This is a genomic window from Bradyrhizobium manausense (assembly GCF_018130615.1).
Classification (GTDB): Bacteria; Pseudomonadota; Alphaproteobacteria; order Rhizobiales; family Xanthobacteraceae; genus Bradyrhizobium; species Bradyrhizobium manausense_A.
Map to the genome: position 1 here is coordinate 1 of NZ_JAFCKB010000001.1, position 57,671 is coordinate 57,671.

Genomic DNA, 57,671 nt, shown 5'->3' on the forward strand with positions numbered 1-57,671 from the left:
GCCTCGCGACTGCGCGAGGTCAACCGCATCATCGAGGACACCGCGTGGGGTCCGTACCGCACCGAGTTCTATCCGACCTACGATTACAAGCCGGTCGGCATGGCCGAACACGACAAAGCCACAAGCAATTGAGGCGTCCATTTGGGCGAAACGACGCCGCCTGCTAAACGCCCCTTTTGCGTCGCACAAACCTTGGCGGCGCAACCCTTGCTTGTGCACCTCCGCCGCAGCCTATTAGAATAGACCTCTCGGCATTTCTAGGCAGGCCATAGCTCGGGAGACACTAATGCTTGGAATCGCGGATATAGTTTCCCAAGGACGGTTGCCACTTGAAATCACGCCCCTACTCGAATTCCTGACTGAACCATCTGGCCAATATATTACCCAAGAGGGAGCCTCGTGGGACTTTAAACGAGAGTGGCCATTCTCTTATTCCGACAACTACTTTGGCGGAATAGCACGGCTTATCTGCGCGTTTGCCAATTCAAACGGCGGCCTCATAATATTTGGCGTCCACGATGAGCATCGGACTGCTGGTCACAATCGAGTCTCACCGAATATGGACCGGTTAGAACAAGCGCTCAGTCAACTCCTGTCCGACCAAGTATCCCTACAATTGAGACGATATTGCGAGGGCACACCTAGCGCCATCGATGTCCTACTGGTGCTACCTAAGAGCCCAGCCACTATGCCGATTCGATTCCAGAAAGATTGCGCCGAGTACAAGGCTGGAACAATTTGGGCACGCCAAGGCCACGAGGTTATACAAGCGGAGCCTCGCCACATGGCATTGTTATACTGCCGAGATGATCCTGCCAAGAAGCTGGATGAGGAGAACGATTCCTACCTCAGCGGAGGGTTACCACCGAGTCCGTCAACGATCAAAAAGTTCGTTGGCCGTATGCGCACTGTAGATCAGGTATTTCGGTGGCTCCGGTCTGCAGATGAACCGCGCACATTTCTTTACGGTAAGGGAGGGTCCGGCAAAACCACCATTGCTTACGAAGTCGCAAAGACCATCAAGCTTCATAGCAGCTCTTTCCATATCTTCGGCGGCGACGCACTCGATAACATTATTTTCGTTTCAGCGAAGCAGAGGTCTCTGGACGTAATGAGTTTGACGTCGAGCGCATTTGTCGGCCTAGACTTTTCCAATGAGCGAGAATTGTACGAGGCAATCTTAACTCTCGGAAATTGGTCATCGCAAAGCCTAAGCGACCTCTCTCTTGAGCGCATAAAGAATGAGATGAGGGAGTTTCTCGACCTTACCTCAAACTTCATAGTTGTTGACGACGTAGATACCCTTACAGTCAATGGGCTGGAGGCAGGCTTCGACTTCCTATACGGCCTTTTGTGGCGCGCAAAGCGAAGATCGAAACTACTGTATACGCTGCGAAATGCGCCATCTCAATCATTGGCGAATGCGATCGAGGTTCCCGGCCTTGAGGAAGGTGACTACGAAGAGTTCGTCGAAGTTTGTCGATCTCAATTTCGTGTGCAAACACCGCCTGATCGGTCTTTTGTCTCTGGAAGACTATCTATCGTCTCAGAAAGGCGACCGCTCGTCATAGAGAGCATCATAGCGCTGACAAGAACTGCGGGAAGTTACAGTCGAGCGGTCGAGCTATTTGAAGAGGGCGCAGGCGAAGACGTTAGGCGCTACGTGTTTCAGAGAGAGTGGAATTCGCTATCACCAACGAACCACGGCCGGTACGTACTCGCTGTGCTCGCTCTAAATGCCGAGCCGCTAACGTTCTCTGACTTAGTAGCGCTCACCCGGTACGAAGAGAGTCGCGTTAGAGATGCCCTTGCTGATGTTCGAGAAATGTTTCTCATTGTCAACGAAGTTGGAAAGGAAGCGACTTATCAGTTGGGCGAAATGACCCGATCCTTTATATTGGAGCAGTCAAAACGACTCGATCAATACGCCGCCATAAAAGAGAGAGTGGCAAAATATCGAAGTAAGTTCTTTCCGGACAACCCCGTACTCTCTCGACTTAGAGATAGCGTCGAAAGTCTCGCCTATCGCGGCTGGAAATTTGGTGACAAGGACGCTCTCAGAAAAGCTCTTGAACTGATTTCCAGCAGTTCATTACCACCGAAAATAACTGAGGACCCTCGGTTTAATTGCCTGCAGGCATTTGCTTATGCGAGCCAGCGCCCTGCGCAATTGGACGACGCTCGAAGCCATTTCGATCGCGCCTTCGTTATGAAGTACGAACCCGATATTGAGCATCTCAAGCCATGGTACTTCGCAGAGAAGGAATCGGGACAAGGCACAGAACAATGCCTCAAAATCGCGGACTTCATCTGCAACGGCAGAAAATACGACGACGACACGAAACTGACATTTCTGAGTCGAAAAGCATCGGTGCTCTTCAACAGAGGACGAGAGAATATCTATTTTGATCCATCCCGTGGTATCTCAGACATTGAATCGGCCACGCTACTTCACCTTTCTTCCTTCGAGAAGGCCTACGATCTTGGCAGCTCCAGGCTAGACAAATTCGAAGAATACGCTCGCAACTCTGCGTATGTTCTCTTTCAATTCCTAAGTTCAAATCATCGCTTCGATGATCTTCTGGAGACAATACTCCGGATTGTCGAAGCAGCCCCCGGCAAACTGGATCCGATTGAGGATCCCATAGCGCGTGCCGTCGAGTCGTTTTTGCACGTGAATGGCACCAAGCCAGACTTACATAGACTCGTTGGCCGCCTCGAATATCTAGGCAAGCGACTTGCCACGCCGGGAAAGTGGTACGATCGCTTCGCTTACGAGAGGCTACAGGATCACGTTAAAGCAACCGCAGCTAGCCTAAGTGCTGCCATCAAGAAGACTTTCGAGCGAAAGCCAGCGGAGAGATAACCGACAGAGATGACGCTTGCCTCGACGCCTCGCGACTGCGCGAGGTCAACCGCATCATCGAGGACACCGCGTGGGGTCCGTACCGCACCGAGTTCTATCCGACCTACGATTACAAGCCGGTCGGCATGGCCGAACACGACAAAGCCACAAGCAATTGAGGCGTCCATTATTCAATTGGGCGAGGCGGGCAGAGCTTCGTCCAATTACAGGACACGGCCTCGTGCGACGTCGAAATGCGGGTCGGGAAAATCCTGCATGATTGTCGCACGCGCGCGCGCAGCGTGCGGCCAGACGTAAAGATTTCTCGAACCAGATCCGAACAATTTTAGAAATGATGGGGGCTTTAACGTTACCCAGATAATTCAACAATCGGCTGAAGCCCTCCTTATTTGAAACTGCTCCCGTCGCTAACACCGGTCGCGGAACGGGAGTGGCTTGCGATGAAAGATGAGACTGTTGAGTTCGCCGGACGAAGGCTCAAGACCTTCGGACGGCGGAAAATAACGCCGCGCGCATGCGTCGCCGACGGCAAGCGCCATCTGCGCGCGTTCCTTGCCGAGATCCTGGAGGATTTCGGCTTCGTCACCTGCGAATGCGCCAGCGCCGACGAGCTCAAGACCGTGCTCGCGGGCGAACTGCCCGATCTGATCCTGTTCGGCGTCGCCGCCGATGGCATCGAGCCCGGCACGTTTCTGGAGACGCTGGTGCGCGAAGCCTTCGACGGCAAGGTCCTGGCCGTCGGCGCCCGCGAGTCGATCATCGTCAAGGCCGTGCAGCAGGTCGGGGAGGAATATGGCCTCGCGATGCTGCCGCCGCTCACCACGCCTTTTGCCGCGGAGACGCTGCGCGATCGCGTTGCAATGCTGCTGCCGGACGAGCCGGCGCCAAGCCCGGCCGTGCATGTCGGCGAAGCCCTGCATGCCGGCTGGCTCGAGCTCTGGTACCAGCCCAAGATCGACGCGCGCACGCTGATCCGCTGCGGCGCAGAGGCCCTGGTGCGGATGCGCCATCCGACCTGGGGCGTGGTGCCGCCGGCCTATTTCATCCCGGAAGAACACGATCCGCATCTGCGCGATCTCTCGGAATTCGTGATCGAACGCGCCGTACAGGACTGGCACTATCTGCTGGAGCGGCAAAGCCCGGTCGACCTGTCGATCAACCTGCCGGCGTCGTATCTGAAGGAGCCGCAGGCCGTGCGCGATCTCTGCCGCCGTGTCCCCACCCATCCTGCGTTCGGAGGACTGACGATCGAGATCGACAGCGAGGAAGCGATCCGCGACCTCGATCTCCTCGTCGAGGTTGCGCGCGAGGTGCGCCTGCACAACATCGGCCTGTCGATCGACAATCTCGGCGTCAATTGGCCGTCGCTGATGGATCTCGGCCGGATTCCCTTCATCAAGCTGAAGGCCCACCGGCATTTCGTGACCGGCAGCGCGAACGACCGTCTCAAGCGTACGGTCTGCCGCCACATCGTCGAGCTCGCGCAGGGCTACGGTGCACGCGCAGCCGCCGAGGGCATCGAGAGCCGCGCCGACCTCGTCGCGGCAAACGAGCTCGGCTTCGATCTCGTGCAAGGCTTCCTGTTCGGAAAGCCGATGCCGCTGAAGAAATTTGCGCGGAGCGCGCTGACGCGAACGGTGATGGATCAGGCGTGAGGCGCGAAAGCCCTCACGCATACCGCCGCGCGAAGAAGACGCAGACGACCACGAGCGCGGTGGCGGCGATCATGCTCCATGCGACCGGCTCGTGCAGCAGGAAACCGGCCAGGGCGAGGCCGAAGAAGGGCTGCAGCTGCTGCAACTGGCCGACGCGCGCGATCCCGCCGATCGCGAGCCCGCGGTACCAGAAGATGAAGCCGACGAACATGCTGAAGATCGAGACATAAGCGAGCCCGATCCAGGCCGGGGCACTGACGCCGCTCCATGTCGACGGCCAAGTTAGTATCACGACAGGCAGCATCAGCGGCAACGCCAGCAGCAGCGCCCAGGAGATCACCTGCCAGCCGCCGATCCGGCGCGACAGCGCCGCACCCTCGGCATAGCCGAGCCCGCACAACACGATCGCCGCGATCATCAGGAGATCGCCTGCAAGTGAGGCTGAGCCGTCGTTCGAGAGAGCGAAGCCTGCGACGGTGGCGCTGCCGAGGACCGCGAACAGCCAGAACAACGGTTGCGGCCGCTCGCCGCCACGCAACACGGCGAAGATCGCGGTCGACAGCGGCAGCAAGCCGATGAAGACGATGGAATGTGCCGAAGTAATGTGCTGGAGCGCGAGGGCGGTCAGCAGGGGAAAGCCGACCACGACGCCGATGGAGACGATGGTGAGCGAGGCGATATCCCTGCGCTGCGGCAACGTCTGACGCAGCAGAACGAGCACGGCCGCACCGATCAGCGCGGCGATGATCGCGCGCGCCGAGGTCAGGAACAGCGCCGAGAAGCCGCCGACCGCCACGCGCGTCGCCGGCAGTGAACCGCTGAAGATGATGACGCCGAGAAGCCCGTTGCCCCAGCCGCTGCCCGCAGATTGCATGTCCGTCCCAGCTTTCTGAGTTGCCATCCTCGGCGTTTCGCGGTGGCCAGACCAGTCACAATCCAGTACAATTCGGCAGAACTGTATGGGTGTGGAAGGCAATACACCTTGGACATCGAAGCGCAATCCAGGGGACGCGGCGGCGCGCGGACCATTGACGTGATGAGCGCGATCCGCGCCAAGGTCGCCGGCCGCGCGCTCGGCCCCGGCGACCGCCTGCCATCGATCCGCAGCTTTGCCGCGACGATGGGCGTTTCGCCGTCGACGGTCGTTGAGGCCTATGACCGTCTTGCCGCCGAAGGCCTGATCCGCGCACGCCGGGGCTCGGGCTTCTATGTGTCGCCGACCGTCGCACCGCCGCTTGCGTTGACCGAGGTCGAGCCGCGCCGCGACCGGGCGGTCGATCCGTTCTGGGTCTCCCGGCAATCGCTCGACGCCGACGATGCCGTGCCCAAACCCGGCTGCGGCTGGTTGCCGCCGGAGTGGATGCCGGAAGCCGCGTTGCGCCGCGCCATCCGCGGACTTGCCCGCACCGACGCGAGCGTGCTGACCAATTACGGCTCGACATCCGGCTCCCTCGCGCTGCGCAGGCTGCTGCTCGCACGCCTCGCGGAGGACGAGATCGAGGCCTCGCTCGGCCAGCTGATGCTGACGGGTTCGGGCACGCAGGCAACCGATCTCATCTGCCGCTTCCTGCTCCGCCCCGGCGACACCGTGCTGGTCGACGATCCCTGCTACTTCAATTTTCGCGCGCTGCTGCGCGCGCATCAGGTCAGGATCGTCAGCGTGCCCTACACGCCGACGGGTCCTGACGTCGCTCGCTTCGAGCAAATTCTTGCAGCCGAACGTCCGCGCCTCTACATCACCAATTCAGCGCTGCACAACCCGACCGGCGCGACGCCCTCGCTTCAGACCGCGCACCGGCTTTTGACGGCAGCGGCGGCGCACGATCTCACCATCGTCGAGGATGATATCTTTGGCGACTTCGAGCCGGAGCGCTCGCCGCGCCTTGCTGCGCTGGACGGACTGAACCGTGTGATCCGGATCGGCAGCTTCTCCAAGACACTGTCCGCCTCCGTGCGCTGCGGCTACATCGCCGCGCGCGCCGATTGGGTCGAGCATCTCGTCGACCTCCAGGTCGCAACCAGCTTTGGCGGCCCAAGCCCGGTCGCGACCGAGATCATCGCAAAAGTCCTCGCCGGCGGCAGCTATCGCAAGCACATGGACGAGCTCAGGCAAAAACTGACGCGCACGCGCCGCGACGTCGCGCGAAAACTTGGGGCGCTGGGCATCGAGCCGTGGCTGATGCCGCGCGGTGGCTTCTTCCTCTGGTGCCGCCTCGCCGACGGACGAGATGCCACCGCCGTTGCGCGCACCGCGCTCGACGAGGACGTGGTGCTGGCACCCGGCAACGTGTTCAGCGTGTCGCAGACGGCGGAAAACTTCCTGCGCTTCAACGTCGCGCATATGAACGATCCGCGGATGTGGGATGTGCTGCGGCGGGCGTTGAAGGCGGGCGCCTAGTACAGCGGCTCCTCATAGACCGGCTCGCCGTCGAGCAGCAGCCGCTTGATCGCGGCGCGGCCCGAGGGCAGCACGGCGGCGACGACGCGGAGCTTTTGCTGGTTACGGGCCTGCTCGAGCTTCCTGCCCTCGCCTTCGGGCACGAAATAGCTTTCGAGGCCGTATCGGACCGTCAGCTTGTCGCAGAAGATGCGATTGGTCGAACCGCAGGAATAAGCGACGCGGCCGCGGATCAGCACTTCCGCCGCCGTGACCGCGACGGGCTCGGCGTGCACAGAAACGGGCTGATAGAGGCCGCTGGCATCAGGCGCGAGCTTGACGAACACGACGGGATTGCGCCCGGCCATCGGCTGGCCGGCGAGGGCGCCCGCCGGCAGCTGCGTGATGTCGTAGCCGAGCACGACATAGTCGCCGCGCAGGAGATCGCGGGGATCGACCGGCCGGGTCTGCAAGGTCACCTCACGGCCTTCGCGCAGGATCTGCATGCGGTCGGCGACCATCAGCACCAGCAGCGCGCATTGCAGCAGGATGGCTACACCGAACAGCACCGCTTTCGGGATGCGTTGCCAGAAATTCGTGATGGCTTCGATCATCGCTCAGCCCTCGGCAGCAAGCGGTTGAGCGCTGATGCAAACACCACGGCAATGAGTCCGGCTGCCGCGAGAAAGGCCGAGCGGCGCAGCAGCGAGCCCTTCACGGCCCAGGTGATGCCCGCAATGACGCCGGCGATGCCGAGCCAGCCGGCCACGATGCGCGGACGCACATCGTCGAGCACGCCGGAGACGACGAGGCAGAGCATGGCGCAGAGCAGCGCGGCATAAGCGAACCAGGGCTCGCCGGGGGCAAATGCCGGCCAGATCGGCGCCGCAACCAGCACGAGGCCGATCGCGCAGGCGGCGAGGATTTCACCGGCGCGCCTGGTGAGGCCGGCAGAGGCGAGCGCGAGAATCACGCCCGCGACGCCGCACGCAATCGTCCACAGCGGCTGGGCCTCCATCGCGGCCGTCCGAAGACGGAAGAGATCGTCGACTGTCGCCACTTCCAGGAAGGCGACGACGGCCAGTGAAAATGCACCGTAGATCGACAGAACAGATCCAAGCCGGTGCGCTCTTGGCGACGGCGCGGCTGATATCGCGAGCCCGGCGCCGAACAGCAGGGCCGCACCGTTCGCGAGCACGAATGACGGCTGGGCGCCATCGAAGTCGAAGCGAAGCGACGTTGCGACCCACCAGGGAAGTACCGCAACCGCAACGAGATGGGCGGCGACGCGGGAGTTCCATGCGAACGCGATCGCGGCGGCGATGAGCCAAGCCACAATGAACTGGAGATGAAGCGCGTCAGGCGCGTCATAGACGCGCATGCAGGTCCAGATGCAGGCCGCCGCAAGCCCGACCGCCAGCGCGCCGCGCGAGCCGGTCAACAGCGCTGCGGCGAACGCTCCGATCGACCACAGCAGCATGCCGCCGGCAAAATCGTCGCCAAGATGATACATCTGGCCGACCAGCGCGATGCCGGCGCCAAAGATGATCGCGCCGATGCTGGCGCAGAGGTCGGCAAGAACATTGCGGCCGGTCGCGGCGAACCACGCACCGAGACCGCCGGCGACGGCCATCCCGGCGAGCAGGATCGCGAAGCGCAGCAGCCGCGCGATCTCGGTCCAGTGCGCCGCGACGAAGGCAAGGAATGCAGCCGCGATGAGAAGACCGCCGACGATGGCAACGACGACCGCAATGTTGATACCGGGCGACAGCGGCGGCAGCGCATGGCGGATCGAGGTGGCGGCCGCCGGCGCGATCACGCCATCGGCTTCCCATTGCGCAAGATCAGCCTCCAAGCGTTGCCGATAGGCCTTGTCGAACATCGTCGTGAATCACTGGCTCGCTGCCGTCGCGGAAGATTGGTCGGACCGCGCCGGTGACAGGTTCAAGCTATCGCCGGTCTGGGGGCTTCCGTCGCGGGACAAGAAACTCGAAAACAACCCCATGCACAGTAGCCAACCTATGTCAGAACAAGGACTCTTGCCAACAATTGCGGAATTACAGAAATTTCGCTTGTTCCGTCGGGCAAAACAGGTGCATGATGGCATCATGGCAGGAGGTCGGTCGGCAGGGTTTTGGCCCAACTCTCTTGAAGGCGTTTGGTGCGCGTTGTTGTGCACTGTCACCGCAACATCCAGCATCCGCTCAGGCGAATTGAGAATATCGGGACAGCTGGAAGAAGGGTTCTGCTTCGTAGGACGGATCGGTGGCGAGGCGAGCAAGCCTTTGTCCGATGGCGGGCGCGAACTTCGCACCATGGCCTGAACACGCGGAGCAGACGATCAGGCGGGACTCCGGCCAGCGATCGATGATGAATTCCTCGCCCGCATCGGGCAGGCGGTCGGCGGGCGCGGTGTTGGTGTAGAGGCAGACGTCGCGATCGATGATGGGCCCGGCCGCGCCCGGGACGAGGGCGGCCAACGCTTCGCTCACGGAGCGGAGTTCGGCATCGGTGGCGTGCGGACCCCAATCGTCGGGGCCGACCACGGGCCCGTGGTTGTGAGGCGCAGCTTTGACGCCGCGCTGTTCGAAGTCCGGAAAGCCGTAGACCACGTCGTTCGGACCTCGGTCCAGAATGAAGATCGGGAAACGACCTGAAACCACAGTGTCGGGGCTAGCAGGCTCGAACCAGCCGACCGCCTGTCGGGTCACGTTGAGCAGCGCGTTGAGTTGCGGGAGGGCGCGGCCGAGCCATGGGCCCAGCGCCAGTATAGCGCGCTCGGCGAAGAACTCCTCGTTGGCCGTGCGGATCGACACGCCGTCCCGGCGCGGCGTGAAGCTCGCGCGTTCCGGAATCACGCGCTCGCCGGCGCGTGAGCGCATCAGTTTCATGACGACAGCGGTCCGCAGGATCGCGCCGCCGTCCTGGACGACGACGTCCCAATCGTCGGGCAGGTTGAAAGCCGGAAATTCCTTGTTCGCGACAGCAGCGGTCATCTTCGGATCCGGGCGCCCTTTCGCGATCGCGGCCGCGCGCGAGGACGCCACCATGGCGGAGCCGGGGAGGCCGGCCTCCAAAATAGGGGTTTCCGTCAGAACCGTTTGACCGCTTTCGGTTTGCAGCCGGATCCAGCCGGCATGAGCCTCGTCGCTCAGGCTGGTGTAGTTGGGGTTTTCAAAATTGAAGCGACGGAAAATTCGACATGAACCATGTGACGAGCCTCGATCCGAACCTGCTGCGATCGGGTCGAAGCCGAGCGCATCGACGCCGGCATCCAGCAATGCGCCCAGCGCTGCTCCGCCCATGAGCCCCAGACCCAGCACGGCGACTTCGCATTTTCGCATGAAGGCCTCGCGAGCGATGCTATGACGCGTCGATCATCCTGATGAATTCGCGGGTTTACAAGGGCTGCGGGAGGCGATTGCGGCCGGCATCGACAACGCACTATCAGATCAATGGGGCCGCGTCAGCGCCATCAGGACCGTCCCTGTCATCTCGGCCTGCTCGCGGCAACCGAGCTCGCGCACGATCGAGCCCTGGAGTTACTCAAGGGCGACTAAGCGTACACTCATAAAGCCGCCCGCCGAACGACCTACACATTGCTATTATAGCAATCGCGCGAGCCCCCCTGATTTCTGTGCAAAGCGGGTACAGGAGAAAAAGTCCATGGGTAAGTTCGCATATTGTTCTATAACGCGCGGATGGCAAAAACCATAACTCCGAATCAGCTGCTTGGGCAGATTGGCGAGACTGCCGTTCAATTGCGGTTCCTCACCATGGGCTTCCAGTTCGATGTGCGCTCGCGCCTCGAAACTGGGATCGACGGAATCGCCGAGGTAATGATCGAAGGCCAGCCAACCGCCAGAATGATCGCGGTGCAGGTGAAAGCGACGGAGGCTGGCATCTACACGGGCGAGGATGCCAGTGGCTTTACTTATCTGCTGCGCACCGAAGACCTAGCTTACTGGCGCGGCTCGAACCTGCCCATCATCATTGTCCTCTTTCGCAGGAGCGACGACACCTATTTCTGGAAGGAAGTCTCGACTGGGACAGGCCCGGGCGAACGGCGGCTAAGCTTCGACAAGAAGCTAGACGTGCTAGACCCTAAGGCGGTCGATCGGCTCGCCGCTCTTACCATTCCCAAGGCAGGCTTTGGCTACTACGTTCCGCCACTCGGAGGCGGCGAAGAAGCGCTGGTGAACATTCTTCCGGTCAGCCTGCCCGATGAAGTGTTCGTAGCGACAACGCCCCACACTGCAAAGCAGGCGACTGCGATCCTCCTCGACGCCGGGCAGCCTGCGCGCTTCGATTGGGTCATCAAGGGCAGCTCCTTCTGGTCCTTCCATGACCCTCGTACTTCGTCGTGCGAGCAGATCGTCGATCCAGATCAGGTGGAAGCGATCGAGGTCAGACACTTGGCCTTCCATGATGACCTCGACGAGCGGAATAACTTCGCTTTCCTTCTCAATCTTACGCTTCGTCATCAATTGCGAAGCGATTTGGAATGGGACAAAGAAGGACGGCTTCTCTTTTTTAGAGCACGAGTCGAAAACGAATCACGCACATTCCACTATCAATCGGCGAAAAAGAAGGCTGAAGCGGACGTCGTTAACGTTGTGCGCAGCAAGACGGACGCGAACCGCGTTGAGTTCGTGCGGCACCACGCCTTCGTACCTCGATTTGAACTCCTGTACGACCAGTGGTTCTTGGTGATCAATCCGACTTACTACTTCACCACCAACGGGTTCATTCCGCACTCGTATCCTGGTGCGCTGCTGGCTGGAAAGAAGCGGTTGGATAAGAGTGCATCACTGCGCGGACAGGTGATCATGTGGCACCGCTTGCTCACGGAGGAAGAGCGCAAAGCGGACGATTTGTTCGCAGTTGCCGCCGCTGATCCACGCCTCACATTCGGCGAGCCTCCGAGCGTTGAGCTCCCGAAAAAGGTGCCCGAGGATGTGTGGGGCACCCCGAAGAAATCGAGCGAGGACGTGGACCCCGATCAAGAACTGCTGAGGTTCGAATGAAGTTCGAGACCAGAATCTTCGATGAACCGCTTCTCGAGTTTGGCGGCCAGCACTGCCATCCCGATCCACGCCTCGGTTTGTTCGAGGCGGGGCCGCTACAGACGCCGCTTGGTGATGCCATCAAAATCGCCGTCATAGGAAATGCGAAGACCGTCGAGGACGCCCGCGACTTCCTTCAAGCTGCTGGGGCAGGATTCGTCGGAAAATCGGAGAAACATCCAAATTTACATCCGCCGTTTCCGGGGCTTGGAAACCAGAATCCTTTCCGCTGCCGGTTCGAGATTCCGGATGGCGCGGGTGCCGCGATCCCGCAGGCGCGCATCGAACGCATCAGGAAAGAACCTCATCACGGCAAAGCAGTCGAGATGGCAGTCGAAGAAATTATTGAGCAGTTGCAGGCGATCGAGGAGGGCAGTTCAAGGCCAGACGTTGCCATCATTGCATTACCGGTTGAGCTGATTGAGCGCGTCTGGAACGCCAAGGTCGATTCCGACGCGACGATGGAGGAGGAAGATAGCTCGGGTTCGGATGCCCCCAATTTCCGCGGCATGCTCAAAGCTAAGGCGATGCACTTTCGCTTCCCCATTCAGATCGTCTGGGAAGACGTGCTCGACGAACGCGCCGTCATCCCCTTGAAGATCAAGGAGAGCAGCGCCCGACAAATTCAGGACCAAGCCAGTCGTACGTGGAATCTTCTGACCACGCTCTACTACAAGGGATCTGGGCGCGTGCCGTGGCGGCGGGCGCCTCAAGAGGGAGAGTTTTCAGCCTGCTACATCGGGGTAAGCTTCTATCGCGAGGCCGGTGGACAACAACTCTTCACAAGTGCAGCCCAGATGTTCGATGAACGCGGAAGAGGCTTCATCCTTAAGGGTAAGGGCGCGCAGACGGAAAGTCGTGGCAGACATCCCTATTTGACACAGAACGATGCAAAGACTTTGATTGCCGATGCTCTTGCTGCCTACAAGAAGCACCACATGAATTTTCCGGCGCGCGTCATAGTGCTGAAAACATCTCGCTTCCGCGACGAAGAAGCCGACGGGATATTTGAAGCGCTTGATGAGGTCGGCACCGAGCTGCGCGATCTCGTATGGGTGCAGGAATCGTCGTTCGTGAAGGTGTTCAGGGACGGCAATTATCCTGTCATGCGCGGCACGTTCTTGGAGCTTGACGGGAAAGGCTTGCTCTACACCAACGGCAGCATTCCCTACTACGGGACATACCCCGGCATGTATGATCCGAAACCGCTACTGATCTGTCCCTACAAAACCAGCGATAGTACGGTCGCTCAGATTGCCAACGAGATATTCGGTCTCACGAAAATCAATTGGAACTCTACACAGATGAACCAGAAGCTGCCGATCCCCATTCGTGCAGCACGCAAAGTAGGCGAGGTCCTTAAGTACATCACTGATGAGAAAGTGAGCTCTGACTATCGCAGGTACATTTGACTGCAACGTACCAGCGAGGCCGTCCTTTCGCTCTTTAAACATTCTGTGATCGCACGAGATCCCGGTACTCGTCGAACCCCGCGTCTGACAAAGTGGTGCGGTCGGTGCGTACGAGATACTTTGCAATCCGATCCGCTGTCACGTCGGCGGCGCCGTTGGTCAGATCGCGGTTAAATGCGGTTATCGCTGCTTGCGGTGGCGCCAGCTTGCCAGGATTGGGAATAAACCCGGCGGCAACACACCGACAGATTTCACCAAGCTCGACCACCGATCTGAATAATCGGAATGCTAAGCCCTGCCCGGGGATCAGCTAATCTTTCGTGTCCAATATTTCAAAATGCCATTTGGCTCCTTCGGGTCTGCTGACGGGCTGCTCGTCGACTGCGTCTTGGAAGCCGGACGGTCGAATAGCGACTTCGGTTCGTACGTGACTGCGTGCGCATCGCAATGATTGTGCCATGAAGCATTTTTTTCGAGGTCGAACTCCATTTTCTTAGCGACCTGCGCGACCACTTCCTTTCTAAGGACGTTTGCACATTCTAGTGCGAGATCGGCGTCTCCAGGTGTAGCTCTTCCTCCCTCATGAGCGATCGCATTCCGCTTTGGGACGATGACTGCCACGAAGGTCTTCCAAAGTTGAGATCCGTCCGAAAGCTTCAGCTCATCCAGTTTGATATCGTACATGCCCAGGACGCTCGGCAGCAGATCGCGATCGGCCGCCTGCTTACGGCGTTGAAGAATGTGACGAGTTAGGATCTTGGCCCAGCTATCGGAGAGGAAGGCACCCTGCAGCAGCGGCTCAATCAGCATGTATCGCGTGATCAGTTCGATTGCCGTTACCGCGCCCAAGATTGCGAACTGCGGGAACCCGCCTTGTCGGGCGTAACGAGCTTGAGCGATTACGTCATCGAGTCGATTATCGATGGCGTCTCCATAGATGCCCAAGAAGTCTCGAATAGGCTGTTGGGACAAATTCTTGATCGCGTTGTCGATGTCTTCCTGGCGACCGATTTCTTCCCAGTATTCTTCCTCGTACCAATTGTCCGGATCTCTACTCATTTGGGGCCCGTTGAGTGGGGGACACGCGATGGTAACACGCCACGCTAGGTACAGCATGGACGATCGCTGGTTGTCACGGCGTTGTTCAGTTCGACGGCGATCGAGGATCGACCAACGAGCAAGGATCGATTTTGTGGGCATGTGGCTGAAACTGGGCATCGCGACGTGGTTGGATTCTTCCGATTCTCCGCCGCTCCGACTTGGAGGGGCGGGCAAAACACCACGCGCTAGATCGGCACGCTATTATGTGCTCGCGCGCGGAGGATGCCCTGTTCGTTAGATTTGGTGCTCCACAAAGGTGCTACACAGGACCGAAGCATGGCCCTGCGGAAAGCCTCATTTTGCTGGGGTTTGATGACCTTTTCGGTCAAATGGCGGAGAGGGAGGGATTCGAACCCCCGATAGGCTTGCACCTATGCCGCATTTCGAGTGCGGTGCATTCAACCACTCTGCCACCTCTCCTGAAGGCGCCATATAGGAGCAGGGCCCCTGTGGTTGGGGGCGTTAATAGGCGAGGATGGCGGGCCAGACAAGGCGCGAAAGGGGAAAATCCGGTGGTTGTTTTGCCGGGTTTGGGCTGTTCTCGCCGCGTCGAAGACAATCGGCACCTTTTTCTGGGCTACCCCTCTCCCTAACCCTCCCCCACATCCGCCTTCGCCCGGAGGCGGGCTTCGGCGGACAAGAGCGGGGAGGGAACGCACCTCCCTTGTCGCGGCGAAATGAGACCAAATCTCATCATGCTCAAAGCACTTCCCAGCCAAAGGAACTGCCATGGAGCACCTGACGATCCCGGCCAATGGCGCCAAATTCCATGTGGTGCGGGCAGGACAGGCAAAACCGCTGCTTTTGCTGCATGGTTGGCCGGAATATTGGCTGACCTGGGAGCCGGTGATCTCGCGGCTTTCGGACCGGTTCATGCTCATCGCACCCGATCTGCGCGGGTTCGGCGACAGCGACAAGCCGGATGGCCCTTACGGGCCTGATGGCCATGCGGCCGACATGCTGGCCCTGATGGACGCCCTTGGCATCGCGCGATTCGCGGTGGTTGGCCATGACGTTGGCGGCGCGGTGATGCAGCCACTGGCCCGGCGGGCACCCGAGCGGCTGGCGGGATTGTTCTTCTTCGATTTCGTCTATCCCGGGATCGGGCCGCGGATGGCGGCGCCTGATCGGCTCAACCACATCTGGTATCAGTCCTTCCAGCAGATGGAGATGGCGCCGCGGCTTGTGGGCGCGAGCCGTGAGAGCTGCCGGCTCTATATCGCGCACTTCCTGAAGAATTGGGCGCATCGCCAGGACGCGTTCGACGACGTGCTCGACGTTTTCGGCGACACCTACTTCCGGGACTGCAATCTCGCCGGCGGCTTTGCGCATTATCGCGCGTCGCATGCCGGACGGGTTGCGATGATGAAGGGCGAGGCGCCGGTGCTGCCGCCGATCAAGGTGCCGACCTGCGTGCGCTGGGCCGAGCATGATCCGCTGTTTCCCTATGCCTGGACGGATCGGCTGGGCGAGACGTTTGCCGAGCTTGATCTCGCGATGTTTCCCGGCGTCGGACATTTTCCCCACCGCGAGGATTCAGATCGCGCGGCCGCGGAAATCGCGGCGTTCTTTCAGCGGATTGGCTGGAGCTGAATTGGGGAAGATAGAATGGACGGCTTGCTCCGCCTCTCCCGCTCTTGTCCGCCGAAGCCTTGGCGAAGGCGGATGCGGGAGAGGTCGACACGCCCCGGGCGATGCGAAGCATCGTCCCGCGCGTGGCGGGTGAGGGTTCTTTCCTCTTGGGGATTGTCCCGTTGCGGAGAGACCCTCTCCCCAACCCTCTCCCGCAAGCGGGCGAGGGGGCCCAGCGCCGATGCCGCCGCATCGTGCAACCATTATGCGATAGCCCTGCCCGCATCCGCCTTCGCCAAGGCTTCGGCGGACAAGAGCGGGAGAGGCGAAGCAAGAAAACGGGTGGGACCGCCAGACGCGGTAAACACTGGCGGTCCCGTGCCGCTCATCGAAATGCTGGCCAGGAAGGGCGGCTTCGCAGGCCTGCGTGAGGCGACGGTTCGACCCTAGCGTGCAGCCGCTGCGCCGCAACGCAATCCACTCCTTAACCTAACCAGTCAAGGTTACTCCTTGTCGGCCTTGCCGCCATCCTTGTTGTTTTCCTTGTTGTTTTCCTTGGCCTTTTTCTTTCCCTCCGCAGAATCCCGGTCTTTGCCGTTGCTGCCCTCCTTGCGGCGATTGGTGAAGCGCGCATTGCCGAGGCCGGTCCCGATGGTGAGCACGCCCCAACGATCGACATCCTGCATGAACGGCACCTCGGAGAGGCCCTGAACCACGCCGTCATTGTGCATCAGGATCGCGGTGTCGTGCTCGCCGATCTGCGGAATGCCCTCGATCAGGCTCGCCGGGAGGTTGAATTTGCTGCTCTCCCAATTGCCCGGCAGGTTCTGCGCGCCTTTTTCGATCGACCCATCCGCATTGATCACGCCGGGACAGGCGATGCCGATGAAGGGCGCGAGCCTGAAGCCTTCCTTTTCAGCCTCAGCGATCAGCCCCTTCAGCATCTTGGTCAGCCGCTTCACGGCGCCCTCGCGCGTCGGCTCGTCGTCGGCATGACGCCAAAGCTCGGACTTCACGACCTTGGCCTTCGACAGGTCGTTGGCCTTCTTCCAGTTGGTCTCGACCAGGCCGCAGCGGATATTGGTGCCGCCGATGTCGACCGCGAGGATGCTGTCATGGGCCTCGAAAATCCAGGACGGCGCCAGATGCAGCGTGCCGATCAGGCCGGCGTCGTCCGGATGATGCCGGATCGGCACCATGTCGATCTTGAAGTCCTCGGCCTTGAGGATGATGTCGGTGCGCGCGATCGCGAGCTCGCCGAGCCGTGAATCGCGAAAACCACCGCCGACCACGATGCGCTCGGTCTTGGCCCAGGCCTTTGTCTTCAGGAAACGTCGCGTGACGTAAGCGAGCTCCTGGGCAAATTCCTCGATCGCACTGTGGACCACCGCGGAAGCCTCGGTATCGTCGCCGACCAGCATCGCATCCAGCGTCTTCTTGCTGATGCTCTCCGACGGCTCCTTGCCGAACGGATCCTCGCCGGTCTTGCGCAACGGCTTGCGCCAGCGGTCGAGGATTTCGCGGAATGCGCCCTTGCTGGCGCGGTCGCCCAGGAAGCCGTCCTCGTCCTTGATCTCGATGTTGAAACTGTCGACGTTCACCGACGGCAGCCGCTCGGCGCCGTGGTGGGCGATGCCCGTCGTCTTGACCAATTCGTCCGTTGCCATGGAAGCCCTTGCCCGAATGCCAATTCGCGGAGAACAACGGTGCGGGAACCCATTGGTTGCTGGGCGGGCCGAGATTCAGTAGGCGGCGAGGAAATGGCCCAAATCCTTCAAATCCGGGCGCTTTTCGGCAGTTTTCCTTGACTCTTCGGGCCCGGCGGCTATAAGTCCGCACACCCGGCGCGGGGCGTTTCTCGCGCCGCTTGTTTTTGCGTGGATTTTCAAAGGGATAACTCCCACCCGCGCAAAACGCAGTAAACCCATAGCGACTGACCAAAAAGCCGGCCCGGACGATGCTCGTCCCGAGGCCGGGATTGAACACGGAGAAAAAACGATGTTCGCAGTCATCAAAACCGGCGGCAAGCAATACCGCGTCGTGCCGGATGATGTTCTCGAAGTAGGCAAGATCGAAGGCGAAGTTGGCACGATCATCCAGCTGAGCGAAGTTCTGGTGGTCGGCGGCGACACGCCGGTCCTGGGCGTCCCGACGGTGGCCGGCGCCTCCGTTGCGGTCGAGGTGCTCGACCACAAGCGCGGGCCCAAGGTCATCGCGTTCAAGAAGCGCCGCCGCAAGAATTCGCGCCGCAAGCGCGGCTATCGCGACGAGATTACGGTTCTGCGCGTCACCGAGATCCTGACGGACAACGCCAAGCCCACCAAGGGCCCGCGTCCGAAGAAGGAAAAGGTGGCGAAAGAAGCCGCCGAGTAACGAAAGCCGATCACGCCAATTCACGAATTGATGCGTGCGACGTTTTGAAATGATTCCGTCAAGGAATTGACCTAGAACTACGCAGGATTTCGGAGACGAGCCATGGCTCACAAAAAAGCAGGCGGTTCATCGCGCAACGGCCGCGATTCCAAGGGTAAGCGCCTCGGCATCAAGGTGTTCGGCGGGGAGCGCGTGATTCCCGGCAACATCATTGCGCGTCAGCGCGGCACCACCTGGCATCCCGGCCTCAATGTCGGCATGGGCACGGACCACACCCTGTTCGCCAAGATCGAGGGCCGTGTTGAATTCCAGGCCAAAGCCAACGGCCGCACCTTCGTAGCGGTACTCCCGCTCGCAGAGGCTGCTGAATAGACGGTGGATCTAATTTGGAGTCCGCCGGGTCCTTGACCGAACCGGCGGAGTTCCAGAGATCGTAGAGATCGAAGGCTCCAGGGGAGGCAGGGAAACCGGCCTCCCCTTTCGTTTGTCGTGTTCACTTTCACTTAGTGACTTTGACGGAGCCGGACATGTTGCAGGATTTCTCGAGCGCGACCTTGCAGGAGGCGAGACCGAGCGTCGTCGCCACCGAACGGCTGACCTTGCGGCGGCCGACCCTCGCCGACGTCAAGACCATCGCCCGCCTCGCCAACGATCGCCGTGTCGCGGAAAACACCCGTCGCCTCCCCCATCCCTATTCGCAGGACGACGCCGTCGAATTCGTCCGCGCCACCGCCGCGCTCGGCAGCGAGACCGTGTTCCTGATCGAGCACGACAGCGGGCCGGTCGGCATGGTCGGCATCGACTGCTCCGCACCCGGCAATGCCGAGCTCGGCTACTGGCTCGGTGTCGAGCATTGGGGCCGGGGCTTTGCCACCGAGGCCGCACGCGGCGCGATCGACTTCTTCTTCGAGGAGTTCGAGGACGACCATCTCTATGCCGGCGCGCGCGTCACCAACCCGGCCTCGCGCAACGTGCTGGAGAAGTGCGGCTTCCAATGGAGCGGCGTGCAGCTGCATCGTTTCCTGGCGCTGGGCTCGTCGACGCCGGTCGACTGCTTCCGCCTCTCGCGCGGGGTGTGGTCGTCGCTGAAAAGCTGGAGCAGCGCGAGAAGGATGAGGTAGGGCGGAGAGCCTGCTCCATTCACAATGTCGTCCCGGCGAAGGCCGGGACGACCGCTCGGACGCGGCTACACCGGCGGACTCACCTCTTCGCTCGGGCGCCCGAGATCACGTTCCCGCAAGTAGATGTAGAACCCGGCTCCGATGATGATCGCCGCACCGACGATCGTGGCGATGGACGGCACGTCGCCGAACACGACGAAGCCGAAGATCACGGCCCAGACGATCATCGAATACTGATAGGGCACCACGACACTCGCCGGCGCGAGCTTGAGCGAGCGGTTGACGCAGAACAACGCGGTCACTGAAATGAGACCCGCCAGTGCGAAGAACACGAGGCTGCGAGGGGTCGGCGGCACCCAGTGGAATGCCGACAGTACCGCGCCCAGCGAGAACGTGCCGATGAATTGCGAGGACGCCATCACGATGTCGGGCGTCTTGCGCAGGCTGCGAGTGATCAGCATCAGCGTCGCGAAGGACAGGCTGCCGCCGAGCGCGATCAGCGCCGGCAGGCTCACCGTCTGCGCCGACGGCCGCAGCGCGATCAACACACCACAGAAGCCGATCAGAATCGCGGTCCAGCGCCGCCAGCCGACCTTCTCGCCCAGAAAGATCGCCGACATCGCAGTGACGAAGATGGGACCGGCGAGATAATAGGTGATGACATCCGCGAGCGGCAGATAGACGGTGGCGAGGAAGAACGCGGCCACCTCCAGCGTCGACAGCACGACGCGAAACAGCTGCAGGCGCGGCCGCTCCAGATGCAGGAACAGGTCGCGCTGTTTCCAGATCAGCGGCGACAGCAGCAGCAGGGCCGCGCACGCGCGCAGAAACAGGAGCTGCCCCACCGAATATGTCCCGACCAGGAACTTGCCCATGGCGTCGCCGAACGAGAACATGAAGATCGACAGCACCATGAGGGCGATGCCGGCCAGCCGTGCCGAGCGCTCGTCATAGGCGGAGAGATTTTTGAAGAAAGGCATTGAGCGCCGTTTTAATGAAGCAGGCGGCCGCGACAAGCCCGCGCAAGCCGAATTGAACGCATTGTCGCACTCTTCGGGCCCCGGTAGCGATAGGCCGCCTACACACAGAGAGCTTGGACATGACCGACTTCGACCCGGCCCAGCACCGCATGATCACCGCGCAACGCTGGTTTGAGGATTTCGTGGCCGGCGAACGCTTCGTGCTGCCCAGCCGCACCCAGACCACGGCGGTGTTCGCGGCATTCCAGACCGCGAGCGGCGACACCCATCCGGTGCACTACGATGTGGAATATTGCCGCGCCCGCGGCATGCCGCATCTGCTCGCGCATGGTTTCCAGACCCTGATCCACACCGCGCCCGGCGCGGGCCTGTTTCCGTTCATGGTCGAGGAGTCCCTGGTCGGCTTCCTCGAGCAGTCGAGCCGGTTCCTTAAACCCGTGTTCGCCGACGACACGATCTATCCCGCGCTCGAAGTCACCGAGCTCGTGCCCGGACGGACCACCGGCGCGGTCACGCTCAAGAGCACCGTGTTCAACCAGCGCAAGGAGCTGGTGCTTGAAGGCATGCAGAAATTCCTGATTCGGCGGCGGCCGACTGGTTAAGCAAGGGACGAAAATCGCGGAAATTCGGCCGATTTGCGGGTAAGTCCGGGTTGCCGCGGGGGACCGGCTGGCCTACCTATGGCCCATGAAATTCCTCGACGAAGCAAAGGTCTATATCCGCTCCGGTGACGGCGGGAACGGCTGCGTGGCGTTCCGCCGCGAGAAGTTCATTGAGTTCGGCGGCCCGTCCGGCGGCAATGGCGGCCGTGGCGGCAATGTCATCATTGAGGTCGCCGACGGCCTCAACACGCTGATCGACTACCGCTACCAGCAGCATTTCAAGGCCCAGAAGGGTGAGAACGGCGCAGGCTCGGACCGCCACGGCGCCAACGGCAAGAACATCGTGCTGAAGGTGCCGATCGGCACGCAGATCTTCGACGAAGACCGCGAGACGCTGATCCACGACTTCACCAATGTCGGCGAAAAGTTCGTGCTGGCCGAGGGCGGCAATGGCGGCTTCGGCAACGCGCATTTCAAGTCGTCGACCAACCGCGCGCCGCGCAACGCCAATCCCGGCCAGCCCGGCGAGGAGCGCTGGATCTGGCTGCGGCTGAAGCTGATCGCGGATGCCGGTCTCGTCGGCATGCCCAACGCGGGCAAGTCGACTTTCCTTTCCAAGGTGAGCGCGGCCAAGCCGAAGATTGCCGACTATCCCTTCACCACGCTGCACCCGCAGCTTGGCGTCGTGAACGCCGACGGCCGCGAATTCGTGCTCGCCGACATTCCCGGCCTGATCGAAGGCGCGCATGAAGGAACCGGCCTCGGCGACCGCTTCCTCGGCCATGTCGAGCGCTGTCGCGTGCTGCTGCATCTGATCGACGCCACCTGTGAGCACGCCGGCAAGGCGTACAAGACCGTGCGCAAGGAGCTCGACGCCTATGGCGGGCTGCTCACCGACAAGATCGAGATCGTCGCCCTGAACAAGATCGACGCGGTCGAGCCGGACGAACTCAAGAAGCAGAAGGACCGGCTGAAGCGCGCCGCCAAGAAGACGCCGCTGTTGCTCTCCGGCGTTACCGGTCAGGGCGTCAAGGAAGCGCTCCGCGCGCTCGTGGATGTGATCGGCGAGGCTCCGGTCTCGGCCAAGGCCAAGAGCGCAGCTGAAGCGGAGCCGTGGTCGGCTTGATTTGGTCGGCCTGAACTCTCTCCCCCACGTCGTCCCGGCGAAGGCCAGGATCCATAGCCACAGGGCGCGTTTTTGGCGAAGACTCGTCGTTCGGTACTGCGACCGTTCACAACAGATGGGTCACGCGGTATGGGTCTCGGCCTTCGCCGGGACGACAACTGAATGTACGGCCGGGAGCTGGTTGCCATCGCGATCTCGATAGCGCAGCATCCAACAATCAAGACACGACGGGATGATGCATGGCGCGCGCAAAGAACGTTCTCTGGATCATGTGCGACCAGCTTCGCTATGATTATCTCGGCTGCACCGGCCATCCCACGCTGAAGACGCCGAACATCGACGCCATGGCCAAGCGCGGCGTGCTGTTCTCCAAGGCCTATGTGCAGTCGCCAATCTGCGGTCCGTCGCGGATGTCGTTCTACACCGGCCGCTATATGCGCTCGCACGGCTCGCACTGGAATGGCTGGCCACTTCGTGTCGGCGAGCCCACGCTCGGCGATCACCTCAAAAAGATCGGCGTGCGTAACGTGCTGGTCGGCAAGACCCACATGGCACCCGACCTGGAGGGCATGAAGGCGCTCGGCATCCCGCCGGAATCGATGATCGGCGTCCATGTCGCCGAATGCGGCTTCGAGCCCTATGAGCGCGACGACGGCCTGCATCCGACCGGACGGCCGCGTCCGAAGTATGATGAGTATCTCCGCCAGCAAGGTTTCGAGGCGACCAATCCCTGGGAGCACTGGGCGAACTCAGGCGCGGCGGAAGACGGCTCATTGCAGAACGGCTGGCTGCTGGTGCACGCCGATAAGGTCGCGCGCGTGCCGGACGAGCATTCCGAAACGCCCTACATGACGCGCCGCGCGATGGATTTCATCAGCAAGGCCGAGACCGACGGCCGACCCTGGTGCCTGCATCTGTCCTACATCAAGCCGCACTGGCCCTACATCGCGCCGGAGCCCTACGCGAGCATGTATTCGACCGATGACATGATCCCGGCGATCCGCTCGGAGCGCGAGCGGCAGAATCCGCATCCGGTGTTCGGCGCCTACATGGACATGCGCTACTCCCGCAACATGGCGCGCGACGAGGCCCGCGAGAAGGTGATCCCGACCTATATGGGCCTGATCACCCAGATCGACGACCAGATGGGCGTGCTGATGAAGTTCCTGGAGGAGCGCGGCCTTCTGGACACGACCATGATCGTGTTCACCTCCGATCATGGCGATTATCTCGGCGATCACTGGATGGGCGAGAAGGACCTGTTCCACGAGCAGTCGGCGAAGATTCCGCTGATCATCATCGATCCCTCGCAGGAGGCCGACGCCACCCGCGGCACGCGCAGCGATGCGCTGGTGGAAGGCATCGATCTCGCGCCGACCTTCGTCGACTATTTCGGCGGCAAGGTGCCGGGCCACATCCTCGAAGGACGCTCGCTGCTGCCGCTGCTACGCGGCCCCACGCCGGGCGATTGGCGCAAGGTGGCGTTCTCCGAATATGACTACGCCATGCAGGACGTGCGGCTGAAGCTGAACCAGCCGATCGAGCGCTGCCGCCTGTTCATGGTGTTCGACGGCCGCTGGAAATACATCCACGCCTCCGGTTTCCGTCCGATGCTGTACGATCTTGAAACCGACCCCGATGAGTTTCTGGATCGTGGCGACGATCCCGAATGCGCCGGCATCATCGCGCGGCTCCAGGCCGAGCTGTTCGACTGGGCGCTGCATCCGAATGATCACATCACCACGCCACGCGAGAAGATCGCGGCCTATGCCGACAACCAGCTCCAGGTGAAGGGCGGCGTCTTGATCGGCATCTGGGACGAAGCCGAGCTCGCCGCGATCAAGGACGGCATCGCCCAGCGCGCGAAGATGTAGGCTTCATGGTGAGGAGGCGCGACAGCGCCGTCTCGAACCGTGCAGACCCTGCTGGCACAGCCGGGCCTTCCATTCTTCGAGACGCGCGCAGGAGCGCGCTCCTCAGGATAAGGGATAGAGCACCGGCTAGCTAGCAATCAAGCACGCGCCCTTCAAATTCCGGCTTACCCCGCACCAGAAAGAGTCGGTACCACTCGATATCCTTTCGCTCGGCGATCTCGGCGTCCGAGAGTTTCGTCTTCTCGCCGAGACTCAACTGATCGATTCCAAGATTTTGCCCGGCCACATAGATTGCGTAATCGCCCCGCTCGACATCCGCCGTGATTGCCGCATGATTGTCGGTCACCGACATGACGTGGATCCGTCCGCTTCCGGAATGAAAATGCACGCAGGTAATCCGCTGCCATTCGTCCGGCGAAGGCGGCTGATCGCTTGATATCAGCTCAATCCAATGATCGTTGAGGTCCGCTTCCGTGCCGATCATCCGGAACGCGGGAACGCCGGCAAAGCCGCGTTTGGATTTCGCAGCATCCCAGTTCCAGTCATCCTCGCTGCCAAGCGAGCTCAATGGATCGTCGCACACGACGATCTGATAATTGCTGGCAAATAATCGGGCAGCACCGAGCAAGCGCTGAGTCATGTCCAGCACCTCAGTTAAGATCGGGCTCTAATTCTCGATCTTGTATCCCGTCGCCTTCACGATCGGCTGCCAGAAGGCCGTGTTCGCGGCGAGCTCCTTGGCGAGCCCATCCGCGCTGCTCCCGACCGGGATCAGCCCGATCGTCGTGAGCTTCTCCTTCACCTCGGGCTTGGCGAGCGCGGCGCTTGCGGCCGCGCCAAGCTTGCTCGCAAACTCCGGCGGGCTGCCGGCTGGAAGCCACATGCCGTACCAGGCGTCCGCGACCAGATCGATGCCACTCTCCTTCAACGTCGGAACATCGGGCGCGAACGGCGAACGCTCCGCGCTCGACACGGCGATGATCTTCAAACTCTTGGCGCGATGCTGCGGCAGCGCGTCCGCCAACGTCGTGATGCCGAACGAGATGTGGCCGCCGATGATATCGTTGAGGATCGGCGCGCTGCCCCGATAGGGCACGCGGGTCGGCGGGATGCCGAGATCCTTCTCGAGCTTGGAGCCCATGAAGTGCGGAATAGTGCCGTTGCTCGGCACGCCGAACGAGGTCTTGTCGGGATGCGCCTTCAGCCAGGCGACGAATCCCTTGAAGTCCGCAACATCCATGGCCGGGCCAATCACGAGCACGAACTCGAACCGCGCCAGCAGCGACACCGGGACGAAATCCTTGGCCGTGTCGAAGCTCGGCGTCGTCTCCACCATCGGCAGCAGGTACATGGTGGGGCCCGTCGTCACCAGCACCATGCTGCCATCGGGGCTCGCACCCTTCACCGATTTGATGCCGATCAGGCCGTCACCGCCGGTGCGGTTCTCGACCACGATGGTTCGTTGCAGCACCGGGGAGATTTCCTGCGCGATCAGCCGGCACAGCGTGTCGCCGCCGGCCCCCGCCGCGAACGGAAAGATGATCTTGCTCAGCCCGGTCTGCGCTTGCGCTTCACCTGCCTGCGGCAGCAGCGGCAGCCCAAGATATCCCCCAAGACATCCGGCCATGAATTTGCGGCGATCCATTCGCTTCCTCTTTCAGCCCATTGTTGGTTGGCGGCATTAGAGCCGGACCGGCGTTCAAGACAAGGCCGACCTTCGCCGTTTACCGTTCCCGCCGCCTTGCGCCGGCCATCGTCCTGCTGCAAAAGCAGGCCTCGACCGGCGCCGCCTCACGCTCCGCCGTTTCCAGAGCAACTCGCAGCAACACGCCAAAACATACACACATGGCCAGCCCCGAACTCAGTCAATTCCGCCGCATCGTCGTCAAGGTCGGCTCCGCCCTGCTGGTGGATTCCGACAGGGGCGAGGTGCGCGCGTCCTGGCTCGCGGCACTTGCGGACGACATGGCCAAACTGCACAAGGAGGGCCGCGATGTCCTCGTGGTATCCTCCGGCTCGATCGCGCTCGGCCGCAGCCGGCTCAAATTGCCGCGCGGCCCGCTGAAGCTGGAAGAGAGCCAGGCCGCCGCTGCCGTGGGCCAGATCGCGCTGGCGCGGATCTGGTCGGAGGTGCTCGGGGCGCACGACATCGGCGCCGGGCAGATTTTGGTCACGCTGCAGGACACCGAGGAGCGCCGCCGCTATCTCAACGCGCGCTCCACCATCGGCAAGCTTTTGGAGTGGCGCGCCATCCCCGTGATCAACGAGAACGACACGGTCGCCACCACCGAGATCCGCTACGGCGACAATGACCGCCTCGCCGCGCGCGTCGCGACCATGGCGAGCGCCGACCTGCTGGTTCTGCTCTCCGACATCGACGGGCTCTACGACGCGCCACCGAAGAACAACCCGAACGCCAAACTGATTCCGGTGGTCGAGAGCATCTCCTCCGAGATCGAGGCCGTGGCGGGAGACGCCGAGTCCGAGTTGTCGCGCGGCGGCATGCGCACCAAGGTCGAGGCGGCAAAGATCGCAACCACCGGCGGTACGCATATGCTGATTGCGTCCGGCAAGATCGAGCATCCCCTGCAGGCGATCGCCAATGGCGGTCGCTGCACCTGGTTCCTGACCCCGGCCAATCCCATCACGTCGCGCAAGCGTTGGATCGCGGGCACGCTGGAGCCGAAGGGGACGCTGACCATCGACGCCGGCGCCGTGACGGCACTGCGTGCCGGCGCCAGCCTGCTGCCGGCCGGCGTGATCAAGGTCGAGGGCCAGTTCGCCCGCGGTGACGCCGTGATCGTCCGCGGCCCCGACACCAGCGAGGTCGGCCGCGGCCTGATCGCCTATGATGCCGAGGTCGCCGAGCGGATCAAGGGTCGCTCGTCTCCGGAGGTGATGACCATCCTCGGCATCAGCGGCCGCTCCGAGATGATCCATCGCGACGATCTGGTGGTGGGCGGCTAAGGCGAAGCCCGTCATTCCGGGATGGTACGAAGGACTAGGCCCGGAATGACGAGATTCCGGGTTCAGTGCTAAACGCACCGCCCCGGAATGACGTCGGACCTAGGTCCCCGACCTAACGGGCTCGCCGCCGAGGTACCTGCCATACCCTCCCCGCCCTTCGCAGACGCGGGAATTCCGTGCTAGGACACCGCCTTAGCAGAAGGTTTTGACCCCATGGCCACCCCCCTCAAAGCCGTCGACGGCAATGCCGATCTTCAGGCTCTGATGTCCGATCTCGCAGGCAAAGCTCGCGCCGCTGCGCGCGTGCTGGCGCTGGCGCCGCCGGAGCAGAAGAACCGGGCACTGGAAGCCATGGAGCGGGCGATCCGCAGCAATGCGGCAGCGATCCTCGCCGCCAATGCCGAGGATGTCGCCGAGGCGCGCGCCTCCGGCAACATGACGTCCTCCTTCATTGACCGCCTGACGCTGACGCCGGCGCGCGTCGAGAGCATGGCCGAAGGCATCGCCGTCGTGCGCGGCATCGCCGATCCCGTCGGCATCGTCACCGAGAGCTGGCAACGGCCGAACGGCATGACCATCGAGCGCGTCCGCGTGCCGCTCGGCGTCGTCGGCGTGATTTTTGAGAGCCGGCCGAACGTTGCGGCGGACGCCGGCGTGCTGTGCCTGAAATCAGGCAATGCCGTGATCCTGCGCGGCGGCTCGGATAGTTTTCGCTCGTGTCGCGCGATCCATGAATGCCTGGTGCAGGGCCTGCGCGAAGCCGGTCTGCCCGAGGCCGCGATCACGCTGGTGCCGACGCGTGACCGCGCGGCAGTCGGCATGATGCTGTCGGGCCTCAACGGCGCCGTCGACGTGATCGTGCCGCGCGGAGGCAAGAGCCTCGTCGCACGCGTCGAGCAGGAAGCGCGCGTGCCCGTGTTCGCGCATCTCGAAGGCGTCAACCACGTCTACATCGATGCCAGCGCCGACCTCGCCATGGCGAAGTCGATCGTGCTGAACGCCAAGATGCGCCGCACGGGCGTTTGCGGAGCGGCCGAGACGTTGCTGGTCGATCGCGCGGCTGCAGCGAAAAACCTGAAGCCGCTGGTCGAGATGCTGATCGAGGCCGGCTGCGAAGTGCGCGGCGACCACGCGGTGCAGAAGACCGATTCGCGCGTAAAGCCCGCCAGCGAAGACGATTGGGACACGGAATATCTCGACGCGATCATCGCGGCGAAGGTGGTCGACGGCGTCGACGGTGCGATCGCGCACATCCAGGATCACGGCTCGCACCACACCGATGCGATCGTCAGCGCGGACGAGGCTGCTGCGAAGAAATTTCTCAGCGAGGTCGATTCCGCAATCGTGCTGCACAACGCCTCGACGCAGTTCGCCGATGGCGGCGAGTTCGGCTTCGGCGCCGAGATCGGCATCGCAACCGGCCGCTTCCACGCCCGTGGCCCTGTCGGCGCCGAGCAGTTGACGAGCTTCAAATATCGCGTCCATGGCACAGGGCAGACGCGGCCGTAAGGCATGGCGCGAGGCGCGGGGCATTGAGCAACAATTTCGTCGTGCCGCGTTTCGTGGCACAAGCGGTCCCGCCCTACACAGAGGGCATGCGCATCGGCCTGCTCGGCGGCTCATTCAACCCGCCGCATCAGGCCCATCGCGCGATCAGCCGGTTCGCGCTCAAGCGATTGCAACTCGATCGCGTCTGGTGGCTGGTCACCCCGGGCAATCCGCTCAAGGAGAACGGCAATCTGCATAAGCTCGGCGAGCGCATGCAGGCGGCGCGCGACGTCGCTGATGACCCCAGGATCGAGGTCAGCTGTCTCGAATCCGTCATTCGTACCCGCTATACTATCGACACGATCAACACCTTGCGCCGCCGCTTCTCGGGCCTGCGCTTTGTCTGGATTATGGGCGCCGACAATCTCGCTCAATTCCACCGTTGGCAGGACTGGCGGCGTATCGCCGGCCAGGTGCCGATTGCAGTCATCGACCGCCCGCCGCAGAGCTTTCGTGCCCTCGCCTCTCCCGCAGCCAAGGCGCTGGCGCGCTACCGCCTGCCGGAGAACAGGGCAGCGCGGCTTGCAGACCAACCGGCGCCGGCGTGGGTATTCCTGACGGGATTGAAGCTGAACCTGTCGTCAACGGGCCTGCGGAACCCGGACGGGAGCTGGAAAGGTACAATGTGAGGCGAAGTGTGCGGATGTTGTGGGGACTCCGGGCTCTCTGGCATATTGAAACCCTTAACCCCACATGATGTAGTGTAACCGGTGAGCGCTGGATTCGGCGTTCGCGATACAGTGAAAGGAATGGTCCCTGACCACATCTGTATTGTCCAAGTCTGTTTTACCGAAGGCAAAACCGGCGCGTAAAACATCGACCAAAGCTGCGGCCTTGAAGGCGCAACCCGACGCCGACAAGACGCTGAGCCTGATCCTCTCCCGCCTCGACGACATGAAGGCGGAGGAGACGGTCACCATCGACCTTCGCGGCAAATCGGCGTACTCCGACTACATGATCGTCACCACCGGCCGGGTGAACCGGCACGTCGGCGCGATCGCGGAGAACGTCGCCAAGGGCCTCAAGGAAAACGGCATCAAGAACATCCACGTCGAGGGCTTGCCCAATTGCGACTGGGTGCTGATCGATTCCGGCGATGTGATCGTGCACGTGTTCAGACCCGAAGTCCGCGAGTTCTACAATCTCGAGAGATTGTACACGCAGGGCCCAGGGGCGGCGAAGGCGATCTAGGCCTATTTGGCCGATTTCGAATCGGTTGACGCGCATGCTAGCGTCGTGCGCGCGCAATCTGCGCGCGGTCTGGAAAACACGACCCTGAAGATATCATGCGTGTTGCTGTCATTGCGGTGGGCCGGCTGAAGCAGGGCCCCGAACGGGAGCTTGCCGACCGCTATTTCGAGCGGTTCGACGAGGCCGGCCGCAAGCTCGGATTCCGCGAGCTCACGATTCACGAAATCCCCGAGAGCCGTGCGCGCGACACCGCGACGCGCATGTCCGAGGAAGCCGCGGCGATCTCCGCGCACATCCCGGACAAATCGATTCTGGTGGCGCTGGACGAGCGCGGCCAGAATCTGGACTCTACCGTATTCGCACGGCATCTCGGGCGCTGGCGCGACGAGGGTGCCGGTCATACTATCTTCGTGATCGGAGGGGCGGACGGACTTTCGCCCGAATTGCGCCGTAAGGCCAAGCTCGCGATCGCGTTCGGCTCTGCGACCTGGCCGCATCAAATGGTCCGCGTCATGCTTCTGGAACAGCTGTACCGGGCCGCCACCATCCTGGCCGGCCATCCCTATCATCGCGCGTGATTCGCGCCACGACGAGCACCTTGCCCAAGAAACCTTGCCCAAGAACCTTGCCCCAACAGATGCGAGCGCCGATCCTCAATCTGCTGCTGATTGCAAGCTGCGCCGGCGCAAGCCTCTTCGCTGAAGAAAGCCTCGCGCAAGCCCAGACGGCACCACAGGCCGCTGCCGTCTCGCCCGACGCCATCAAGCAGCGCGAGCAGGAGCTGGAAGCCGCGCGCGCCAGGCAGAAGAGTGCGGAGGAGGCTCAGGCCAAGCTCAAAGCCGAGATCTCCTCGCTCGGCCAGGATCGCACCCAGCTCAATCAGCAATTGATCGACACCGCCGCCAATGTCCGTGCCGTCGAGACCAAGATCGACGAGGCCGAGGCACGGCTGCGGACTCTGAACGGCCGCGAGCAGGAAGCGCGCTCTTCGCTCGATTCGCGTCGCGCCGACATCGTCGAGGTGTTGGCGGCCCTGCAACGCGCCGGAAGGCGCACGCCACCGGCGCTGCTGGTACGGCCCGAGGATGCGCTGCAATCGCTGCGCACCGCGATGCTGCTCGGCGCCGTGGTGCCGGAATTGCGCGGCCGCGCCGAGAAGATCGCGAGCGAGCTCGGCGAGCTCGTGGCCTTGCGCAAGAGCATCGCGAGCGAACGCGACCAGCTCGCCTCCGACCGCGACAAGATCCGCAGCGACCAGACCCGGCTCACCGCGCTGGTCGACGAGCGGCAGCGCCAGCAGGCCTCGCGCGAAAAGGATCTCGACGCCGAGAATTCGCGCGCGATCACGCTGTCAAAGCAGGTCGGCGATCTCCAGGGGCTGATCGCCAAGATGGAGCAGGACCTGCAAAGCGCCGCCAAAGCGGCGGAGAAGGCGGCCGAGGCCGCAAAACAGGCCGAGGCAAACGCGGCCGCAGCGGCGGCCAGCGCCAAGCCCGGCCCGGCCGTCTTCAAGGACCGGTCCCGGACCAGCCCGGCGATCCTGTTCGCCTCGGCCAAGGGGCTCCTGCCTTTGCCGGTTAACGGTAACAAGATCAGGGACTTTGGCGGTTCCGATGGGGTCGGCGGGGTCCAGAAGGGCATTTCGCTGGCCACCAAGCCTGGGTCCCAGGTCACCACCCCGTGCGACGGCTGGGTGGTCTATGCCGGCCCGTTCCGCAGCTATGGACAACTCTTGATCCTCAATGCCGGGGGCGGGTATCATGTCCTGATCGCCGGGATGGAGCGCATTTCGGTCAACATCGGTCAGTTTGTGCTCACGGGGGAGCCGGTCGCGACCATGGGATCGACATCTCAAGTCGCCTCCATTCTCGCCACGAACGCGAGTCAACCTGTGCTGTATGTCGAGTTCCGCAAAGACGGCACTCCAATCGATCCAGGCCCATGGTGGGCCGCAAATGAAGGCGAGAAGGTTCGCGGATGATGCGCAAGACTTCAGTTATCCTCCTCAGCGCGGCCACCGGTGCGGCGCTGACGTTGTTCGTGACCCAGCCGCGCGCAGTGTTCATGGGCTCCAGCGCGCGGGCCGCAACCGCTGACACCTATCGCCAGCTCAATCTGTTCGGCGACGTCTTCGAGCGCGTGCGCTCCGACTATGTCGAGAAGCCCGACGACACCAAGCTGATCGAGTCAGCCATCAGCGGCATGCTCACCGGCCTCGATCCGCATTCGAGCTACATGGATGCCAAGAGCTTCCGCGACATGCAGGTGCAGACCCGCGGCGAGTTCGGCGGCCTCGGCATCGAGGTCACGATGGAAGACGGCCTGATCAAGGTGGTCTCGCCGATCGACGATACGCCCGCCTCGCGCGCCGGCGTCATGGCCAACGACATCATCACCAATCTCGACGATGAGGCGGTGCAGGGCCTGACCCTGAACCAGGCGGTCGAGAAGATGCGCGGCCCCGTCAACACCAAGATCAAGCTCAAGATCATCCGCAAGGGCCAGGACAATCCGATCGACGTCACGCTCGTGCGCGACAACATCCGCGTCCGCTCAGTGCGCGCGCGCGTCGAGGCCGACGACATCGCCTATATCCGCATCACCACCTTCAACGAGCAGACCACCGAAGGCCTGAAGAAGGAGGTCGCCAACCTCTCGACCCAGATCGGCGACAAGCTCAAGGGCTACATCATCGACCTCCGCAACAATCCGGGCGGCCTGCTCGAGGAGGCCGTCACCGTCTCCGACTCGTTCCTGGAGAAGGGCGAGATCGTCTCGACCCGCGGCCGTAATGCCGAGGAGACCCAGCGCCGCACCGCGCATGCGGGCGACCTCACCAAGGGCAAGCCGGTCATCGTGCTCGTCAACGGCGGTTCGGCCTCGGCGTCGGAAATCGTCGCCGGCGCGCTGCAGGACCAAAAGCGCGCGACCATCGTCGGCACGCGCTCGTTCGGCAAGGGCTCGGTGCAAACCATCATCCCGCTCGGCTCGGGCAACGGCGCGCTGCGCCTCACCACCGCGCGCTACTACACGCCGTCGGGCAAATCGATTCAGGCCAAGGGCATCGTGCCCGACATCGAAGTGCTTCAGGACGTGCCGGATGAGCTGAAGTCGCGCACCGACACCAAGGGCGAGGCTTCGCTGCGCGGCCACCTCAAGAACGACGGCGACGAGAAGACCGGCTCGCAGTCCTACGTTCCGCCGGACGCCAAGGACGACAAGGCGCTCAAGCTCGCCGACGACCTGCTCCACGGCATCAAGAACAGCGCGTCCGCAGCGCCCACGCCGGGCAGCGACAACAAGGCCGCGCCTGCGGACAAGCCGAAAGCGGCGAACTAGGCGCGCCAACCGATCTGACGAAAAGGGCGGCTCCTGGAGCCGCCCTTTTTGCTTGGAACTCCTGGTGTCCCCGGCCTATCCCGGCCTGCCGCCGCTTGACCTCGGCGTGGTATCGTCGGTGGAGTGATTCGGGATCGCGCATGACTGAAACGGCCGATGATCTGAGCGCCCCGCTCGGACAGGACAAGCCGCGCCGGAAACGGCGGCTGCGGCTGCCGTTCACGGCCATGCAACTGCTGGCGGTCATGCTCGGCCTGTTCCTGGTCGCCTTTGCCGGCTTCGCCATCTTCAACAAGGACCCGCTCGGCGGCGAGCCGATGACACGGATTGCGATCCGCGATCCCAAGACAGCGGACAAGGCGACGGACGCGAAGCCCGCCGCGGGCCACGGCGAAGAGCACGCCCAGGAGAGCAAGGCCGCGGCCAAGGAGGCACCGAAAGAGGCCGCCTCCGGCGAGCACAAGACCGTCACCATGATCGACGGCTCGACCGGCGCACGCCATGACGTGGTGATCGGCGCTGGCGATGCCGCGGACAAGGGCGAATCGGCCTCAGCCCCGCCGCCCGTCATGGCCGGAATCGACCCGAAACTGCTGGAGAAATCCCGCTACGGCATGATCCCCGCGGTCTCCGGCGATCTCAAGCCATTCAACGTCTACGCCGCCGAGGCCGACCGCGCCAAGGCCGCGAAAATGCCGGTCGTGGCGGTCGTGATCGGCGGCCTCGGCGTTGGCGCCGCCAAGACCACCGACGCGATCATGAAGCTGCCGGGCGCAGTGACGCTGGCCTTCACGCCCTATGGCGCCGACCCCGGCAAGCTCGCCGAGCGCGCCCGCGCCCAGCGCCACGAGATCTTCCTGCAGATCCCGATGGAGCCCTACGACTTCCCGGATAACGATCCCGGCCCGCAGACGCTGCTGACCTCGCTCACCGCCGACCAGAATACCGATCGCCTGTACTGGCACCTGAGCCGGATGCAGGGCTATGCCGGCATCACCAATTTCATGGGCGCCCGCTTCGTCGCGACGGAGCCGGCGATGCAGCCGATCATCCGCGAGGCCTCCAAGCGCGGGCTCGGCTTCTTCGACGACGGCTCTTCGCCCCGCAGCATCGCGCCGCAGGCAGCTGCGAGCCTGGCGGTGCCGTTCGGCAAGGGCGACATCGCGCTCGACGCGGTGCCGACCCCGACCGAGATCGACCGCGCCCTGAACAAGCTGGAATCGATGGCCCGCGAGCGGGGCGTCGCCGTCGGCACCGCCTCCGCACTGCCAGTCTCCATCGAGCGGGTCGGCGCCTGGATCAAGACATTGAGCGACCGGGGTATCCTTTTGGTGCCATTGACAACCGCGATGCTGAAATCAAAATCCAGCTAAATCAACGAATTGGTACGCCACGGGCCCGAGCGCCTGTTAGCGTCCCGGCAATACGCGAGAGGGTTTGGCGGAATGGCGCGTTATGAGGATCTGCCCTACCGGACCTGCGTCGGGGTGATGCTGATCAACACGAAGGGGCTGGTGTTCATCGGCCGTCGCGCCGGCGGCATCGAGCATGTCGACGACGGCCATGTCTGGCAGATGCCGCAGGGCGGCGTCGATCCCGGCGAGGACAATTGGGAGGCCGCCAAACGCGAGCTCTATGAAGAGACCAGCGTGCGCTCGATCGAGCGGCTCGGCGAAGTGCCGGACTGGCTGATCTACGACATTCCGCGCACGGTGGCGGGGCGCGCCTGGAAGGGCCGTTACCGCGGCCAGCGCCAAAGGTGGTTCGCGGTGCGCTTCACCGGCAAGGACAGCGAGATCAACGTCGAGAAGCCCGGCGGCGGTGGCCACAAGGCCGAATTCGTCAGCTGGCGCTGGGAGCCGATGAAAAACCTCCCCTCACTGATCATCCCGTTCAAGCGCCCGGTCTACGAGCGCGTGGTGAAGGAATTTTCCGCGCTCGCGGATGAGTAAATCCGTTGTCGTCGTTCCGGGGCGATGCGACAGCATCGAACTATGGTGCGCAATCGCGCACCTGAGAACCTCGAGATTCCGGGTTCGCGCAACGCGCGCCCCGGAATGACGAAAGATGCATCAGTGACGATCGAAAAACCCTACCGTCCCAATGTCGGGATCGCCCTCTTCAATGCCGATGGCCATGTGCTGATCGGGCACCGCTTCAAGGGCGACGGCCCCGAGATCATCTTGCCCGGGCTCGACTGGCAGATGCCGCAGGGCGGCGTCGACGAGGGCGAGGTCTTGCGCGATGCCGCCATGCGCGAGCTCTGGGAGGAGACCAACGTCGTCAGCGCCGACTATCTCGGCGAGACCGACTGGCTCACCTACGAATTCCCACCCTATGACGGACCGCAGACGCATCGGCTGGCAAAATTCCGCGGCCAACGCCAAAAGTGGTTCGCGCTGCGCTTCACCGGCAAGGATGACGAGATCGATCCGCTGACGCCGCGCAACGGCCAGCCGGCAGAGTTCGATGCGTGGCGCTGGGAGCGTCTCGACCGCGTCGCTGATATCGTGGTGCCGTTCCGCCGCGAGGTCTATCGCGCGGTGGCGCGTGAGTTCGCGTCCTTTGCAAGCTGAAAACGCGAAAACAACCCCATGCACAGTAGCTGGAGGTTTTCGGCGCGATGCGCGGCGGAATCGACGAAGCTGCTGAGACAGCAGGTGAAATCAGCGCAAGCACGCAAGCGTTCGTGTCAATTCGTCGGCCCGACCGTGAACGGGCCGATCGCAATCACATGGCACTCGCTGTCGTGCTTGGCGCAGTCGGCGAGCGCGGTGTTGACGGCGGTCTGCTCGTCGGCGGCCTTGAGGCCGAGGCCGGGGCGGCCTGCGGTGCCGACGGCGACCGCATTCCAACCCGTGCCTACGCCGAGCTTGCGCACGACCTCGTCGCGCGCATCGGCCACGATCGAGGAATTGGTCGCGGCGTGGAAGAAGCCGTTGGGCCTCAGCAGGGTCGGAATCGGCACGACGAAGACATCGTCGACCGCCACGATCATGCAGGCCGAGCCTGCAAACGCACCGCAGGATTCCAGCGAACGCCGCGTCGTTTCCTCGGGCGATGATGCCCCCAGCGCCATGAAATATTGCCCGCCCGGACCGAGCGCGACCGAGCGCGATTTTGCCGCCGGCGCGTACATGTTTTCCACGCGCGTCCTGGCCTGATCACGCAGCATCGGAAAATCTTTCGCCACGAACGGGCGCTCGGTCGTGGGGTCGTGCCGCACCCAGGGCTGCGGCGGCATTGGTGGATTGCCACGGCTGTAGACGACCTTGTTGCCGAGCGCATAGAGCTCGCAGCGCCGCGGCGATTGCGCGGCATCGGCGCGCTTCTGGCACTGGTCGAGCGCGGTATTGCGCGCGGCCTCCTCGTTCGGCTGATTGAGCGCGGAGCCGGTAAAGCCGCCGATGTTGAGGGCGAAGGCCTTGTAGTCGCCGGCGGCGGCATATTCGTTGCTGAGAAAGGCACGTTGGCGTTCGCCGATGAACGGCACCGCATCCACGGCAATCTTGCCGGCGGATGCGGCCGGCGGCGGCGGGATCGGCGTCGGCATCGCGGCCGTCGTGGTGGTCTGCGTCGGCGTCGATGTCGGCAGGGGCGCGGGCGCCTTCTCGGCCACCGTCGGCGTCGGGCTGGGTGACGGCGCAACAGCCGGACTTGGCACGGGCGATGCCGCAGTGGATTTGACCTGCGCGGTCTCGAGCTTGGTGAAGTAGAGGAATCCGCCGACGCCGATCGCGACGACCGAGACCACGCCGACCACCAGCGGCCACATCCAGTTCAGCGCGGGCTCCGCCTTGGCGACCTTCTTCAGCTGCGGCGTCGCATAGGATCCGTCCTCGCGCCGCATCGCCACCATGTAGGCGTGCACCGGCGTCGGGATGTTCTTCACTTCCTGCGCGCCGATATCGGCGAACTGTACCGACAGCTTGTTGGCGACCTGCTCGTGCACGGCGCGGGAGACGCAGATGCCGCCGACCTCGGCGAGCCCTTCGAGCCGCGCCGCGATGTTGACGCCGTCGCCGAGCAGATCGCCGTTGCGCTCGACCACGTCGCCGATGGTGATGCCGATCCGGAACGACATCTGCCGGCTCGGCGGATAGGCCATGTTGCGGGTTCGCAAGCTCTCCTGGATGTCGATCGCGCAGCGCACCGCGTCCACCGCGCTCGGGAATTCCGCGAGCACGGCATCGCCGGCGGTGTTGAAGATGCGTCCGCTGGCCTTGGCGATGAAGTCGTCGATGACTTCGCGATAGGATGCCAGACGCCGCAGCGTCTCTTCCTCGTCTTCCGCGACCAGCCTTGAGTAACCGGCAATATCGGCTGCGAAAATCGCTGCGATCTTGCGTTTCATCTGCTACCCGCCCCGGAACAAATTCGCGGTCGCAGAATGCCGCTAGTTCCGGCGCGGTGCAACAAAGTTTCAGCGCCCGCCACTTCCGTGACGAGCGCTGAACTTATTCAGGAATTCTAGACCCGATGCCCCGGAGCAGGTGCGCCGGGGCTTAGTGCATAGCCGTGGTATTGAGCTGCTGCTGGATGCTCTTGAAATGATCGAGCCGTGCGATGGCCTGATCGAGCTCGCCGCCTTCGTGCTCCTTCAGGCCTTCTTCCATCTCCGAGATGGTCTCGGCGAACTGGGCACGATCGAGCTCGGCGAGCGAGGTCGCGACGTCGGCGAGCACGGTCAGGCCCTTTTCGGAGACTTCGGCGAGACCGCCGAGCACGATGATCTTCTCGTGCTTGCCGCCGGTAGTGACGGTGAGGATGCCGGGACGGATCGCAGCCACGACCGGCGCATGACCTGCCAGCACGCCGAAGTCACCCTCGACGCCGGGAATGTCGACCTGGTCGACTTCGCCCGAGAACGCGAGCTTTTCCGGAGAGACGAGATCGAAGTGGAAGGTGGCCATGGGAAACCTTGCGAATAGCGAATGGCGAATAGCGAGTGGCGGGGAGGAGCAGCGAAACTATTCGCTACTCCCCATTCGCCATTCGCGCCTTAGGCAGCTTCCGCTGCCAGCTTCTTGCCCTTCTCGACCGCCTCTTCGATGGTGCCGACCATGTAGAAGGCGGCTTCCGGCAGGTGGTCATACTTGCCTTCCACCAGGCCCTTGAAGCCCTTGATGGTGTCGGCGAGGTCGACGAACTTGCCCGGCGAACCCGTGAAGATTTCGGCGACGTGGAACGGCTGCGACATGAAGCGCTCGACCTTGCGGGCGCGGGCCACGGTCAGCTTGTCCTCTTCCGAAAGCTCGTCCATGCCGAGAATGGCGATGATGTCCTGGAGCGCCTTGTAGCGCTGCAGCACCTGCTGGACCTGGCGGGCGACCGCGTAGTGCTCCTCGCCGACGACCAGCGGGGAGAGCATGCGCGAGGTCGAGTCGAGCGGGTCCACCGCCGGATAGATGCCCTTTTCAGCGATCGAGCGCGACAGCGTGGTGGTCGCGTCCAAGTGCGCGAACGAAGTCGCGGGCGCCGGGTCGGTCAAGTCGTCGGCCGGAACGTAGATGGCCTGCACCGAGGTGATCGAGCCCTTCTGCGTGGTGGTGATGCGCTCCTGCAGCGCGCCCATGTCGGTCGCGAGCGTCGGCTGATAACCCACGGCGCTCGGAATACGACCGAGCAGCGCCGACACTTCCGAGCCTGCCTGGGTGAAGCGGAAGATGTTGTCGACGAAGAACAGCACGTCCTGGCCCTGGTCGCGGAAGTCTTCCGCGATGGTCAGACCCGTGAGCGCGACGCGGGCGCGGGCACCCGGGGGCTCGTTCATCTGGCCGAACACCAGCGCGCACTTCGACTTCACGCTCGGATCCGGATTCTTCGGATCGGCGTTGACCTTGGACTCGATGAACTCGTGATAGAGGTCGTTACCCTCGCGGGTGCGCTCGCCGACGCCGGCGAACACGGAGTAACCACCGTGCGCCTTCGCGACGTTGTTGATCAGCTCCTGAATCAGCACGGTCTTGCCGACGCCGGCGCCGCCGAACAGGCCGATCTTGCCGCCCTTGGCGTAGGGCGCGAGAAGGTCGACGACCTTGATGCCGGTGACGAGAATTTCGGCTTCGGTCGACTGGTCGGTGTAGGTCGGCGCTTCCTGGTGGATCGCGCGCAGGCCTTCGGTCTTGACCGGACCGGCTTCGTCGATCGGCTCGCCGATGACGTTGATGATGCGGCCGAGCGTGCCTTCACCGACGGGAACGCGGATCGGCGAACCGGTGTCGGTCACTTCCTGGCCGCGGACCAGACCTTCGGTGGTGTCCATCGCGATGGCGCGGACGGTGGACTCGCCGAGATGCTGGGCGACTTCGAGCACCAGGCGGTTGCCGCCGTTCTTGGTCTCGAGCGAGTTGAGAATGGCCGGCAGGTGGCCCTCGAACTGCACGTCGACGACGGCGCCGATGACCTGGGTGACGCGACCGAGCTGGGCTGCCATTGAATGTCTCCTTCGATCCGAACTTGTAGGCCACGGTCAATTTGACCGGGATGTTGCGTTTGACGGTTACTGAAGCGTCTTGGTCAGACGGCCTCGGCACCCGAGATGATTTCGATCAGTTCCTTGGTGATCTGCGCCTGACGCGTGCGGTTGTAGACCAGCGTCTGCTTGCGGATCATTTCGCCAGCGTTGCGCGTCGCGTTGTCCATCGCGCTCATCTGAGCGCCGTAGAACGAGGCGTTGTTCTCGAGCAGCGCACGGAAGATCTGGACCGCAAGGTTGCGCGGCAGAAGACGGGTGAGAATTTCGTCCTCTTCCGGCTCGTATTCGTAAGAGGTCGTGGTAGCGGCAGCGCCCTCCTCGACGACCAGCGGAATGATTTGCTGGGCGGTCGGGATCTGCGCGATCACCGAGCGGAAGCGGGAGTAGAACAACGTGCAGACGTCGAACTCGCCGTTGTCGAATCGCGCCAGAACCTTCTTGGCGATGTCCTCGGCATTGACAAAGCCGAGCTGCCGAACGCTGCGCAGGTCGAGATGCTCGACGATCTGCTTGTCGAACAGGCGGCGGAGCTGCTCGTAGCCCTTGCGGCCGACGCAGAAGAATTTCACTTCCTTGCCCTGCGCCATCAGCGCCTGGGCCCGCTCGCGGGCGAGACGCACGATCGACGAGTTGAAGGCGCCGGACAGGCCGCGCTCGCCGGTGCAGACCAGCAGCAAATGAACCTGGTCGCGGCCGGTGCCGGCCAGCAGCACCGGCGCGCCGGGCGAACCCGCGGCGGCGCTGGCGATGTTCGAGATCACCGCGCTCATCTTGTCGGCATAGGGACGTGCAGCTTCGGCAGCGGTCTGCGCGCGGCGCAGCTTCGAGGCCGCGACCATCTGCATGGCCTTGGTGATCTTCTGCGTCGCCTTGGTGGAGGCGATGCGGACGCGCATGTCTTTAAGTGAAGCCATTCTTCGTTCACCCCGGCGGTTCGACGCTTATGATCGAGCCGCTAGCCTATCCCAGTCGTCATGCCCGGGCTCGTCCCGGGCATCCACGTCTTTGTCTCCACGCCGTGAAGCGTGGATGGCCGGGACGTCAATTGCGAAGACGCGCTTCGCGCTTTAGCCCGGCCATGAACGCGCTTAAGCGAAGCTCTTCGCGAAGCCCTCAACCACCGACTTCAGCTTGGCAGCGGTGTCGTCGGAGAGGTCGCGGCTGTCGCGGATCGAGTTGAGGATGTCGGCGTTCTTGCCGCGCAGCAGCGACAGCAGACCGTCCTCGAACGCACGCACCTTGTTGACCGGGAGCGGATCGAGATAGCCGTTGGTGCCGGCCCAGATCACGCAGACCTGCTCTTCCATCTTCAGCGGCGAGAACTGCGGCTGCTTCAGGAGTTCGGTCAGGCGCGAGCCGCGGTTCAGCAGGCGCTGGGTCGAGGCGTCGAGGTCGGAGCCGAACTGCGCGAACGCCGCCATTTCGCGGTACTGCGCGAGCTCGCCCTTGATCTTGCCGGCGACCTTCTTGGTGGCCTTGGTCTGCGCCGACGAACCGACGCGCGACACCGACAGACCGACGTTCACCGCGGGACGGATGCCCTGGAAGAACAGGTCGGTTTCCAGGAAGATCTGGCCGTCGGTGATCGAGATGACGTTGGTCGGAATGTAGGCCGACACGTCGTTGGCCTGGGTTTCGATGACCGGCAGCGCCGTCAGTGAGCCGGAGCCCTGGTCCTTGTTCAGCTTCGCCGCGCGCTCGAGCAGGCGGGAATGCAGATAGAACACGTCGCCGGGATAGGCTTCGCGGCCCGGCGGACGGCGCAGCAGCAGCGACATCTGACGGTAGGCAACGGCCTGCTTGGACAGATCGTCATAGATGATGACCGCGTGCATGCGGTTGTCGCGGAAGTACTCGCCCATGGTGCAGCCGGTGAAGGGCGCGATGTACTGCATCGGCGCCGGATCCGACGCGGTGGCGGCGACGACGATCGAGTATTCGAGCGCGCCCTGCTCTTCCAGCACCTTCACGAACTGGGCAACGGTGGAACGCTTCTGACCGACCGCGACGTAGACGCAGTACAGCTTGATGTTCTCGTCGGGCTGCGCGTTGAGCGGCTTCTGGTTCAGGATGGTGTCGAGCGCGATCGCGGTCTTGCCGGTCTGACGGTCACCGATGATCAGCTCGCGCTGGCCGCGGCCGATCGGGATCAGGGCGTCGATCGCCTTGAGGCCGGTCGCCATCGGCTCGTTCACCGACTTGCGCGGAATGATGCCCGGCGCCTTGACGTCGACGCGCATACGCTTGTCGGCCTGGATGGGGCCCTTGCCGTCGATCGGGTTGCCGAGGCCGTCGACCACGCGGCCGAGCAGACCCTTGCCGACCGGCGCGTCCACGATGGCGCGGGTGCGCTTGACGGTCTGGCCTTCCTTGATCTCGCGGTCGGCACCGAAAATAACGACGCCGACGTTGTCGGTTTCGAGGTTCAGCGCCATGCCGCGGGTGCCGTTCTCGAACTCGACCATTTCACCGGCCTGGACATTGTCCAGACCGTAGACGCGGGCGATACCGTCGCCGACGGACAGCACCTGTCCGACTTCGGAGACTTCAGCTTCCTGGCCGAAATTCTTGATCTGGTCCTTGAGGATCGCGGAAATTTCCGCGGCGCGGATGTCCATCAGCCTGCCTCTTTCATCGCGTGCTTGATCGAATTGAGTTTGGTGCGAAGCGAACTATCGATCATGCGGCTGCCAAGCTTCACGACGAGGCCACCGATGATCGAGGGATCGATCTTCACGTTGAGCGCGACGTCCTTGCCGGTCACCGACTTCAGGGCAACCTTGAGGGCGTCGAGATTCTTGTCAGAGAGCGCTTCCGCGACCGTGACGTCCGCGGTCGCCTCGCCCTTGAACTTGGCGACGAGGGCGCGGTAGGCGCGGATGACGTCAGCCACCGCGAACAAGCGGCGGTTGGCGGTCAGCACCTTGAGGAAATTGGCGGAGATGCCAGCAATGCCCGCCTTGTCCAGAACGGCCGAAAGGGCCTTGGACTGGGCGTCAGCCGCGAAAACCGGACTACGGACGAGACGCTTCAGATCGACGCTCTCGTTCAGCAGACCCTCGAACTTGTCGAGATCGGCCTTGACCTCGTCGACCAACTTCTGGTCGCGGGCCAGTTCAAACAAGGCCGTTGCATAACGGCCCGACACACCTGAAACGGACGTATCTTCTGCAGCCACAGACGCGCTCTTTTTGCTGTCAAATTCGCAAGGGAAAAACCGTCGCCACAACGCGGCGCCTAGCGATCCAAGCCCTTGGAATTCAAGCGGGACTTCGATTTTCGACCGACACGGGAAGTGCCGGGCTCGTTAAAATCGCGGCTTTGCTAACATAGCAGGCGCGCACGTGCAACATGACGCCAAACTAAAGGCACGACGTTCTGTCGCCAGTTCGTCGCAGATTGCGACACCTTCCGGAGCGGCCACGCGGCGGGCTGCCATGTCACGGAATTGCCGTGAGCGTTACGGCGGCCAGGGGCACTTTTGTTCCTGCCCTGAACGCATAGCGGCCATGAACACAGCTCGCTGAGGCGTGACTGCAACCGCGCCCACCTGGGCCGCCGAATACTTACCCAATTCTAAACATGAAGAATAACAACTTCGCTTTACAGTATTCGTAAGTAATAAGTTAGTTAACGAATCGTTAAAGGATAGGAACCCGAAACATCGTTCGAATATCGATTCAGATCACAAGATATTTCAGCGGGGCTCGGAACGGATTTACTGCCCAATTCATGCCTCATTAGGAATCGAAACGCCAACCCGCTCACAAACTGATAGGGGCTCCACTAGCCACATATGTGGCAATACTATCGTAGGGACCATTAAATGCTGTCTTTGAAGACGCTGGGCACCGTGACCCGGCCGCGTACGGCGATTGCATTCGTCGCCGCAACTCTCATCGTCGGTGGAACTGCCACCGAGGCTTCCGCCAAATCCCGGCATCACCACAGGGCCTCTCACCATCACCGGCATCACGCCCAGAACGATTCCAACGCGACCTCCGATTGGCGCAACGCCAATGCGTCGATGACGCCGACGTCGGGCACGGGCCGCAGCTTCTCGGGCATGGCTTCCTATTACGGCAACGAGTCCGGCAGCCGGACCGCGTCGGGCCAGCGCTTCAACCAGAACGCCCTCACCGCGGCGCACCGTTCGCTGCCGTTCGGCACCAAGCTGCGCGTCACCCATGGCGGCCAGAGCGTCATCGTCACCATCAATGACCGTGGCCCGTTCGTGCGCGGCCGCGTGCTCGATCTTTCCACCGGCGCTGCCCGCGCCATCGGCCTCACCGGTGCCGGCGTCGGTCGCGTCACCGCGGAAGTCGTCTCCTAACGGCGCGCTTCGCGCCTGATCTCACACGCGTAGTTTCCTCATCGTCCGCAGCGACATGAGCAGTTTGATGCGCGCGTGAAACAAGCCCGTGGTCTTGGGGGACCGCGGGCTTTTTTATGTTCTGTCATTCCGGGGCACGCGAAGCGTGAACCCGGAATCTCGAGATTCCGGGTTCGATGCTGCGCATCGCCCCGGAATGACGACAAAGGAGGTGGCGACGGCGGAGCCTACAAGAAGCTCTGCGGATCGACGTCGACCTCGAGCTTCTGATTCCCCTTCGGCTTCGGGCACACCGCAAGCCAGTTGCGCAAATAATCCGAGAGATCGAAGCCGCGCGCCGATTTCACCAGGATGCGGAAGCGGTAGCGGCCCTTGATGACGGCGAGCGGGGCTTCGGCCGGGCCGAGCACGACCACGCGCTCGTCGCGCGGCGCCAATGCCACGAGCTTGCGGCCGAGGCCCTCCGCGCTCGGACGGTCGCCTGCGGAAATGATCAGGCTCGCGAGCCGGCCGAACGGCGGATAGAGCGTCTTCTCGCGCAAATCGATCTCGCTGTCGTAGAAGGCCTCGCGGTCGCAGGCGATCAGCGCCTTCATCACGGGATGATCGGGCTGATGCGTTTGCAGGTAGCCGACGCCGCGGCCCTGCTCGCGCCCGGCGCGGCCGATCACCTGGTTGAGCAACTGCCAGGTCCGTTCCGCCGCGCGCGGATCGCCATTGCTGAGGCCAAGATCCGCATCGACCACGCCGACCAGATTGAGCCGCGGGAAATTGTGCCCCTTGGCGACGAGCTGCGTGCCGATGATGATGTCGACGCGGCCCTCCGCGATTTCGGCAAGCTCGCTGCGCATCGTCTCGATCGAGGTGATGAGATCGCTCGACAGCACCATGGTGCGGGCATCGGGGAATAGCGCGGCCGCCTCTTCCTGCAGGCGCTCGACGCCGGGACCGACGGCAACCAGCGATTCCTCCGCTGCGCAATGCGGACAGGTCGGCGGACGCGGCATCGAGAAGCCGCAATGATGACAGACGAGGCGCTGGCGAAAGCGGTGATCGACCAGCCAGGCATCGCAGATGGTGCAGGCGAAGCGATGGCCGCAACCGCGGCACAGCGTCAGCGGCGCATAGCCGCGGCGATTGAGGAACAGCAGCGCCTGCTCGCGCTTTTCGATCGCCTTTCTGATCTCACCGGCGAGCCGCGGCGAGATGTAGCGGCCGCGCGCCGGCGGCTCGCGGCGCATGTCGATGGCCTCGATATGCGGCATGTGCTGGCCGCCGAAGCGCGAGGGCAGCGCGACGCGCTGATAGCGGTTCTTGCGCGCATTGACCTCGGATTCGACCGACGGCGTGGCGGAGGCCAGCACGATCGGGATCTTTGCGATATGCGCGCGCACCACCGCCATGTCGCGGGCGTGATAATGCACACCCTCGTCCTGCTTGTAGGCCTGGTCATGCTCTTCGTCGACGACGATGAGGCCGAGATTGGCGTAGGGCAGAAACAGCGCCGAGCGGGCGCCGACCACGACCGGCGCGGTACCTTCCGAAATCGCGGCCCAATTGCGCGCGCGGGTGCGCGGCGTGAGCTCGGAATGCCATTCGATCGGTCGTACGCCGAAGCGCTGCGCGAAGCGATCGAGGAACTGGCCGGTGAGCGCGATCTCCGGCATCAGGATCAGCGACTGCTTGCCGCGCCGGATGGCTTCCGCCACGGCCTCGAAATAGACCTCGGTCTTGCCCGAACCGGTGACGCCGTCGAGCAGCGCGACGTGGAAGGTGCCGTTGGCCGCGAGCGCGCGCATCGCATCCACGCCGGCACGCTGCAGCGGCGAAAAATCCGGCCGGCCGAATTCCGGATCAGGGGCCGGCGGCGGGGGCGGCGGCGGCATCGGCTCGACCGTGAGCGTGCCTTCGTCGACCAGGCCGTCGATCACGCCGGCGGACACGCCGGCTTCCTTGGCGGCTTCCGACTTGCCGTGCAGCAGCCGGTCCGACAGCACCTCGATCACGCGCGCCCGGGCCGGCGTCAGCCGCCGCGGAGGATCGCCGACCAGGCGCACACCGGCGCGCACGCGCTCGGGGCCGAGGTTCTCGCCCATCCGCAGGCACATGCGCAGCACCATGCCGCGCGGGCTCAGCGTGTAATTGGCGACCCAGTCGACGACGGAGCGCAGCTCGGGTTTCAAGGGCGCAACGTCGAGCTTCTCGCTGACCTCCTTGAGGCGGTTGTGCAGGCGCGGATCGGGATTGGCGTTTTCCGCCCAGACCACGGCGAGCACCTCGCGCGGACCAAGCGGCACACCGACGAGATCGCCCACCTTCAGCTCCATGCCGCGCGGCACCTTGTAGGAATAGGTCTGGTCGAGCGCGACCGGCACCAGCACGTCGACCATGCGGGTCGTGCTGGCGGGAGCAGTCTGGCTGCGCGTCGAATGATCCATGAACAGAGAATCGGAACCTGGGGACCTCAAGGCTAGCGCCGTGGAGCCGCCTTAGCGAACAGTAAACTTGTGTGATGCGATATACTGTGCGGAATCATTCCGTCCAGAGCGCATGAGCAAAGCAGCCGCCCCGCCACTCGAGCTCGCCAGCGCCGATCCCTCGATCGCGCGGGAGATGGCGCGCTGGCTGTCGCATCTCGGCGCCGAGCGGAGGCTGTCGCCGAAGACGCTGGAGGCCTATGGCCGCGACTTGCGGCAATGCCTGGATTTCCTGTGCAGCCATTGGGGCGAGCGCGTGACGCTGGCGCGGTTCGCGAACCTCGAAGCCACTGACGTGCGCGCCTTCATGGCGATGCGCCGCGCCGACGATATTGCCGGCCGCTCCTTGATGCGCGCGCTGGCGGGCCTGCGCTCGTTCGGACGTTTCCTCGAGCGCGAGGGCAAGGGCAAGGTCGGCGCGCTCTCCGCCATCCGTGCGCCCAAGGTCGCGAAAAGCCTGCCGAAGCCATTGCCGATGGCGTCGGCAAAACGCCTCGCTGACGCCGACGAGCGCGCCGGCGAGGATCGCGAGACCTGGATTCTGGTCCGCGATGCCGCGGTGATGGCGCTGCTGTATGGATCAGGCCTGCGCATCTCCGAGGCGCTGGGGCTGAAGCGCCGCGAGGTGCCGAAGGCGGGCGAAGGCGACGTGCTCGTCGTCACCGGCAAAGGCAACAAGACGCGGATGGTGCCGGTGCTGCAGAACGTGCTGGCGCTGATCGACGAATATGTCGCGTTGTGCCCGCATGCGCTGCCGGCGGAGCGGCCGATCTTCGTCGGCGCGCGCGGCGGTCCGCTCAGCCCGCGCATCATCCAGCTCGCGATGGAGCGGCTGCGCGGCGCGCTCGGCCTGCCCGACAGCGCCACGCCGCACGCGCTCCGCCATTCCTTCGCCACACATCTGCTCTCGCGCGGCGGCGATCTGCGCGCGATCCAGGAATTGCTCGGCCACTCCTCGCTCTCGACCACGCAAATCTATACCGGCATCGATTCCGAGCGCCTGCTGGAAGTCTATGCAAGCGCGCATCCAAGGCGCTGACGAGCTCGCTCATTCCCTGACATGAAGCTGTCACAGCGCGCGTGCCTCTTGCGCGGCGCCCGCGGTTCGGTCAATCGTGGGGAACTTCAGACAGGAGGGACTTATGAGCGCACACGAGAGCATGGAGCACGCCGAGCATGCCGAGCACGCATCGGGCGAGAACAAGAAGATCGCCCTTCTGATCGCGGTGCTGGCGCTGTTTCTGGCGATCTCGGAAACGCTCGGCAAGGGCGCCCAGACCGAGTCGATCAGCAAGAACGTCGAAGCCTCCAACCTCTGGGCATTCTTCCAGGCCAAGAGCATCCGCCGCACGGTCGTGCAGACCGCCGCCGAGCAGGGCAAGCTGACGCTGGGCACCGCCTCCGACGACGCCATGAAGGCCACGGTGCAGAAGCAGATCGACGACTGGCAGAAGACCTCGGCGCGCTACCGCTCCGAGCCCGAGACCGGCGAAGGCACCGAGCAGCTCGCCGAGAAGGCCAAGCACGCCGAGCACGAGCGCGACGAGGCGACCGCGAAATATCATCACTTCGAGCTGGCCTCGGCCGCGTTCCAGATCGGCATCGTGCTGGCATCCGCCACCATCATCACCGGCATGCTGCCGCTGGCCTGGATCGCTGGCCTGTTGACGCTCGCCGGCCTCGGCATGACCATGCTCGGCGCATGGGCGCCGCATCTGTTGCATCTGCACGGGTGAAGGGGCGCCACTCGCTCCGCTGTCGTCCCGGCCCACGTTGCGCAATTGCGCACCAGGCCGGGACGACACCCGAGAAGGTTCACCGCGCCTCGTGCACGCTCTTGCGGAAGCGCTGGATCAGACGGAGCGTGCGTGAGGACCAGCCTTCGCCGTTGCCCTTGATCAGCTCGCGGATGCGCTGCTTGACCGGCGCGACCAGCTCGGTCGCCTTGGCGCGCACTTTCAGCACGAGCTCGTAGAGCCGCCCGAACCAGTGCATCTCCAAAAGCTTGTCGCGCGTGACGTCGAACACGAAGGCGGTGACGCCGACGCCGAGCATCTTCGCGAACAGGATCGTGAAGACCGCGCTGGTCCAATATTCATGCGTGAGCAGCCACAGGCCGACCAGCTTGAGCGGAAACAGCGGGATGATCGGGACGGCGAAGACGATCAACGTCATCGCCGGCGACAGTGCGTCGACGCGCTCGGCCAGCCATGCCTTGAACCGGGCGAGCGGGATCAGTGCGACGACCCGCGCGACGATCGGCTCGAGATGGTCCCACAGCCAGGCTTCGATCAGGAAGATGATCGCCAGCAGGACCCAGACCGGTTGAAGAAGGCGGCGCAGCATATGTTTCCCGCCCGATCCAGCGCTGGGCGCGTGCCTACATATGGATGGCCCGCTTGCCGACTGCAAGCGCGGCTTCCTTGACGGCCTCCGAGCGGGTCGGGTGCGCGTGGCAGGTGCGGGCGAGATCTTCCGCACTGCCGCCAAACTCCATGAGAACGCAGGCTTCATGGATCATTTCGCCGGCCTCAATGCCGATAATGTGCACGCCGAGCACGCGATCGGTCTTCGCATCTGCGAGAATCTTCACGAAACCATCGGTCGTTTGGTTGACCTTGGAGCGGCCGTTGGCGGTAAAGGGAAACTTCCCGACGGTATAGGCGACGCCGGCCTGCTTCAGCTCTTCCTCGGTCTTGCCGACGGAAGACACCTCCGGGGTGGTATACACGACGCCCGGGATCACGTCGTAGTTCACGTGGCCGGCCTGACCCGCGATGATCTCCGCAACGGCAACGCCCTCATCCTCGGCCTTGTGCGCGAGCATCGGGCCGGCGACGACGTCGCCGATGGCATAGACGCCCTTCAGGCTGGTGGCGAAATGCGGATCGATCTGCACGCGGCCGCGGGGATCGAGCGCAACGCCGGCTTCCTTCAGCCCGAGACCGTCGGTGTAGGGCACGCGGCCGATGCAGACGAGCACGACGTCGGCTTCCAGTGTCTCGGCGGCGCCGCCGGCGGCCGGCTCGATCGTCGCCTTCAGCGTCTTGCCCGAGGTGTCGACCGCGGTGACCTTGGCGCCGAGCTTGAACGCAAAGCCCTGCTTCTCGAGGATGCGCTGGAATTGTTTTGCAATCTCGCCGTCCATGCCGGGCAGGATGCGATCGAGGAATTCGACGACGACGACTTCGGCACCGAGCCGCTTCCACACCGAGCCGAGCTCGAGGCCGATCACGCCGGCGCCGACGATGAGAAGCTTGCCGGGGACCTTGTCCAGCGACAGCGCGCCGGTCGAGGACACGATACGCTTCTCGTCGATCTCGATGCCCTTGAGCCGCGCGATGTCCGAGCCGGTGGCAATGACGATGTTCCTGGTCTCGATCACCTGCGACTTGCCGTCGGCGAAGACTTCGACCTTGCCGGTGCCGAGGATCTTGCCGGTGCCCTTGAGCACGTCGACCTTGTTCTTCTTCATCAGGAACTCGACGCCCTTGACGTTGCCGTCGATGCCCTGCTGCTTGAAGTTCATCATCGCCGGCAGCTCGAGCTTCGGCGCGGAAACGTTGACGCCCATCTTGGCGAAGGAATGCCCGGCTTCCTCGAACATTTCGGACGCATGCAGCAGCGCCTTCGACGGCATGCAGCCGACATTGAGGCAGGTGCCGCCGAGGGTTGCGTTCTTTTCGACCACGGCGACTTTCATGCCGAGCTGGCTTGCGCGCACCGCGCAGACATAACCGCCGGGTCCGGTGCCGATGACGACGAGATCGTAGGTAGCCATGAGAGAAAGTCCCGTAAGTTTAGCGTGATGAGGATGTGTCAGCGTCCGTCGGCGCGTCAGCGTCCGCCGGACACATCGAGAATGGCTGAGGTGATGTAAGAAGCATCGTCCGACAGCAGCCAGACGATGGCCTTGGCGATTTCGTCCGCCGTGCCGACGCGCTTCATCGGCACCATGTGGGCCAGACGATGGGCGCGGTCGGGCTCGCCGCCGGCGGCGTGGATCTCGGTGTCGATCAGGCCAGGGCGAATGCCCGCAACGCGAATGCCTTCGCCTGCGACCTCATAGCCGAGGCCGATGGTGAAGGAATCGATCGCGCCCTTGGACGCGGCATAGTCGACATAGGTATTGGGCGAGCCGAGCTTGGCGGCGACCGACGACAAATTGACGATGACGCCGCCCTTGCCGCCATGCTTGGTCGACATCCGCTTCACCGCTTCGCGCGCGCAAAGGATGGAGCCGGTGACGTTCACCGCCATCACGCGCTGGATGCGCTCGGCCGACATCTCGTCGACGCGCACGCCGCTCTTGCCGACAATTCCGCCATTGTTGACGAGCGCGCCCAACGTGCCGAACTTGTCGGCTTCCTTGAACAGATCGAGGATGTCGCTTTCCTCGGCGACGTCGCATTTCACCGCGATCGCCTTGCCGTTGCCGGCTTCGATCTCGGCGACGACCTCGTCGGCGGCCTTCTTGTTGCTGGCATAGCCGACCACGACGCGGTAGCCGCGCGCGGCCGCCGCAATCGCGGTCGCCCGCCCGATGCCGCGACTGCCGCCGGTGATGACAACGACCTTATCCGTCACGCCAGCCTCCAATGTCTCACGCGCATTTTCTCGGCCTCAATACTCAGGGATCATGACTTCGGAGAGTCGATCATGGTCCAACTGGTCGTCAGATCGGGATTCACGACCGTCTCGCCCGTCGAGCTTAGCTTGTACTCGCCGGGCTTGGCTGCCTGGAGCGCCCGCAGGTCTGGCGGCAACGTCATCCGCTGGCCGTTCCAGGTCTTTCCTTCGCACATGATCGCGATCCCTTTGGGATCTGCGCTGACGATCCGGCCCCAGCACTGGACCTGCGACGTCACCGTCCTTCCGTCGGCGGCAAGATAAGTAATCCCTGCCAGCAGAAGTTGCCCGATGAGGCCATCGCCTTCGTCCTGGTCCCACAATGGCGGGCCATCGCCGCCGGAAGTCTCCGGCGGCATCCAGGGAGGACGGGCTGTGGCTTCATCCGACGACACGACGCGTCTCGATCAGAGATCGAGCACCAGCCGCGCCGGATCTTCCAGGCTCTCCTTGACGCGAACCAGGAAGGTGACGGCTTCCTTGCCGTCGATCACGCGGTGATCGTAGGACAGCGCCAGATACATCATCGGACGAACCTCGACCTTGCCGCCGACGACCATCGGGCGATCCTGGATCTTGTGCATGCCCAGAATGCCGGACTGCGGCGCGTTCAGGATCGGGGTCGACATCAGCGAACCGTAGATGCCGCCATTGGTGATGGTGAAGGTGCCGCCCTGCATCTCGTCGATCTTGAGCTGGCCGTCACGGGCGCGGCGACCGAAATCGGCGATGCCCTTCTCGATGTCGGCGATCGACTTGTGGTCGCAATCGCGCACCACCGGCACGACGAGACCCTTGTCGGTGCCGACGGCTACGCCGATGTGGTAATAGTTCTTGTAGATCAAATCGGTGCCGTCGATCTCGGCGTTGACGGCCGGAATGTCCTTCAGCGCCTGCACGACGGCCTTGGTGAAGAAGCCCATGAAGCCGAGCTTGCTGCCGTGCTTCTTCTCGAACGCATCCTTGTAGTGGGCGCGCAGCGCCATGACGTTGGTCATGTCGACCTCGTTGAAGGTCGTCAGCATGGCCGCGGTGTTCTGCACGTCCTTGAGGCGGCGCGCGATGGTCTGGCGCAGGCGGGTCATCTTGACGCGCTCTTCGCGGGCGGCGTCATCGGCCGGCGAAGCGCTGCGCACCTGCACGGCGGCGGCGGGCTGGTTGACCGGGGTCGGCGCCGAGGCCGCACGCTCGATCGCGGCAAGCATGTCGCCCTTGGTGACGCGGCCGTCCTTGCCGGAGCCCGGAACGGTCGAGGCGTCGACGCCACTCTCGGCGGAGAGCTTGCGCACGGATGGCGCCAGCGGCGCATCGGCCGGCGGCGCCTTTGCGGCGGGAGCCGGCGCGGCAACAGCCGGAGCCGGGGCCGCCGCAGGCTTTGCGGGAGCAGCGGCGGGCTTTGCACCAGCAGCACCTTCGGTGATCTGGCCAAGCAGCGCGCCGACCGCGACGGTCGTGCCGTCGGCGGCGATGATCTCGCTCAGCGTGCCGGCGGAGGGTGCCGGGACTTCGATGGTGACCTTGTCGGTCTCGAGCTCCACCAAGGGCTCGTCGACGGCGACGGCATCGCCGGCCTTCTTGAACCAGCGGCCGATGGTGGCCTCGGTGACGGATTCGCCGAGCGTCGGCACACGAATTTCAGTCATGGTCTTTTCCTTAAGGGGATCGCCAATGCGGTCATGAATTCCGGATGTCACGGCCGACGAAAAGCAGGCCATCCAGCAAGCCGGGACGCATCGCATTCACGAGGACGTCACGTCTTGCTGGATGCCCCGCCTTGTCGGCGGGGCATGACGCAGTTCGAAAAAGCTCAGCTCAATGCTTCGTCCAGGAACGCCTTCAGCTGCGCCTGATGCTTGGACATCAGACCAGTGGCGGTCGCGGCGGAAGCGGCGCGGCCGACATAACGCGGACGCCTGCTCGCACCGTTCACCTGGTTCAGCACCCATTCCAGATAGGGCTCGATGAAGTGCCACGCACCCATGTTACGGGGCTCCTCCTGGCACCAGATCACTTCGGCCTTCTTGAAGCGGGACAGCTCGGCCACCAGCGCCTTCAGCGGCACCGGATAGAGCTGCTCGACGCGCATCAGATAGATGTCGTCGATGCCGCGCTTCTCGCGCTCTTCGTAGAGGTCGTAATAGACCTTGCCCGAGCACAGCACGATGCGGCGGATCTTCTCGTCCGGAACGAGCTTGATGGCTTCGCTCGGCAGCATCTGGGCGTCATCATAGAGGATGCGGTGGAAGGTCGTGCCCTTCGCGAGCTCCTCGAGACGGGACACCGCCCGCTTGTGACGGAGCAGCGACTTCGGCGTCATCAGGATCAGCGGCTTGCGGATCTCGCGATGAAGCTGACGGCGCAGCACGTGGAAGTAGTTCGCCGGCGTGGTCGGATAGACCACCTGCATGTTGTCTTCCGCGCACATCTGCAGGTAACGCTCGAGGCGCGCCGAGGAGTGCTCCGGTCCCTGGCCCTCATAGCCGTGCGGCAGCAGGCAGACGAGACCGGACATGCGCAGCCATTTGCGCTCGCCCGAGGAGATGAACTGGTCGAACAAGACCTGCGCGCCGTTGGCGAAGTCGCCGAACTGGGCTTCCCACAGCGTCAGCGTGTTCGGCTCGGCGAGCGAATAGCCGTATTCGAAGCCGAGCACGGCTTCTTCCGACAGCAGCGAGTTGATGACCTCGTAATGGCCCTGCTCGTGACCGAGATGGTTGAACGGCGTGTAGCGGCTCTCGTCCTCCTGGTCGATCAGAACCGAGTGGCGCTGCGAGAAGGTGCCGCGCTCGCAGTCCTGACCAGACAGGCGGACATGGTGGTTCTCGTTCAGCAGCGAGCAGAACGCCAGCGCTTCGCCGGTCGCCCAGTCGATGCCGTTGCCACCGTCGATCGCCTTGGAGCGGTTTTCCAGGAAACGCTGGATGGTGCGGTGGACGCGGAAACCGTCCGGCACCTTGGTGATCTTGCGGCCGATGTCCTTCAGGATCGGCAGATCGACGCCGGTGACGCCGCGACGCGCGTCCTCTTCCTGGTCGGCGATCTTGAAGCCCGCCCACTTGCCGTCGAGCCAGTCGGCCTTGTTCGGCTTGTAGGAGGTGCCGGCCTCGAACTCGGCATCGAGCCGGGCGCGCCAGTCGGCCTTCAGCTTGTCGACCTCTCCCTCGGTGACCACACCTTCGGCGATCAGGCGCTTGGAGTAGAGCGTGAGGGTCGAGGGATGAGCGGCGATCCGCTTGTACATCACCGGCTGGGTGAAGGCCGGCTCGTCGCCCTCATTGTGGCCGTAGCGGCGATAGCACCACATGTCGATGACGACGGGCTTGTGGAACTTCTGCCGGAATTCGGTCGCGACCTTGGCCGCGAACACGACGGCTTCCGGATCGTCGCCGTTCACGTGGAAGATCGGCGCGTCGATCATCTTCGCCACATCCGACGGATAGGGCGAGGAGCGCGAGTAACGCGGATAGGTGGTGAAGCCGATCTGGTTGTTGACGATGAAGTGCACGGAGCCGCCGGTGCGGTAGCCCTTCAGGTCCGACAGACCGAAGCACTCCGCGACCACACCCTGGCCGGCGAACGCAGCGTCGCCGTGCATCAAGAGCGGCATGACGGAGATGCGCATGTCCGGCGGATCGCCGTGCTGGTCCTGCTTGGCGCGGACCTTGCCGAGCACGACGGGGTCGACGATCTCGAGATGCGAGGGATTGGCGGTCAGCGACAGATGGATGCGGTTGCCGTCGAACTCGCGATCCGAGGAGGCGCCGAGGTGATACTTGACGTCGCCCGAGCCTTCGACCGCGTCAGGGTTGGCCGAACCGCCCTTGAACTCGTGGAACAGGGCGCGATGGGCCTTGCCCATCACCTGCGTCAACACGTTGAGGCGGCCGCGATGCGGCATGCCCAGCACGATTTCCTTCACGCCGAGATTGCCGCCACGCTTGATGATCTGCTCGAGCGCGGGGATCAGGGATTCGCCGCCATCGAGGCCGAAGCGCTTGGTGCCGGTGAACTTGGTGTCGCAGAATTTTTCGAAGCCCTCGGCCTCGACCAGCTTCATCAGGATGGCGCGGCGGCCTTCGCGGGTGAAGGAGATTTCCTTATCCGGGCCCTCGATGCGCTCCTGGATCCAGGCCTTCTGCGCCGCATTGCTGATATGCATGAACTCGACGCCGAGCGTCTGGCAGTAGGTGCGCTCGCAGATCGCGGTGATTTCGCGCAAGCTGCCATATTCGAGGCCGAGCACATGGTCGAGGAAGATCTTGCGGTCGAAATCGGCTTCGCTGAAGCCGTAGGTGCGCGGGTCGAGCTCTTCGCGGTTGCGCGGGGCTTCGATACCGAGCGGGTCGAGCTTGGCGTGGAAGTGACCCCGCATGCGGTAGGAGCGGATCAGCATCAACGCACGGACGGAGTCGCGCGTGGCCTGGAGCAGATCGGCGGAGGAGATGTCGGCGCCCTTGGCCTGCGCCTTGGCGGCGATCTTGGCGCCGACCGTCTTCTCGACCTCGGCCCAGTTGCCGTCGAGGGCGGAGGTGAGATCGTCCTTCGGGGTCAGCGGCCAGTTGGCGCGCTCCCAGGACGGGCCCTCGGCGTTCTTCCGGACGTCAGCGGGCTGGTCGTTGAGGCTCTTGAAGAACTCCTGCCACTCAGCGTCGACCGAGGATGGGTCCTTCTCGTAGCGGGCGTAGATTTCGTCGATGTAGCTGGCGTTGGTGCCCTGCAAAAATGATGACAGGGCAAAGGCTGCGTTCGCGTCCTGGCGAGACATACTGGGTTCCTGGCGATTTCGGTTCGCGCATAACAAACGGCGCTGGCGCCGAGCTCCCCGACAGGGCTCGACGCGACAGGCACCCTTTACCCTATTTGCTGCGAAACTTCGCCCGGAAAAGCACGAAGAAGTGAATTAGCCTTTCAACTTTTCGGCAAGCGTATGACCGAGGCGCGCCGGCGACGGTGACACTGTAATCCCTGCGGATTTCATCGCGTCGGTCTTGGAACCGGCATCGCCCTTACCGCCCGAGATGATCGCGCCGGCATGGCCCATGCGGCGGCCGGGAGGTGCCGTGACGCCGGCGATGAAACCGACCATCGGCTTCTTGCGGCCGCGCTTGGCCTCGTCCTTCAGGAACTGGGCGGCGTCTTCCTCGGCGGAACCGCCGATCTCACCGATCATGATGATCGACTCGGTCTTGGGGTCGGCCAGGAGCATTTCCAGCACGTCGATGAACTCGGTACCCTTGACCGGGTCGCCGCCGATGCCGACCGCAGTGGTCTGGCCGAGGCCCTCCTGGGAGGTCTGGAACACGGCCTCATAGGTCAGCGTGCCCGAGCGGGAGACGATGCCGACCGAGCCGGTCTTGAAGATGTTGGCGGGCATGATGCCGATCTTGCACTCGCCGGCGGTCATGACGCCCGGGCAGTTCGGCCCGATCAGGCGCGACTTGGAGCCGATCAGCGAGCGCTTCACGCGCACCATGTCGACGACGGGAATGCCCTCGGTGATGCAGACGATCAGCGGGATCTCGGCGTCAATGGCTTCGCAGATCGCATCCGCGGCGCCCGGCGGCGGCACGTAGATCACCGATGCATCCGCACCGGTCTTCTCACGCGCTTCGCGCACGGTGTCGAACACCGGCAGGTTCAGATGGGTCGAGCCGCCTTTGCCGGGCGAGGTGCCGCCGACCATCTTGGTGCCGTAAGCAATCGCAGCCTCGGAATGGAAGGTGCCGTTCTTGCCGGTGAAGCCCTGGCAGATGACCTTGGTGTTCTTGTCGATCAGGATGGACATGAGGTCTGCTTTCGCGAAACTAACAGAGTGAGAGGTCAGTGGATGCGGCGGTAGACGCCGGTGAGCACGTCAGCCCAGCCTTCCGCATCCGGCGAGAACTGAATCTTCAACGAGTAGGAATTGTCGTCGATGATCTCGTAGACGTGGCGCGCATTGCCGCGGAGCGAGCCGCGCACCAGCGTCAGGGTCTTGCCGACCCACCCGCCGGAAGCGGGCGAGGGCGGCGTGTAGCCGAGTGAATCGTACCAGAACAATTTGTAGGTCCGGTCGTCGCGGTCGAAGGTGAAGATGCCGTGGGTGGCGAAGCTCTGCTTGCCCTCGCGCATCTGGACACTGTCCTGGATCAGGTAGAACCCGTTGAGGTCCATGCGCGCGACGACGTGCGACGTGGCCGGCCCGCCTTCCGTCCAGCGCGACGGAAAGACCACCTCTTCACCATTCCATTCGCCGGCGAACGCCGACAGGCGCATGTGCTCGGTGAGCGGAGATGATGCGGAGAGATGGTCCTGGGCCATGGCCTTAGCCTCCCTTGACGGCCTTCACGATCTTCTGCGCGGCGTCGTCGAGATTGTCCGCGGGCACCACGTTCAGGCCGGATTCACGGATGATCTTCTTGCCGAGCTCGACGTTGGTGCCCTCGAGGCGAACCACCAGCGGCACGCCGAGGCCGACCTCGCGCACGGCTGCGGTGACGCCCTCGGCGATCACGTCGCACTTCATGATACCACCGAAGATGTTGACCAGGATGCCCTTCACGTTGGGATCCGCGGTGATGATCTTGAACGCGGCTGCGACCTTC

The 57,671-nt window shown here is 63.3% G+C and carries 50 protein-coding genes, 1 tRNA gene and 1 pseudogene (1 of these 52 running past the window's edge); 26 read left to right on the top strand and 26 right to left on the bottom strand.

The genetic code is table 11. From position 1 onward, the window contains the following. Positions 1–286 precede the first annotated feature (286 nt). From JQ587_RS37100 to JQ587_RS00010, 3 genes and pseudogenes are all read left to right on the top strand, one after another. Positions 287–757, top strand: a pseudogene (locus tag JQ587_RS37100) (ATP-binding protein); the annotation flags it as partial. A gap of 27 nt (positions 758–784) precedes the next feature. Then, positions 785–2,866 (top strand): ATP-binding protein, encoded by a 2,082-nt coding sequence (locus JQ587_RS00005; protein ID WP_249154133.1) that lies wholly within the window; start codon positions 785–787, stop codon positions 2,864–2,866. Between the two features lie 440 nt (positions 2,867–3,306). Beyond that, the gene (locus JQ587_RS00010) at positions 3,307–4,521 is read left to right on the top strand and encodes an EAL domain-containing response regulator (RefSeq protein WP_212424054.1); all 1,215 of its coding nucleotides are present in this window, start codon (positions 3,307–3,309) and stop codon (positions 4,519–4,521) included. Positions 4,522–4,534: 13 nt separating this feature from the next. Here the strand turns inward: JQ587_RS00010 and JQ587_RS00015 are convergent, their stop codons facing one another. Beyond that, positions 4,535–5,395 (bottom strand): DMT family transporter, encoded by an 861-nt coding sequence (locus tag JQ587_RS00015; protein WP_212303119.1) that lies wholly within the window; start codon positions 5,393–5,395, stop codon positions 4,535–4,537. Positions 5,396–5,503: 108 nt separating this feature from the next. Here JQ587_RS00015 and JQ587_RS00020 point away from each other — a divergent pair, with 108 nt between their 5' ends. Further along, on the top strand, positions 5,504–6,919 hold the full coding sequence (locus JQ587_RS00020; RefSeq protein ID WP_212424055.1) for an aminotransferase-like domain-containing protein: 1,416 nt from the start codon (positions 5,504–5,506) through the stop codon (positions 6,917–6,919). On the opposite strand, the gene JQ587_RS00025 is transcribed toward JQ587_RS00020, so the two are convergent. From JQ587_RS00025 to JQ587_RS00035, 3 genes are all read right to left on the bottom strand, one after another. Next, a complete protein-coding gene (locus JQ587_RS00025; RefSeq protein ID WP_212424056.1) occupies positions 6,916–7,512 on the bottom strand; it encodes a GDYXXLXY domain-containing protein in 597 nt (198 codons plus the stop codon). The two genes, JQ587_RS00020 and JQ587_RS00025, sit on opposite strands and share 4 nt — an antisense overlap. Next, positions 7,509–8,780, bottom strand: coding sequence for a DUF2157 domain-containing protein (locus JQ587_RS00030; protein WP_212424057.1), 1,272 nt, complete (start codon positions 8,778–8,780; stop codon positions 7,509–7,511). The genes JQ587_RS00025 and JQ587_RS00030 overlap by 4 nt, the downstream gene beginning before the upstream one ends. Before the next feature lie 322 nt (positions 8,781–9,102). After that, on the bottom strand, positions 9,103–10,221 hold the full coding sequence (locus tag JQ587_RS00035) for an FAD-dependent oxidoreductase (protein WP_212424058.1): 1,119 nt from the start codon (positions 10,219–10,221) through the stop codon (positions 9,103–9,105). A 378-nt stretch (positions 10,222–10,599) separates the two neighbouring features. Here JQ587_RS00035 and JQ587_RS00040 point away from each other — a divergent pair, with 378 nt between their 5' ends. After that, positions 10,600–11,925, top strand: a complete 1,326-nt coding sequence (locus JQ587_RS00040) for a DUF4365 domain-containing protein (RefSeq protein ID WP_212424059.1) — start codon at positions 10,600–10,602, stop codon at positions 11,923–11,925. Then, entirely contained in the window at positions 11,922–13,376 is a 1,455-nt protein-coding gene (locus JQ587_RS00045; RefSeq protein ID WP_212424060.1) for an argonaute/piwi family protein, read from the top strand. Before JQ587_RS00040 ends, JQ587_RS00045 begins: the two co-directional genes overlap by 4 nt. A 306-nt stretch (positions 13,377–13,682) precedes the next feature. On the opposite strand, the gene JQ587_RS00050 is transcribed toward JQ587_RS00045, so the two are convergent. Together JQ587_RS00050 and JQ587_RS00055 are read right to left on the bottom strand one after the other, a co-directional pair. Beyond that, entirely contained in the window at positions 13,683–14,435 is a 753-nt protein-coding gene (locus JQ587_RS00050) for a hypothetical protein (RefSeq protein WP_212424061.1), read from the bottom strand. Between the two features lie 372 nt (positions 14,436–14,807). Continuing rightward, positions 14,808–14,897, bottom strand: a tRNA-Ser gene (locus JQ587_RS00055). Between the two features lie 309 nt (positions 14,898–15,206). Here JQ587_RS00055 and JQ587_RS00060 point away from each other — a divergent pair. Next, positions 15,207–16,070, top strand: coding sequence for an alpha/beta fold hydrolase (locus tag JQ587_RS00060; protein WP_212424062.1), 864 nt, complete (start codon positions 15,207–15,209; stop codon positions 16,068–16,070). A gap of 482 nt (positions 16,071–16,552) precedes the next feature. On the opposite strand, the gene JQ587_RS00065 is transcribed toward JQ587_RS00060, so the two are convergent. Continuing rightward, positions 16,553–17,716 (bottom strand): ROK family protein, encoded by a 1,164-nt coding sequence (locus JQ587_RS00065; RefSeq protein WP_212424063.1) that lies wholly within the window; start codon positions 17,714–17,716, stop codon positions 16,553–16,555. Between the two features lie 331 nt (positions 17,717–18,047). On the opposite strand from JQ587_RS00065, the gene rplU reads away from it, so the two are divergent. The 3 genes from rplU (at position 18,048) to JQ587_RS00080 (ending at position 19,543) form a co-directional block, all read left to right on the top strand. Further along, entirely contained in the window at positions 18,048–18,422 is a 375-nt protein-coding gene (gene rplU / locus JQ587_RS00070; protein WP_212303127.1) for a 50S ribosomal protein L21, read from the top strand. A gap of 102 nt (positions 18,423–18,524) precedes the next feature. After that, complete coding sequence (gene rpmA, locus JQ587_RS00075; RefSeq protein ID WP_092234086.1) at positions 18,525–18,794, top strand: 50S ribosomal protein L27; 270 nt, start codon at positions 18,525–18,527, stop codon at positions 18,792–18,794. Positions 18,795–18,949: 155 nt separating this feature from the next. Beyond that, on the top strand, positions 18,950–19,543 hold the full coding sequence (locus tag JQ587_RS00080; RefSeq protein WP_212424064.1) for a GNAT family N-acetyltransferase: 594 nt from the start codon (positions 18,950–18,952) through the stop codon (positions 19,541–19,543). Positions 19,544–19,608: 65 nt separating this feature from the next. Here JQ587_RS00080 and JQ587_RS00085 read toward each other — a convergent pair whose 3' ends face one another. Next, on the bottom strand, positions 19,609–20,523 hold the full coding sequence (locus JQ587_RS00085) for a DMT family transporter (protein WP_212303129.1): 915 nt from the start codon (positions 20,521–20,523) through the stop codon (positions 19,609–19,611). Between the two features lie 119 nt (positions 20,524–20,642). Here JQ587_RS00085 and JQ587_RS00090 point away from each other — a divergent pair, with 119 nt between their 5' ends. The 3 genes from JQ587_RS00090 (at position 20,643) to JQ587_RS00100 (ending at position 24,125) form a co-directional block, all read left to right on the top strand. Next, a complete protein-coding gene (locus JQ587_RS00090) occupies positions 20,643–21,125 on the top strand; it encodes a MaoC family dehydratase (protein ID WP_212303130.1) in 483 nt (160 codons plus the stop codon). Between the two features lie 85 nt (positions 21,126–21,210). After that, a complete protein-coding gene (gene obgE, locus JQ587_RS00095; protein ID WP_212303131.1) occupies positions 21,211–22,251 on the top strand; it encodes a GTPase ObgE in 1,041 nt (346 codons plus the stop codon). A 239-nt stretch (positions 22,252–22,490) separates the two neighbouring features. Further along, a complete protein-coding gene (locus tag JQ587_RS00100) occupies positions 22,491–24,125 on the top strand; it encodes an alkaline phosphatase family protein (protein ID WP_212424065.1) in 1,635 nt (544 codons plus the stop codon). Between the two features lie 130 nt (positions 24,126–24,255). On the opposite strand, the gene comJ is transcribed toward JQ587_RS00100, so the two are convergent. Together comJ and JQ587_RS00110 are read right to left on the bottom strand one after the other, a co-directional pair. Next, positions 24,256–24,765, bottom strand: a complete 510-nt coding sequence (gene comJ / locus JQ587_RS00105; RefSeq protein ID WP_212424066.1) for a competence protein ComJ — start codon at positions 24,763–24,765, stop codon at positions 24,256–24,258. A 27-nt stretch (positions 24,766–24,792) separates the two neighbouring features. After that, complete coding sequence (locus JQ587_RS00110; protein ID WP_212424067.1) at positions 24,793–25,770, bottom strand: Bug family tripartite tricarboxylate transporter substrate binding protein; 978 nt, start codon at positions 25,768–25,770, stop codon at positions 24,793–24,795. A 200-nt stretch (positions 25,771–25,970) separates the two neighbouring features. Between JQ587_RS00110 and proB the strand changes: the two genes are divergently transcribed. The 10 genes from proB (at position 25,971) to JQ587_RS00160 (ending at position 35,746) form a co-directional block, all read left to right on the top strand. After that, positions 25,971–27,092, top strand: a complete 1,122-nt coding sequence (gene proB / locus JQ587_RS00115) for a glutamate 5-kinase (RefSeq protein ID WP_212303135.1) — start codon at positions 25,971–25,973, stop codon at positions 27,090–27,092. A gap of 213 nt (positions 27,093–27,305) precedes the next feature. Then, positions 27,306–28,601, top strand: coding sequence for a glutamate-5-semialdehyde dehydrogenase (locus JQ587_RS00120; protein ID WP_212303138.1), 1,296 nt, complete (start codon positions 27,306–27,308; stop codon positions 28,599–28,601). A 23-nt stretch (positions 28,602–28,624) separates the two neighbouring features. Next, positions 28,625–29,269, top strand: a complete 645-nt coding sequence (locus tag JQ587_RS00125) for a nicotinate-nucleotide adenylyltransferase (protein ID WP_212303139.1) — start codon at positions 28,625–28,627, stop codon at positions 29,267–29,269. A gap of 205 nt (positions 29,270–29,474) precedes the next feature. Next, the gene (rsfS, locus tag JQ587_RS00130; protein ID WP_027515020.1) at positions 29,475–29,831 is read left to right on the top strand and encodes a ribosome silencing factor; all 357 of its coding nucleotides are present in this window, start codon (positions 29,475–29,477) and stop codon (positions 29,829–29,831) included. 95 nt (positions 29,832–29,926) lie between these two features. Beyond that, positions 29,927–30,409, top strand: coding sequence for a 23S rRNA (pseudouridine(1915)-N(3))-methyltransferase RlmH (rlmH, locus tag JQ587_RS00135; protein WP_212424068.1), 483 nt, complete (start codon positions 29,927–29,929; stop codon positions 30,407–30,409). Between the two features lie 59 nt (positions 30,410–30,468). Beyond that, positions 30,469–31,812 carry a murein hydrolase activator EnvC family protein gene (locus JQ587_RS00140; RefSeq protein WP_212303141.1) on the top strand — a complete coding sequence of 448 codons (1,344 nt, stop codon included), beginning with the start codon at positions 30,469–30,471 and terminating at the stop codon, positions 31,810–31,812. Continuing rightward, entirely contained in the window at positions 31,809–33,170 is a 1,362-nt protein-coding gene (locus JQ587_RS00145) for a S41 family peptidase (RefSeq protein ID WP_212303142.1), read from the top strand. Before JQ587_RS00140 ends, JQ587_RS00145 begins: the two co-directional genes overlap by 4 nt. A 140-nt stretch (positions 33,171–33,310) precedes the next feature. Then, positions 33,311–34,543, top strand: a complete 1,233-nt coding sequence (locus JQ587_RS00150) for a divergent polysaccharide deacetylase family protein (RefSeq protein ID WP_212424069.1) — start codon at positions 33,311–33,313, stop codon at positions 34,541–34,543. 72 nt (positions 34,544–34,615) lie between these two features. Further along, positions 34,616–35,122, top strand: coding sequence for an RNA pyrophosphohydrolase (locus JQ587_RS00155; RefSeq protein ID WP_212424070.1), 507 nt, complete (start codon positions 34,616–34,618; stop codon positions 35,120–35,122). 123 nt (positions 35,123–35,245) lie between these two features. Continuing rightward, positions 35,246–35,746 carry an RNA pyrophosphohydrolase gene (locus JQ587_RS00160; RefSeq protein ID WP_212424071.1) on the top strand — a complete coding sequence of 167 codons (501 nt, stop codon included), beginning with the start codon at positions 35,246–35,248 and terminating at the stop codon, positions 35,744–35,746. A gap of 116 nt (positions 35,747–35,862) precedes the next feature. On the opposite strand, the gene JQ587_RS00165 is transcribed toward JQ587_RS00160, so the two are convergent. The 6 genes from JQ587_RS00165 to JQ587_RS00190 form a co-directional block, all read right to left on the bottom strand. Continuing rightward, positions 35,863–37,524 (bottom strand): adenylate/guanylate cyclase domain-containing protein, encoded by a 1,662-nt coding sequence (locus JQ587_RS00165; RefSeq protein WP_212424072.1) that lies wholly within the window; start codon positions 37,522–37,524, stop codon positions 35,863–35,865. Between the two features lie 151 nt (positions 37,525–37,675). Next, positions 37,676–38,083 carry a F0F1 ATP synthase subunit epsilon gene (locus JQ587_RS00170; RefSeq protein ID WP_212303147.1) on the bottom strand — a complete coding sequence of 136 codons (408 nt, stop codon included), beginning with the start codon at positions 38,081–38,083 and terminating at the stop codon, positions 37,676–37,678. 89 nt (positions 38,084–38,172) lie between these two features. Next, positions 38,173–39,606 carry a F0F1 ATP synthase subunit beta gene (gene atpD, locus JQ587_RS00175; RefSeq protein ID WP_212303148.1) on the bottom strand — a complete coding sequence of 478 codons (1,434 nt, stop codon included), beginning with the start codon at positions 39,604–39,606 and terminating at the stop codon, positions 38,173–38,175. Between the two features lie 83 nt (positions 39,607–39,689). Further along, positions 39,690–40,562, bottom strand: a complete 873-nt coding sequence (locus tag JQ587_RS00180; RefSeq protein ID WP_212303149.1) for a F0F1 ATP synthase subunit gamma — start codon at positions 40,560–40,562, stop codon at positions 39,690–39,692. Between the two features lie 174 nt (positions 40,563–40,736). Beyond that, positions 40,737–42,266 carry a F0F1 ATP synthase subunit alpha gene (atpA, locus tag JQ587_RS00185; RefSeq protein ID WP_212424073.1) on the bottom strand — a complete coding sequence of 510 codons (1,530 nt, stop codon included), beginning with the start codon at positions 42,264–42,266 and terminating at the stop codon, positions 40,737–40,739. Next, complete coding sequence (locus JQ587_RS00190; RefSeq protein WP_212303151.1) at positions 42,266–42,826, bottom strand: F0F1 ATP synthase subunit delta; 561 nt, start codon at positions 42,824–42,826, stop codon at positions 42,266–42,268. The genes atpA and JQ587_RS00190 overlap by 1 nt, the downstream gene beginning before the upstream one ends. 648 nt (positions 42,827–43,474) lie before the next feature. Between JQ587_RS00190 and JQ587_RS00195 the strand changes: the two genes are divergently transcribed. Then, positions 43,475–43,981, top strand: coding sequence for a septal ring lytic transglycosylase RlpA family protein (locus JQ587_RS00195; protein WP_212303152.1), 507 nt, complete (start codon positions 43,475–43,477; stop codon positions 43,979–43,981). A 227-nt stretch (positions 43,982–44,208) separates the two neighbouring features. On the opposite strand, the gene JQ587_RS00200 is transcribed toward JQ587_RS00195, so the two are convergent. Beyond that, positions 44,209–46,419, bottom strand: coding sequence for a primosomal protein N' (locus JQ587_RS00200; protein ID WP_212303153.1), 2,211 nt, complete (start codon positions 46,417–46,419; stop codon positions 44,209–44,211). A gap of 112 nt (positions 46,420–46,531) precedes the next feature. Here JQ587_RS00200 and JQ587_RS00205 point away from each other — a divergent pair, with 112 nt between their 5' ends. Next, positions 46,532–47,497 (top strand): tyrosine recombinase XerC, encoded by a 966-nt coding sequence (locus JQ587_RS00205; protein WP_212303154.1) that lies wholly within the window; start codon positions 46,532–46,534, stop codon positions 47,495–47,497. 103 nt (positions 47,498–47,600) lie between these two features. Continuing rightward, positions 47,601–48,194, top strand: a complete 594-nt coding sequence (locus JQ587_RS00210; RefSeq protein WP_212303155.1) for a DUF4337 domain-containing protein — start codon at positions 47,601–47,603, stop codon at positions 48,192–48,194. 79 nt (positions 48,195–48,273) lie between these two features. Here JQ587_RS00210 and JQ587_RS00215 read toward each other — a convergent pair whose 3' ends face one another. From JQ587_RS00215 to sucC, 9 genes are all read right to left on the bottom strand, one after another. Then, on the bottom strand, positions 48,274–48,804 hold the full coding sequence (locus JQ587_RS00215; protein WP_212303156.1) for a hypothetical protein: 531 nt from the start codon (positions 48,802–48,804) through the stop codon (positions 48,274–48,276). 34 nt (positions 48,805–48,838) lie between these two features. Further along, complete coding sequence (gene lpdA, locus JQ587_RS00220) at positions 48,839–50,239, bottom strand: dihydrolipoyl dehydrogenase (RefSeq protein ID WP_212303157.1); 1,401 nt, start codon at positions 50,237–50,239, stop codon at positions 48,839–48,841. A 56-nt stretch (positions 50,240–50,295) separates the two neighbouring features. Next, positions 50,296–51,045 carry an SDR family oxidoreductase gene (locus JQ587_RS00225; protein WP_212424074.1) on the bottom strand — a complete coding sequence of 250 codons (750 nt, stop codon included), beginning with the start codon at positions 51,043–51,045 and terminating at the stop codon, positions 50,296–50,298. Positions 51,046–51,095: 50 nt separating this feature from the next. Next, positions 51,096–51,482 carry a hypothetical protein gene (locus tag JQ587_RS00230; RefSeq protein WP_212424075.1) on the bottom strand — a complete coding sequence of 129 codons (387 nt, stop codon included), beginning with the start codon at positions 51,480–51,482 and terminating at the stop codon, positions 51,096–51,098. 12 nt (positions 51,483–51,494) lie between these two features. Beyond that, a complete protein-coding gene (gene odhB / locus JQ587_RS00235; protein WP_212303159.1) occupies positions 51,495–52,730 on the bottom strand; it encodes a 2-oxoglutarate dehydrogenase complex dihydrolipoyllysine-residue succinyltransferase in 1,236 nt (411 codons plus the stop codon). 164 nt (positions 52,731–52,894) lie between these two features. Continuing rightward, a complete protein-coding gene (locus JQ587_RS00240) occupies positions 52,895–55,852 on the bottom strand; it encodes a 2-oxoglutarate dehydrogenase E1 component (RefSeq protein ID WP_212424076.1) in 2,958 nt (985 codons plus the stop codon). Between the two features lie 135 nt (positions 55,853–55,987). Further along, positions 55,988–56,872 carry a succinate--CoA ligase subunit alpha gene (sucD, locus tag JQ587_RS00245; protein ID WP_212303161.1) on the bottom strand — a complete coding sequence of 295 codons (885 nt, stop codon included), beginning with the start codon at positions 56,870–56,872 and terminating at the stop codon, positions 55,988–55,990. Positions 56,873–56,907: 35 nt separating this feature from the next. Next, positions 56,908–57,387: a DUF1579 family protein gene (locus JQ587_RS00250; RefSeq protein ID WP_212303162.1), complete on the bottom strand. Its 480-nt coding sequence runs from the start codon at positions 57,385–57,387 to the stop codon at positions 56,908–56,910. Positions 57,388–57,391: 4 nt separating this feature from the next. Beyond that, positions 57,392–57,671: the 3' end of an ADP-forming succinate--CoA ligase subunit beta gene (gene sucC, locus JQ587_RS00255; protein ID WP_212424077.1), read on the bottom strand. Its footprint extends 917 nt past the window's final position; the window shows 280 of its 1,197 coding nt (coding positions 918–1,197); its start codon lies beyond the right edge, outside the window; the stop codon is at positions 57,392–57,394.

Bases quoted from the DNA above. Each gene is read 5' to 3' on its own strand.
- JQ587_RS00005 (WP_249154133.1), top strand. From the start codon at position 785: ATGGCATTGTTATACTGCCGAGATGATCCTGCCAAGAAGCTGGATGAG.
- JQ587_RS00010 (WP_212424054.1), top strand. From the start codon at position 3,307: ATGAAAGATGAGACTGTTGAGTTCGCCGGACGAAGGCTCAAGACCTTC.
- JQ587_RS00015 (WP_212303119.1), bottom strand. From the start codon at position 5,395: ATGCAATCTGCGGGCAGCGGCTGGGGCAACGGGCTTCTCGGCGTCATC.
- JQ587_RS00025 (WP_212424056.1), bottom strand. From the start codon at position 7,512: ATGATCGAAGCCATCACGAATTTCTGGCAACGCATCCCGAAAGCGGTG.
- JQ587_RS00030 (WP_212424057.1), bottom strand. From the start codon at position 8,780: ATGTTCGACAAGGCCTATCGGCAACGCTTGGAGGCTGATCTTGCGCAA.
- JQ587_RS00040 (WP_212424059.1), top strand. From the start codon at position 10,600: ATGGCAAAAACCATAACTCCGAATCAGCTGCTTGGGCAGATTGGCGAG.
- JQ587_RS00045 (WP_212424060.1), top strand. From the start codon at position 11,922: ATGAAGTTCGAGACCAGAATCTTCGATGAACCGCTTCTCGAGTTTGGC.
- JQ587_RS00050 (WP_212424061.1), bottom strand. From the start codon at position 14,435: ATGAGTAGAGATCCGGACAATTGGTACGAGGAAGAATACTGGGAAGAA.
- JQ587_RS00060 (WP_212424062.1), top strand. From the start codon at position 15,207: ATGGAGCACCTGACGATCCCGGCCAATGGCGCCAAATTCCATGTGGTG.
- JQ587_RS00065 (WP_212424063.1), bottom strand. From the start codon at position 17,716: ATGGCAACGGACGAATTGGTCAAGACGACGGGCATCGCCCACCACGGC.
- rplU (WP_212303127.1), top strand. From the start codon at position 18,048: ATGTTCGCAGTCATCAAAACCGGCGGCAAGCAATACCGCGTCGTGCCG.
- rpmA (WP_092234086.1), top strand. From the start codon at position 18,525: ATGGCTCACAAAAAAGCAGGCGGTTCATCGCGCAACGGCCGCGATTCC.
- JQ587_RS00080 (WP_212424064.1), top strand. From the start codon at position 18,950: ATGTTGCAGGATTTCTCGAGCGCGACCTTGCAGGAGGCGAGACCGAGC.
- JQ587_RS00085 (WP_212303129.1), bottom strand. From the start codon at position 20,523: ATGCCTTTCTTCAAAAATCTCTCCGCCTATGACGAGCGCTCGGCACGG.
- JQ587_RS00090 (WP_212303130.1), top strand. From the start codon at position 20,643: ATGACCGACTTCGACCCGGCCCAGCACCGCATGATCACCGCGCAACGC.
- obgE (WP_212303131.1), top strand. From the start codon at position 21,211: ATGAAATTCCTCGACGAAGCAAAGGTCTATATCCGCTCCGGTGACGGC.
- JQ587_RS00100 (WP_212424065.1), top strand. From the start codon at position 22,491: ATGGCGCGCGCAAAGAACGTTCTCTGGATCATGTGCGACCAGCTTCGC.
- comJ (WP_212424066.1), bottom strand. From the start codon at position 24,765: ATGACTCAGCGCTTGCTCGGTGCTGCCCGATTATTTGCCAGCAATTAT.
- JQ587_RS00110 (WP_212424067.1), bottom strand. From the start codon at position 25,770: ATGGATCGCCGCAAATTCATGGCCGGATGTCTTGGGGGATATCTTGGG.
- proB (WP_212303135.1), top strand. From the start codon at position 25,971: ATGGCCAGCCCCGAACTCAGTCAATTCCGCCGCATCGTCGTCAAGGTC.
- JQ587_RS00120 (WP_212303138.1), top strand. From the start codon at position 27,306: ATGGCCACCCCCCTCAAAGCCGTCGACGGCAATGCCGATCTTCAGGCT.
- rlmH (WP_212424068.1), top strand. From the start codon at position 29,927: ATGCGTGTTGCTGTCATTGCGGTGGGCCGGCTGAAGCAGGGCCCCGAA.
- JQ587_RS00140 (WP_212303141.1), top strand. From the start codon at position 30,469: ATGCGAGCGCCGATCCTCAATCTGCTGCTGATTGCAAGCTGCGCCGGC.
- JQ587_RS00145 (WP_212303142.1), top strand. From the start codon at position 31,809: ATGATGCGCAAGACTTCAGTTATCCTCCTCAGCGCGGCCACCGGTGCG.
- JQ587_RS00150 (WP_212424069.1), top strand. From the start codon at position 33,311: ATGACTGAAACGGCCGATGATCTGAGCGCCCCGCTCGGACAGGACAAG.
- JQ587_RS00155 (WP_212424070.1), top strand. From the start codon at position 34,616: ATGGCGCGTTATGAGGATCTGCCCTACCGGACCTGCGTCGGGGTGATG.
- JQ587_RS00165 (WP_212424072.1), bottom strand. From the start codon at position 37,524: ATGAAACGCAAGATCGCAGCGATTTTCGCAGCCGATATTGCCGGTTAC.
- JQ587_RS00170 (WP_212303147.1), bottom strand. From the start codon at position 38,083: ATGGCCACCTTCCACTTCGATCTCGTCTCTCCGGAAAAGCTCGCGTTC.
- atpD (WP_212303148.1), bottom strand. From the start codon at position 39,606: ATGGCAGCCCAGCTCGGTCGCGTCACCCAGGTCATCGGCGCCGTCGTC.
- JQ587_RS00180 (WP_212303149.1), bottom strand. From the start codon at position 40,562: ATGGCTTCACTTAAAGACATGCGCGTCCGCATCGCCTCCACCAAGGCG.
- atpA (WP_212424073.1), bottom strand. From the start codon at position 42,266: ATGGACATCCGCGCCGCGGAAATTTCCGCGATCCTCAAGGACCAGATC.
- JQ587_RS00195 (WP_212303152.1), top strand. From the start codon at position 43,475: ATGCTGTCTTTGAAGACGCTGGGCACCGTGACCCGGCCGCGTACGGCG.
- JQ587_RS00200 (WP_212303153.1), bottom strand. From the start codon at position 46,419: ATGGATCATTCGACGCGCAGCCAGACTGCTCCCGCCAGCACGACCCGC.
- JQ587_RS00205 (WP_212303154.1), top strand. From the start codon at position 46,532: ATGAGCAAAGCAGCCGCCCCGCCACTCGAGCTCGCCAGCGCCGATCCC.
- JQ587_RS00210 (WP_212303155.1), top strand. From the start codon at position 47,601: ATGAGCGCACACGAGAGCATGGAGCACGCCGAGCATGCCGAGCACGCA.
- JQ587_RS00215 (WP_212303156.1), bottom strand. From the start codon at position 48,804: ATGCTGCGCCGCCTTCTTCAACCGGTCTGGGTCCTGCTGGCGATCATC.
- lpdA (WP_212303157.1), bottom strand. From the start codon at position 50,239: ATGGCTACCTACGATCTCGTCGTCATCGGCACCGGACCCGGCGGTTAT.
- odhB (WP_212303159.1), bottom strand. From the start codon at position 52,730: ATGACTGAAATTCGTGTGCCGACGCTCGGCGAATCCGTCACCGAGGCC.
- JQ587_RS00240 (WP_212424076.1), bottom strand. From the start codon at position 55,852: ATGTCTCGCCAGGACGCGAACGCAGCCTTTGCCCTGTCATCATTTTTG.
- sucD (WP_212303161.1), bottom strand. From the start codon at position 56,872: ATGTCCATCCTGATCGACAAGAACACCAAGGTCATCTGCCAGGGCTTC.
- JQ587_RS00250 (WP_212303162.1), bottom strand. From the start codon at position 57,387: ATGGCCCAGGACCATCTCTCCGCATCATCTCCGCTCACCGAGCACATG.